We start from the raw sequence: 57377 nt of genomic DNA on the forward strand, positions 1-57377 counted from the left end.
GCGCTGCTGGAAGGCTTGAGCGACCAGGAAGCGCTGCTGGCGTTTGGCGAGCATTACCGCTCGGTGGTGGCCACGCCTGAGGGCAGTGACCATGGCAATATCCGCGCGTTGATTGCCCATGGGTTGGCAGGTGTGAAATTCGCCGCCCAGCCACTGACCCGCAAATCCTGAGTCAGATGCAAATGTGAGAGAGGGCTTGTCCCTCCCAGATTTAAATTGCACCCATAAAAAAACCGGCCTCGCTGCCGGTTTTTTTATTTCAACAATTTAGAACGCAGCGTCCTTCAAACCGTCGAGGTAACGCTCGGCGTCCAGGGCCGCCATGCAACCGGCGCCGGCCGAGGTGATGGCCTGGCGGTAGACGTGGTCGGCCACGTCGCCGGCAGCGAAGATGCCTTCGATGTTGGTCGCGGTGGCGTTGCCTTCACGACCGCCTTGCACCACCAGGTAACCGTCTTTGGCTTCCAGCACGCCTTCGAACAACGATGTGTTCGGGGTGTGGCCGATGGCGATGAACACGCCGTCGACTTTCAGCTCGTCGAAGCTGCCGTCGTTGTTTTTCAGGCGAGCACCGGTCACACCCATGTTGTCGCCCAGGACTTCATCCAGGGTGGCGTTGAGCTTGAGGATGATCTTGCCTTCGGCGACACGGGCGTGCAGCTTGTCGATCAGGATCTTCTCGGCGCGGAACGTCTCGCGACGGTGAACCAGGGTCACGGTGCTGGCGATGTTGGCCAGGTACAGCGCCTCTTCCACGGCCGTGTTGCCGCCACCGACCACGGCGACCGGCTTGTTGCGGTAGAAGAACCCGTCACAGGTGGCGCAAGCGGAAACGCCCTTGCCCATGAACGCTTCTTCCGATGGCAAGCCCAGGTAACGAGCGCTGGCGCCAGTGGCGATGATCAGTGCGTCGCAGGTGTAGACGCCGCTGTCGCCGGTCAGGCTGTAAGGTTTTTTCGAGAAGTCGACCTTGTTGATGTGATCAAACACGATCTCGGTTTCAAAGCGCTCGGCGTGTTCTTTCATACGTTCCATCAGCACCGGACCGGTCAGGCCGTGGACATCGCCCGGCCAGTTGTCGACTTCAGTGGTGGTGGTCAACTGACCGCCCGCCTGCATGCCGGTGATCAGCAGCGGCTTGAGGTTGGCCCGGGCAGCGTAGACGGCAGCGCTGTAACCGGCAGGGCCGGAACCGAGAATAATCACTCGCGAATGACGGGTATCAGACATGACTCACTCCTATCGACCGCCCGGACTACAAGACGGCTGGAATAAAAAAGGGACCACGAAGCACTTGGGGAAGGCTTTAACTCGCAGGCCCTGAAAAATAATGGGTGCAGCGTATCGAGGGGGGCAAGATTAAGGAAATACGGAATAACAATCCAGCTCATAGGCGGTCTCTATGCAGTCAGGCCGATTAATCGACGCCTTTGTTACCGTTGATGTCGTCACACCGACCACGCTTTCGCCTTGAAGGCAAAGCCGGTAAGGTCGGCGCGTTCGTCATCCTGCTCGGAGTTCTCCATGCCCGCCCCTGTTCTTTCCGGCCCGCAATACCTGCGTGAAGGCCTCAAACTGGTGCTGAGCCCCGGCCTGCGCCTGTTTGTGTTGCTGCCGCTGGCGATCAACCTGGTGCTGTTCATCGGCTTGATCTACTTTGCCGGCCATCAGTTCAGCCTGTGGGTCGACCACTTGATGCCGACCCTGCCCGGCTGGCTGAGCTTTCTGAATTACCTGCTATGGCCGCTGTTTGTGGTGCTGGTGGTGCTGATGGTGTTTTTCACCTTCACCATGCTCGCCAATATCATCGCGGCACCGTTCAACGGCTTTCTTTCCGAGAAAGTCGAAGTGGTGGTACGGGGTACCGATGACTTCCCGGCCTTCAGCTGGGGCGAACTGATTGAAATGGTTCCGCGTACCCTGGCCCGGGAAATGCGCAAGCTGGGCTACTTCCTGCCACGGGCCATCGGCCTGTTTATCCTGTCGTTCATTCCGGTGGTCAACCTGATCGCCGCGCCACTGTGGTTGCTGTTCGGCGTGTGGATGATGGCGATCCAATACATCGACTACCCGGCCGATAACCACAAGCTGGGCTGGAACGAAATGCTCGCCTGGCTGCGCCAGAAGCGCTGGCAGAGCATGAGCTTCGGCGGCATCGTCTACCTGGTGCTGCTGGTGCCGGTGGTCAACCTGTTGATGATGCCGGCGGCAGTGGCCGGGGCGACCTTGTTCTGGGTGCGCGAACAGGGCGCCGAGGCCATGGCGACGCCGAAAGTGGCCAAGTCATAAATCCATCATCTGCATGACACAATGGCGACATGGCCCACGGCGACACTGTGGGTCATGACGACAGCTTCGCTCCACATCACTCTCATCACCGAAACCTTCCCGCCAGAGATCAACGGGGTGGCCAATACCCTTGGCCGCCTGTGCGAAGGTTTGCGCGCGCGTGGCCATCAAGTTGAACTGGTTCGCCCGCGCCAGGGCGCCGATGCAAGCCGGCCCAGCGATGATGGCTTGCTGCTCTGCCGTGGCTGGCCGCTGCCGGGTTACCCAGGCCTGCAATGGGGCCAGTCGTCGATGCACAAGTTGCTGCGCCGCTGGACACGCCAGCGCCCCGACGTGCTCTACATCGCCACCGAGGGCCCGCTGGGGCTGTCGGCGCTGCGGGCGGCGCGGCGCCTGGGAATCAGCGTGGTCAGCGGTTTTCACACCAATTTCCAGCAGTACTCCAACCAGTACGGCCTAAGCCTGTTAAGCCGCATGGTTACGCACTACCTGCGTTGGTTTCATAACCGTTCGACCTTGACCCTGGTGCCCAGCGCCAGCCAACGCCTGGAACTGGAGCGCCGGCATTTCGAGCGACTGGGGATGCTGGCGCGCGGGGTGGACAGCCAATTATTCCACCCGGCCAAGCGTGACAACGCACTACGGGAAAGCTGGGGCCTGGAAAACGACGATATTGCCGTACTGCACGTGGGGCGCCTGGCCCAGGAGAAAAACCTCGGGCTGCTCAAGCGCTGCTTTGACGCGCTGCAGGCAACTTATCCACAGCGTCGGCTGAAACTGATCATCGTCGGCGATGGCCCGCAACGCCCGATGCTCGAGCGCGACCTGCCCGACGCGGTGTTCTGTGGCACCCAGCGCGGCGAAGAACTGGCGCGGCATTACGCATCCGGGGATGTGTTCCTGTTCCCCAGCCTGACCGAAACCTTCGGCAATGTGGTGCTCGAGGCCATGGCCTCCGGGCTGGGTGTGGTGGCGTACGACCAGGCGGCGGCGACCCAGCATATCCGCCATGGTTACAACGGTGTGCTGGCCATGCCGGGTGATGAGGACGCGTTTTGCGATGCGGCCAGATGGTTGCTGGAAGACAGCGAACATTTGCGCAGGGCCCGCCTCAATGCACGCCAACATGCGAGCCGCCAGGGCTGGCCGGCGATTATCGAGCAGTTCGAGAACCAGTTACGCGATGTGTGCGCAGAACATTTGGCAGCTCCAACACTGCCTGACATTCGTTGAACCCTCTACGAATGACGTAGGCCAATTCCCGGTCCTGCCTGCCTACCCCTTGAATATTGGTTTCAACGGTAGGAATCCCTGCTTGGGACTGCCTGAATCGGCACGCCACAACAGGATATTTCCGGAACGTCGAACGAATTATCACCACTGATATGACACCTGCCGTAAGAGGGGGTGTGTCCCTGTGAAACACACTCGAACGAGGCAGGTCATTCATGCTGAAAAACTAATAGAGAGCACTATGTCGACACTGATAAATGGATCAATGGCGCTGAGATTCCAACCATTCAACCCCTCCGCATGGGCATCCCCATCCGGAAGCGGTCAAAACCACCAGAACCACGCAAACACTGGCTGGAACCGCCCGCAACCTTCGCGCCCGCAAAACAACTGGCAAACGGCGCAGAATGACTGGCAACACCCATCGCACAACCATGACAACCGCCCGCAGTCCACACGCCCGCAAAACGCCTGGCGGCCGGCGCAGAACGACTGGCAACGCCCACCGCACAACCATGACAACCGCCCACAGTCCACACACTCGCAAAACGCCTGGCAGCCGGCGCAGAACGACTGGCAACGCCCGCGGCCCACTGACCGCCTTCCACTACCTGGGGGTACGCGCCCAAACCAGGAGCAATGTTCCGTCAGGCCACCTCAATGGGCACGTTCCGACCAGACGGACAGCACTTCTAGCTTTAATCCATATGGACCAAGGACAAGGCAATAAGCATTGAGGCGAATGATGGCCTGAACACAAGCGGAAGGCCGGGTATTCAATACCCAGCCTTTCGCCTGAAACAGCTAAACCCTCACGCTCAGCCGTCGATAGTGAACGCAGGCCTGGGCTCCCCCCTACACCAGGGTCGTCAACGCCTCGCGACTGAACGGCAGAATGTCGCCTTCACGACCTTCACGCACCTTCACGGCCCAATCCGGATCCACCAGCAGCGCACGGCCAACAGCGACCAGGTCGAACTCGTCGTTGTTCAAGCGCTCCAGCAGCTTTTCCAGACTGGCCGGTTGGGCAACCTTGTCGGTGTTGACCATGAACTGCAGGAATTCGCCATCCAGGCCGACACTGCCCACGGTGATCGTCGGTTTGCCCGTGAGTTGGCGGGTCCAGCCGGCGAGGTTGAGGTCGGAACCTTCGAACTCCGGCTCCCAGAAACGACGGGTGGAGCAGTGGAAAATATCCACACCGGCATCAGACAACGGCTTGAGGAATTCACCCAAGGCCTCGGGGGTTTGCACCAGGCGTGCGGTGTAGTCCTGCTGCTTCCACTGGGAGAAACGCAAGATGATCGGGAAGTCCGGGCCGACGGCGGCGCGGGTGGCCTGGATCAACTCGATGGCAAAGCGCGAACGGTTGGCCAGGCTGCCGCCGTATTCGTCGGTGCGCTGGTTGCTGCCTTCCCAGAAGAACTGGTCGACCAGATAGCCGTGGGCGCCATGGATTTCCACGCCGTCCATGCCGATGCCCTGGGCATCCTTGGCGGCTTGGGCGAACGCGGCAATGACATCCTTGATGTCCTGGGTGGTCATGCCGTGGACGACCACGTTGCCATCCTTGAGTTTTTCCATCGGGCCGTAGGCCGGCACACTGGCGTCAGGCTCGGTACCGATGCGGCGCACACTGCCCACGTGCCAGAGCTGCGGGACAATCTTGCCACCTTCGGCGTGCACGGCATCGACGACCTTCTTCCAGCCGGCCAGCGCCGCCTCGCCGTAGAAATGCGGGACATTCGGGTAGCCATTGGAGGCTGGGTGACCAACCACGGTGCCTTCGGTAATGATCAGGCCCACGCCGGCAGCGGCACGGCGGCGGTAGTACTCGATGACCTTGGAATCAGGCACGCCACCTGGGGAAAACGAACGGGTCATCGGCGCCATGACCACACGGGTCGACAGCTGCAGTGCACCGAGCTGGAACGGTTTGAACAAGGCTTGGACAGGCATGGGAGCACTCCGCGGAAGACGAGGTTTATGATGCGGATAATATGAGGAGTGCAGCGTGCCGAATAGCACTATTGATTTGGGTGATTAAGGGGTATGAAAGCAGCGGCCAGCTGCAAGCTTAAAGCTGCAAGAGCCGCGCATGTGCTTCTACTTGCAGCTTCAAGCTTACAACTTGAAGCTGCACCGACAGGTGCTCAATTCAGGGCTTTTTCGATAGCCTGCACGACCGTTGGATCATCCGGTGCGGTGCGCGGCGAGAAACGCGCGAGGACCCGGCCATCCTTGCCCAGCAGGAATTTCTCGAAATTCCAGGTGATATCCCCTGGAAACTCGGCGCCCTCGCCCGCCAGCAAACGGTACAGCTGGTGACGCTCAGGGCCGTTCACATCGAGCTTGCTGCCCAGGGGGAAGGTCACGCCGTAGTTCAGGCTACAGAACTCGCGGATTTCTTCCTCGGTACCCGGTTCCTGGCCTGCAAACTGGTTGCACGGCAGGCCAAGCACGGTAAATCCCTGGTCCTTGTACTGCTGATAAAGGTTTTCCAGCGCAGCGTATTGCGGGGTCAGGCCACACTTGGAGGCTACGTTGACCACCAGCACAACGTGCCCCTTGAAGGGCGCCAGCGGCAGCTCTTGTCCGTCCAAAGCTTTGAGTTTCAGGTCGTGGAAAGCACTCATGACGAACTCCAGATTTCCCATGTTCTTAGCAAAGCAGCGCTTCGAGATTACAACCCGCAAGCCTGCAATCATAGACGCCGATTGCAAAACTTGCCTGCGGATTACTGAGCGGTCGGCCACGGCAGAATAGGAATCGCCGTCACCGCGTTCTGCGGGCTGCCTTCGATCAAGCGGTCACTGTAGACCAGGTACACCAGGGTATTGCGCTTCTTGTCGAGGAAACGCACCACCTGCATGGTCTTGAACACCAGCGAGGTGCGCTCCTTGAACACTTCGTCGCCGTCCTTGAGCTCGCCCTTGAAGCGAATCGGGCCGACCTGACGGCAGGCGATCGAGGCTTCGGCACGGTCTTCGGCCAAGCCCAGGCCACCTTTCACGCCGCCGGTCTTGGCGCGTGACAAATAGCAGGTCACGCCGTCGACCTTGGGGTCATCGAACGCTTCGACCACAATCCGGTCGTTGGGGCCGACGAACTTGAACACCGTCGACACCTGGCCAACTTCTTCGGCCGAAGCCAGCAGCGGCAGGGCCAGCAGCAGGCCGAGCAATCCCTTCATCACGCGCATCGTGTATTCCCTTTGTTTAGACCAGAATCAGGTTATCGCGGTGAACCAGTTCCGGTTCCGCCATGTAACCCAAGAGTCCGACAATCGCGTCAGACGATTGTCCAATGATTTTCTGCGCTTCCAGGGCGCTGTAGTTGGCCAGGCCACGGGCGATCTCACGACCGTCGGGCGCCACGCACACCACCATCTCGCCACGGCGGAAGCTGCCCTGCACCAACTTGACGCCCACCGGCAGCAGGCTCTTGTGGCCCTGAGACAACGCCGACACCGCACCATCGTCGAGCACCAGGGTGCCGCGGGTTTGCAGGTGCCCGGCCAGCCATTGCTTGCGCGCCGCCAGCATGCCGCGTTCGGGCGACAGCAACGTACCGATGCGCTCACCCGCCTTGAGGCGATCCAGCACACGCTCCAGGCGCCCACCGACGATGATGGTGTGGGCCCCGGAACGTGCTGCCAGGCGTGCTGCGCGCAACTTGGTCTGCATGCCGCCACGCCCCAGGGCGCCGCCGACGCTGCCGGCCACGGCGTCGAGCGCCGGGTCATCGGCGCGCGCTTCGTAGATCAGTTGGGCATCGGGGTTGTGGCGCGGGTCGGCGTCGAACATGCCGTCGCGGTCGGTGAGGATCACCAGCAGGTCGGCCTCCACCAGGTTGGCCACCAGCGCGGCCAGGGTGTCGTTATCACCGAAACGGATCTCGTCGGTGACCACGGTGTCGTTCTCGTTGATCACCGGGATGACCTTAAGCTCCACCAACGCACGCAAGGTGCTGCGGGCGTTGAGGTAACGCTTGCGGTCGGACAGGTCATCGTGGGTCAGCAGGATCTGCGCCGTGTGGCGGCCATGCTCGGCAAAGCTGGATTCCCAGGCTTGCACCAGGCCCATCTGGCCGATGGCGGCGGCGGCTTGCAGTTCGTGCATCGCGCTGGGTCGCGCGGTCCAGCCGAGGCGGCTCATCCCGGCGGCAACCGCCCCGGACGACACCAGCACCAACTCGACACCCGCCTCATGCAAGGCCACCATCTGCTCGACCCAGACGCTCATGGCTGCACGATCCAGGCCTTTGCCATCTGCCGTCAGCAGCGCACTTCCGATCTTTACGACCCAGCGCTGCGCACCTGTCACTTTGCTCCGCATCATCTTCAACCTTAGATAGAGGGCCGCGCGACCCAGCGCTGGCCATAACGTTATACCCGGATACCAAAACGCCGCTCCAGGGAGCGGCGTTCGAGTTTATCGCAACCTATCAGTCGCGCACGTAAATGATTTCCGGACCGTCTTCATCATCCACGTCTTCTTCGTCCCAATCATCGTCGCCGATATCATGGACCGACTTCACGCCGCTGCGACGCAAGGCACGCTGGTCGTCCAGGGCCTGCAACTGGGCACGGGCCTCGTCTTCGATCTGCTGATCGAGTTCGGCGAGTTCGGCCTTGAATACCGGGTCGGCCGCCAGACGGTCGGCACGGTCTTCCAGGTAGCGCATGATGTCGCGGGTCAGGCGCTCGGTGCCTTCTTTGGCGATCGCCGAGATCACGTAGACCGGACCTGTCCATTCCAGGCGATCGACGATTTCCTTGACGCGCTCCTCGTGCTCTTCCTCGAGGATCTGGTCGCACTTGTTCAGCACCAACCAGCGATCACGCTCGGCCAGGGCCGGGCTGAACTTGGTCAGTTCGCTGACGATCACTTCGGCGGCGTCCGGTGCACTGGTGTCATCCAATGGCGCCATGTCGACGAGGTGCAGCAGCAAACGGGTGCGGGACAAATGCTTGAGGAAGCGAATCCCCAGGCCAGCACCGTCGGAAGCCCCTTCGATCAGGCCGGGAATGTCGGCGATCACGAAGCTTTTCCAGCGGTCGACGCTGACCACGCCCAGGTTTGGCACCAGGGTGGTGAACGGGTAGTCGGCGACTTTCGGCTTGGCGGCCGACACCGAGCGGATGAAGGTACTTTTGCCGGCGTTCGGCAGGCCCAGCAGGCCCACGTCAGCCAGTACTTTCATTTCCAGCTTCAGGTCGCGCTGCTCGCCCGGCTTGCCCGGCGTGGTCTGGCGCGGTGCACGGTTGGTACTGGACTTGAATCGGGTGTTACCCAGACCGTGCCAGCCGCCCTGTACAACCATCAGTTTCTGGCCGGCCTTGGTCAGGTCGCCAATCACTTCCTGGGTCGCGGAGTCGATGATCGTGGTGCCGACCGGTACACGCAGTACCAGGTCTTCGCCTTTTTTACCGGTGCAGTCGGTGCTGCCGCCGTTGGAGCCACGCTCGGCATCGAAGTGCCGGGTGTAACGGTAGTCGACCAGGGTGTTGAGGTTTTCGTCGGCCATCATGTAGATGGAACCGCCGTCACCGCCGTCACCGCCGTTAGGGCCACCGTTTTCGATGAATTTTTCGCGACGGAAACTCATGCAACCGTTACCGCCGTCGCCTGCTTTTACTCGGATGGAAACTTCATCAACGAACTTCATAACAAAACGCCTCTCGCCGCATGGACGAGCTTAAGAAACCAAGACATAAGACTCTTGCAAAAATGAGCGCAGGGACCTCAATCAACAGCCGCAAATCCAGCTGCTTGAGCCCATTACAAACAGCTTTGCAAGAGACTCACTCCACAAACGAAAAAGCCCCGTCGCAAGACAGGGCTTTTCCAGCGATCGCGCAATTAAGCGGCGACAACGCTCACGTAACGGCGGTTGAACGCGCCTTTTACTTCAAACTTGATCACGCCTTCGATTTTCGCGAAGAGGGTGTGATCTTTACCCATGCCAACACCGTAACCGGCGTGGAATTGGGTGCCGCGCTGACGCACGATGATGTTGCCCGGAATGATTTTCTGGCCGCCATACATCTTAACGCCAAGGCGTTTGGCTTCTGAGTCGCGACCGTTACGGGTACTACCACCAGCTTTTTTGTGTGCCATGAGTCAATTCTCCTAGTGAGGAATTAGGCTGAAATTAAGCCTGAATACCGGTGATTTTGATCTCGGTGTACCACTGGCGGTGGCCCATACGCTTCATGTGGTGCTTACGACGACGGAACTTGATGATGCGGACTTTATCGTGACGACCTTGGGAGATCACTTCAGCCACAACGGTAGCGCCAGCAACAACTGGAGCGCCGATGTTCACGTCATCGCCATTGGCGACCAACAGAACGCGATCAAAGGTAACGGATTCGCCGGTAGCGATTTCCAGTTTTTCGATCTTCAGGTATTCACCTGGGGCGACCTTGTATTGCTTGCCACCAGTAACAATTACTGCGTACGACATGGTATTTCTCCGATAATCCTGCTCACCCAGCGCTTTATAAGAAGAGGTATTGGCTGGCATGGCTGCATGGGATGGACGTCCCGAATGCAATTGCGTAAGGCAGGTGCTGCCCAGGAAGTTCAGGGTGCGCGATTGTACGCAAGGTAAATGGGTGTTGCAAGTGGCCGTCTATCGCGCCTTGACACTACGGGGTCAGGGTCCTAGCATGCCGCGCAACCCTTCTGGAGCGACTGTCGCTGATGCAACCCCAAGCTTTCTACCGCGCGGTCGCGGACGATTTTAGCGCCGTCGACGGCATCATCAAGCAGCAGCTGACGTCTAAAGTGCCGCTGGTCTCCAAAATTGGCGACTATATTACGTCGGCGGGCGGTAAACGCCTGCGTCCTTTATTAGTGCTGCTGTGTGGCAAGGCCCTGGGCCGCGAAGGCGATGACCTGCGCCTGCTGGCCGCCACCATCGAGTTCCTGCACACCGCGACCCTGCTGCATGACGACGTGGTCGACATGTCCGGCATGCGCCGTGGCCGCGAGACCGCCAATGCGATGTGGGGCAATGCCCCGAGCGTGCTGGTGGGCGACTTCCTGTACTCGCGCTCGTTCGAAATGATGGTCGAGCTGGGCTCGATGCCGGTGATGAAGATTCTTTCCCAGGCCACGCGCATCATCGCTGAAGGCGAAGTGCTGCAGCTGTCCAAGGTTCGCGACGCCAGCACCACCGAAGAAACCTATATGGAAGTGATTCGCGGCAAGACCGCGATGCTCTTCGAAGCCTCCACACACAGTGCCGCCGCGCTCTGTGGCGCGACCGCCGAGCAGGCCGAAGCCCTGCGTACCTTTGGCGACCATCTGGGCGTGGCATTCCAGCTGGTGGACGACCTGCTCGACTACCGTGGCGATGCAGAGACCTTGGGCAAGAACGTCGGCGACGACCTGGCCGAAGGCAAACCGACCTTGCCGCTGATCTACACCATGCGCGAAGGCACGCCGGAACAGGCGGCCCTGGTGCGCAAGGCGATCCAGAAAGGCGGGATAGAAGACCTGGAGGCCATCCGCGCTGCCGTGGAAGCTTCCGGCTCCCTGGAGTACACCGCGCAACTGGCGCGTGACTACGTGGCCCGTGCGATCAAGTGCCTGCAAGCCCTTCCGGCCAGCGAGTACCGGGATGCCCTGGTTGAGCTGAGTGAGTTTGCGGTCGCCCGTACTCACTAAGCCATACCTACAATGTGGGAGGGGGCTTGCTCCCGATCGCGGTGGATCAGCCAGTCGATATATCGGCTGGAACACCGTCATCGGGGCAAGCCCCCTCCCACATTTGGATTTCATACAGCCTGCAACATCACAAAACCCTATATAATGTGCGACTTTTAGTCATCCCTGAATCTCAAGGAGCTTTAGTGAGCACGTTGCCACCCTGCCCGAAATGCAATTCCGAATACACCTATGAAGACGGCGCCCAGCTGATCTGCCCGGAATGCGCCCATGAGTGGTCCGCCAATGGCGAGGCCGAAGCAGCCGGCGATGAAACCGTGAAGAAAGACTCTGTGGGCAACGTCCTGCAGGACGGCGACACCATCACCGTGATCAAAGACCTCAAGGTCAAGGGCACGTCCCTGGTCGTGAAGGTCGGCACCAAGGTCAAGAACATCCGCCTGTGCGACGGCGACCACGATATCGATTGCAAGATCGACGGCATCGGCCCGATGAAACTCAAGTCCGAGTTCGTGCGCAAAGTCTGAACCTGCTGCATCCATCCCGCGCCCGCGCGGGATGGCGTTTTGCCCTCCCTGTTGACCCCTCGCAATATCCACACAGAAAAACCAGGAAACTGCCAATAGGCACTTGCTATTCTACGAATAAGAATTATTCTCATTGAAACCCATCAAGGAGATGTACCCATGACTTATTTGATAGATGCCTGGCTCGACCGCCCACACCCTTACCTGCGCATCCTTCATCGGGAAACCGGCGAAGTCTGTGCGGTGCTGGAAGAAGAAGCGCTGAATGAATTGCAGGATCAGGGTGACCTGGACGTCAACGGCCTGAGTTCGAGTGAACCAGGAGTGCTCAAGGAAGTGGTGCGTAATCTGTTTCTGTTCTGCTATGCCCGAGCGTTGCGCCCGGCGACGGAGCTCAATGGCAAGTTCCATCCATGAGCACACCGGCAAAACACTGTGGGAACGAACGGCCCCGTTCCCACAGGTAACCAGCAGGTCTTACAGAACGTCGAGCAGTTCGACGTCGAATACCAGCACGCTGTGCGGCGGAATGCTGCCAACGCCTTGAGCGCCGTAAGCCAATTCGCTCGGCACGTACAGGCGCCATTTGCTGCCGGCATTCATCAGTTGCAGGGCTTCGGTCCAGCCGGCGATCACGCCGCCTACCGGGAATTCTGCAGGCTGGCCACGCTCGTAGGAGCTGTCGAACACCGTGCCGTCGATCAAGGTGCCCTGGTAGTGAGTACGAACCTGGTCTTCACGGGTCGGCTTGGCGCCGTCACCGGCGGTCAGCACTTCAAATTGCAGGCCGGAAGCCAGGGTGGTGATGCCATCACGCTTGGCGTTTTCAGCCAGGAACGCCAGGCCAGCGCCTGCGGCGGCTTCAGCCTTGGCAGCAGCCTCGGCTTGCATGATTTCGCGGATGACCTTGAAGCTGGCGGCCATTTGCTCCTGGTCAACACGGCTTGGTTTGCCGGCGAATGCATCGGTCAGGCCAGCCAGGATCGCGTCCAGGCTCACACCCGGTGGTGGGTTGTCGCGCAGTTGGTCGCCCAACTGACGGCCGATACCGTAGCTGACGCGGGTTTCGTCGGTGGACAGATTAACTTCGGACATGAAGAGGCTCCGCTGTAGGGCAGCACTGGAAACAGTGATGTGCGCGCCGCCCTGAACTAAAAGGGCCAGCAGACTAGCACACAAGACCCGCTCGTGATGAGCCCTGCACGGCAGAGCGGCACCGGGATCGCGACGCTTCGTCGCACGCACGATAAAAGCGCTTCAGATTCAAACCCTTTCGCCGATACAGGCCTACACACCTTGGCTGGCTCAAACAACAACACCGTCCAGCAGACAAAAAATCACCTTCGCGGAGCATTCGATGAACAGCTGGTTCGGTAACATCAGCGTCAACCTCAAACTGGGCCTGGGCTTTGGCCTGGTACTGGTCCTCACCTCAATCCTGGCCTTCACCGGCTGGACCAGCCTCGGCAGCCTGATCGACCGTAGTAACTGGATGAGCGATATCACCCAGCTCAACGCGTCGCTGACCAAACTGCGCATCGTGCGCCTGCAATACATGCTCGCTAACGGCGACGAAGCCGTGGCGCAGAACGTGCAGACCAGCCTGGACACCTTCGCTGCCCAGCAACAGAAACTCCTGGACAGCTTCAAGAGCCCGGAAAACGTCAAGCTGCTCAACGAGCAGAAAGCCATCATCACGGCTTATCAGCAATCCCTGAACAAAATGCGTGAGGCTTACCGTAACGGCAACGCTGCTCGCCAGGTCATGGGGGACAAGGCCGATATCGCCAACGCCCAGATCGATGCGCTGGACACCAGCGTGCAGCAGATGCCCGACAGCCCGGAGCGCTTCACTCAGTTCCAGGCGGTGACCAACGCCAAGCAAGCGTTCCAGTTAGCCCGCTACGAAGTGCGTGGCTACACCAATAACGTCAACCCGGACACCGAAGCCCGCGCTGCGGCACAAATCGAGAAAGCCATCGGCGGCTTGAAAGGCCTCAGTGTCGCATTCGGCGCCAGCCAGCAAAGCGCGCTGAGCGCCCTGGAAACCGCCCTGGGCGCCTATCGCACAGCCGTTCAAAACTACAAGACGGCCAACGCCAACATCGTGGCTGCCCGTGCCGAAATGACCACCCAAGGCGCCGACATCGTCACCATCAGCGACAAGCTCTACGACATCCAGCTGGATCGTCGCGACGCCGAAAGTGCCCAGGCCCGTAGCCTGCAGTTGATCAGCACGCTGCTGGCGCTGCTGGTGGGTATCATCGCGGCACTGGTGATCACCCGCCAGATCACCCGTCCACTGCAGGAAACCCTGGCCGTGGTTGAGCGCATCGCCTCCGGCGACCTGAGCCACAATATCCAGGTCACCCGTCGCGATGAGCTGGGCGTACTGCAACAAGGCATCCAGCGCATGGGCACCACCTTGCGTGAACTGATCAGCGGGATTCGCGACGGCGTGACCCAGATCGCCAGCGCCGCCGAAGAACTGTCGGCCGTCACCGAGCAGACCAGCGCCGGTGTGAACAGCCAGAAGATCGAGACCGATCAGGTCGCCACGGCAATGCACGAAATGACCGCCACCGTGCAGGAAGTCGCACGCAACGCCGAGCAAGCTTCTCTGGCCGCCGCCGACGCTGACGGCCAGGCCCGCGCAGGCGATAAAGTGGTGGCCGAGGCCATCGCCCAGATCGAACGCCTGGCCGCCGAAGTGGAACGTTCCACCGATGCCATGGCGCACCTGCAACAAGAGAGCAACAAGATCGGCAGCGTGATGGACGTGATCAAGGCTGTGGCCGAACAGACCAACTTGCTGGCCCTCAACGCAGCGATCGAAGCGGCGCGTGCCGGTGAAGCCGGTCGCGGCTTTGCCGTGGTCGCCGACGAAGTGCGCGGCCTGGCCCAGCGCACGCAGAAATCCACCGAGGAAATCGAAGGCCTGGTCGCCGGTTTGCAGAACGGCACCCAGCAAGTCGCCAACGTGATGAACAACAGCCGCAGCCTCACCGACAGCAGTGTCGAACTGACGCGCAAGGCCGGTGTGTCACTGGAAAACATTACCCGCACGGTGTCGAACATCCAGTCGATGAACCAGCAGATCGCCGCCGCTGCCGAACAACAAAGCGCCGTGGCCGAAGAGATCAGCCGCAGCATCGTGAATGTGCGTGACGTGTCCGAGCAGACCGCCACCGCGAGCGATGAGACGGCAAAATCGAGCGTGGAACTGGCACGTTTGGGTAGCCAGTTGCAGCAGATGGTCAGTCACTTCCGGGTTTAAGAAACCAAAAAGCCGCTTCGGTATTACCCGAAGCGGCTCCACTTCTCAGACGTTAGCGGTCATCGAAGCTGTCCCGCAGGAACTTCCATACGTGATAAGCACGTAGGCAGTTCACTACGAGGTTCCATGTACGTCGTGCAAACTTAGACATACTCAGCCCTCCGTAAGTTGGGCCTTACCTCCAGCACACTTACCGGAACATGTGGGCCTTAGGATGCTGGTCATAGCTTCCGATGAGGCGGCCGGGCTTTGGTTCCTCCCGCATAAATCCGGCACGGATTACTAGCCCGTGGCGTTCGGTCCATAATTCCGCGCGCATACCCAGCCACCTACAAACGACATACTTGGAACGGGGGTGATACTAACCAACATCTTCATCGAAGGTGTGACGGGCGATGAGAAAACCCTCCGCAGAGCTCCGCTAATTTATTGCCAATTCTTGCCACCGTTTTTTTTAAACATTCAGTGAAATGCGTGAAAATCGTCGGCCTTGGCCAGTCCTTGCGGGGCGCGACAATCGGCAGTAGTATTCTTCTCGCTGGTCATAGCTTCCGCTGAATATGCAACCCCAGCTACTAACCGGGATTGCAATAAAAAACCGCCCTACTAAGGCGGTTTTTTATTGTCTGCGATTTGCCTCTCAGCCCTCACCTTCCTCAACAAACACCACCCGATTCCCAAACGGATCCTTGATGCTCATCTCCCGCGATCCCCAAGGCGTTTCCTCAACCCCAGGCTTGGCGTAACGGTAATCCTTGCCTGCCAACTGCTGCTGGTACGTGTCCACCCCTTGCGCCTGAATCCGCACCGCCGCGCCCGGCGAAGCATCGCCATGATGTTCGGACAGGTGCAGCACACAATCGCCCAGCGACACTTGCAGATAGAGTGGATAATTCGCCTCAAAGCGATGCTGCCAATCGACCGTGAACCCCAGGAAGTCGACGTAGAACTCCAAGGCCTTGGCCTCATCGAAAATCCGCAGGATGGGGGTGACTTTTCCTAAGTGCATGGCAATCGCTCCGTGTATGAAAGCGCCCACTATAGAGTCGAAAACCCACCACGCAAATCCCCACTGCGCGCCAGGAATCGCCCCGGTCGCTGACCGTTCGCCCGACCATCGCTGTAGCTCAACACGCCGTTGACCCACACGCCGTCAATGCCTTGCGCCGCCCGCTGTGGCTCATTGAAATCCGCCACATCCCGCACCCGCAACGGGTCGAACAACACCAGGTCGGCCCAATGCCCTTCACGAATTTCACCACGCTCGGATAACCCAAAACGCGCTGCCGACAAGCCGGTCATCTTGTGCACGGCGGTATGCAACGGGAACAACCCGACATCCCGGCTGAAATGCCCCAGCACCCGTGGAAACGCCCCCCACAAGCGTGGGTGTGGAAACGGATCTTCGGGCAACCCATCAGACCCCACCATCGACAATGGATGCGCAAGGATGCGTCGCACATCCGCTTCATCCATCCCGTAGTACACCGCCCCCGCAGGCTGCAGACGACGGGCGGCGTCCATCAGGGAGACGTCCCATTCGCCGGCAATGTCCTGCAAGTCGCGCCCACCCACTTCCGGGTGCGGCGTCGACCAGGTAATCGTGATGCGAAACGCGTCGGTCACCTGCTTGAGGTCCAGGGTCGAGGAACTGGCCGCATAGGGATAACAATCACACCCCACCGGATGGGTTTTAGCCGCTGATTCCAACGCTGCCAACAGCTGCGGACTACGCCCCCAGTTCCCCGCTCCCGCACATTTGAGGTGGGAAATGATCACCGGTACCTGTGCGTGCCGGCCAATCAGAAAAGCCTCGTCCATCGCCTCCAGCACCGGTTCGAATTCGCTGCGCAAATGGGTGGTGTACACCGCACCGAAGGACGTGAGTTCTTCACTCAGTTGCAGCACTTCATCGGTCTCGGCACTGAACGCGCTGGCGTAGGCCAGGCCCGTGGATAAACCGAGGGCGCCGGCCTCGAGACTCTCGTGCAACTGCACGCGCATGGCGGCGATTTCATCCGGTGTGGCAGTGCGATGCAGGTCGTCCATGTGGTTACTGCGCAGCGCCGTGTGACCGATCAATGCCGCAACGTTGACCGCTGGATGAGCGCTTTCAACGGCGCTGCGATAGTCGCTGAAACGGGGATAAACAAACGCTGCAGCGCTGCCCAACAAGTTCATCGGGTCCGGCGGATCGCTGCGCAAACTCACCGGTGAGGCGCTGATGCCACAGTTGCCGACAATCACCGTGGTCACGCCCTGGCTGAGCTTGGGCAGCATCTGTGGCTGGCGGATGAGCACCGTGTCGTCATGGGTGTGGACATCGATAAAGCCCGGCGCCAGCACACGGCCAGTCGCATCGATTTCATGCGCGGCCACCGCCGTCGATAAGTCGCCAATGGTCTCGATGCGCCCGTCACGCAGCCCCACATCGGCGACAAACCCTTCGGTGTTGCTGCCATCGATGATCAGCGCCTGGCGAATCAGCGTGTCGTACGTCATATCAATCTCCAAGCGGCAGGCTGTCAGGGCCGCCGCGATAATCGTCGAGGGCCAGCTTGATCCGGCGCAAACGTTCCTGGTTGTCGTCGGGCAGGGCCAGCGCCAGCTCGGTGGCGAGCAGGTCGATGGCCAGCAGCATGCCGTAGCGCGCCGCCGTGGGTTTGTAGATAAAACTGGTTTCGGCCGGTTGCAGCGGCAGCAGCACATCCGCCAACTGCGCCAGGGGCGAGTCGGCCAGGGTGATGGCGACGATGCGCGCGTCGTAGTTGCGAGCCAGCGCCACCACATCAAGCAACTCGGGGGTGAGGCCGGTGAGCGAGCAGACGATCAGCGCGTGTTCCGGCCCCAGGGTTGCCGCCGTGACACGCATCATCACCGGGTCGTGGCTGGCGGCAATCGGGTAGCCCAGGCGAACCAGGCGCACCTGCAATTCATCGCTGCACAAACTCGACGGCCCGCCCATGCCGAACGCGTGGATCATCCGCGCCTTGCCCAGCAGGTTGACCGCATCGACAAAGCTGGCCTGGTTGAAACCCGACAAATGCTGGCGCAGCGTCGCCTCGATATCGCTAAGAATCTGCCGATGAAACGCCGACTGCTCAGGCAACCCCGCCGGGTCCAGGAAGCGGCTGCCGACGCCGCTGGCCTGGGCCAGTTGCAGGCGCAGATCGCGCAAGTCCCGGCAACCGACACTGCGGGCAAACCGCGATAAGGTCGCGGTACTGACCTCGGCCCGTTGGGACAGCTCTTCCAGGCTGGCGGAGGCGGCAAAGCCCACATCCTCCAGCATCAGCCTGGCGATACGCCCTTCGCCGGCGCTGAAGGAATCCTGGCGGGCGCGGATCTGGTAGAGGATGTCCATGGAGGCTCCGGGTTACAAAATGCAGGACAGACCGTAAGTCAGACCGAAGGCAACCACAGAGATCAGGGTCTCCAATACGGTCCAGGTCTTGAAGGTCTGGATCACCGTCATATTGAAGTATTCCTTGATCAGCCAGAAGCCGCCGTCGTTAACGTGGGAAAAGATCACCGAACCCGCGCCAGTAGCCAACACCAGCAATTCCGGGTGTGGATAACCCAGGCCCAGGGCGACCGGGGCTACCACGCCCGAAGCCGTAGTCATGGCTACCGTGGCTGAGCCCGTCGCAATCCGCATCAACGCCGCGAACAGCCAGCCCATCACCAGCGGCGACAAGTGGAAGGCATGGGCTAGGCCGAGGATCTCATGAGTGACGCCTGCATCCACGAGGATCCGGTTCAGGCCACCGCCCGCGCCCACCAGCAAGGTGATACTCGCGGTCGGCGCCAGGCATTCATTGGTGAACCTGAGGATCGACTCGCGGTTGAAGCCCTGCGCCAGGCCCAGGGTCCAGAAACTCACCAGGGTCGCCACCAGCAGCGCGATCACCGAGTTGCCGATAAACAGCAGGAACTGGTTGAAGCCCGTACCCGGGGTGGAAATCACGTTGGCCCAACCGCCGATCATCATCAGCACCACCGGCAACAGGATGGTGCCCATGGTCAGTGCAAAGCTCGGCAAACGCTCACGGGGTTCGCGCTCGATGAACTGGCGTTCCAGCGGGTTTTCCGCCGGCAGGTGAATACGCGGCACGATGAATTTGGCGTACACCGGGCCGGCGATGATCGCCGTCGGGATACCGATGAGGATCGCATAGAGCACGGTCTGCCCCACCGACGCGTTATACGCCAGCACGGCCATCATCGCCGCCGGGTGCGGCGGCACCAACGCATGCACCACCGACAAGCCGGCAACCATTGGCAGGCCGACCATCAGGATCGACACCCCCACGCGCCGCGCCACGGTAAAGGCGATCGGCACCAGCAATACAAAGCCCACTTCGAAAAACAGCGGCAGCCCCACCAGGAAGGCGATGCACACCATGGCCCAATGGGCATTACGTTCGCCGAAACGGTTGATCAGCGTGCGCGCCACCTGCTCGGCGCCACCGGACTCGGCCATCATCTTGCCGAGCATGGTGCCCAGCGCCACGACCAGGGCGATATGCCCCAGGGTTTTGCCGACGCCCGCCTCGTAGGAACCCATGATGGTGTCCGCCGGCATCCCGGCCATCAGCGCCAGGCCGATGGACACCAGGGTGATGACGATAAACGGGTTGAGCCGGTAACGTGCGATCAGCACGATCAAAGCAATGATGGCGATGGCAGCGTATGCCAACAGCCCGAAGCCCGGTGATGCGGCCATGCGGTACTCCTCGGAAAGGGTCACGTCGAGTTGGTTGTGAAACTCATAAATCATTACCGAGGAGCATTTTCAAATTTTATGAAAGTAACTTTCGCCCACAGATAAGCGCTGTCGCGTTGGGGTATGCCCAAGGGCCGCGCATGAAAATTCGGGGGGTGTTCTTACATGAAGTTCAGAGAAGGCTGGAAACTCAACGAAGAGGCTTGAGTCATAGAATGCACATCCACCGATGCCAGGAAAATCGAGCATGATTCGCACCACACTCGCCGCCGGCGCCCTGCTTCTCGCCGTGTGCGGCACTGCCGCCGCTGCCGACAACCCGGCGCTGAAAAAATGCATGGACGGCGCCAATACCACTGCCGACATGGTCAGCTGCAACGTCAAGGAAACCAAGGTGCAAGACACGCGCCTGAACAAAGCCTACAGAACCGCCCTCGCCGCCCAGGAAGGCAACCGCAGGCAGCAACTGCAGGACCTGCAGCGCCTGTGGATCAAGTACCGTGACGCCAATTGTGCCTTCGTCGGCTCGGCTACCGGCGGCACCATCGACCAGGTCAACGGCACCGGCTGCGTGCTGGACATGACCCAGACCCGCGCCCAGGAACTGGAAGACCTGGTCGGGCCGTAATGCAAGGCTGCATCGCCCTCTGTAGGAGCGAGCTTGCTCGCGAAGATCGCCAACGACAACGCGGGCTTTCTGGATGCCCGCGGCGCTCTCTGGTTTTTCGCGAGCAAGCTCGCTCCTACAGGGGTATGTGATCAGTCGTGGTGAACCTTGGCACGCTTGAGCAGCTTCTTGCAGCGTTCGGACAAATGCAGCACGCGCAAATGCTTGCCGGCCTTGCTGTAGCGCTCGCGCAGGGTCATCAGTGCGGCAATCGCCGAGTAGTCGACAAAGCTCAGGTGACGACAATCCAGCGTCACCTGGGCGGGGTCGTTGGCCGGGTCGAACTGGTTCAGGAACGGCGTCGTCGAGGCAAAGAACAGCGTACCGTGCAGGCGATAGAGCTTGCTGCCATCCGCTTCCAGATGCTCATCGGCGTACAGCTCACGGGCCTGTTGCCAGGCAAAGTTCAGTGCTGCGATCACGATGCCGCACAGCACGGCGGTGGCCAGGTCGGTGAACACCGTGATCACTGTTACCGCGATAATCACCAGCACATCATTGAGCGGCACCTTGTTGATCACCCGCAGGGACGCCCAGGCGAAGGTCTGCTGGGACACCACGAACATCACCCCCACCAGCGCCGCCAGCGGGATCCGCTCGATCAGCGGTGACAGAAACAAAATAAACAGCAGGATCATCACCCCGGCGAACACCCCGGAGAAACGTCCACGCCCGCCAGAGCTGAGGTTGATCACGGTTTGCCCGATCATCGCGCAACCGCCCATCCCGCCGAACAGGCCCGAGAGCATATTCGCCGCGCCCAGGGCCACGCTTTCGCGGTCGGGGTAGCCACGGGTCTCGGTGATTTCGTCGGTGAGGTTCAGGGTCAGCAGGGTTTCCAGCAGGCCGACCATGGCCATCAGGAACGCATAGGGGGCGATGATGCCGAGGGTTTCCAGGGTCCAGGGGATCTGCGGCAGCGCGAAGCTCGGCAGGCCGCCGGCGATGTGGGCCATGTCGCCGAGGGTACGGGTCGGCAGGCCGAGCAGGTACACGGCCAGGCCCACGCCAAGGATCGCCACCAGGGCCGGCGGCACCGCACGGGTGATGCGCGGCAGCAGGTAGACGATGGCCATGGTCACCAGCACCAGGCCCGTCATCACGTACAACGGCGTACCGCTGAGCCAGCGTTCACCGTTCTTGAAATGTTCCAACTGGGCCAGGGCAATGATGATCGCCAGGCCGTTGACGAACCCCAGCATCACCGGGTGCGGCACCATGCGCACCAGCTTGCCCAGGCGCAACAGGCCGAACGCGACCATGATCAGCCCGCCCAGCAGTACCGTAGCCAGCAGGTATTCCACGCCGTGCTGCACCACCAGCGCGACGATCACCACCGCCATCGAGCCTGCCGCCCCGGACACCATGCCGGGCCGGCCGCCGAACAACGCCGTGAGGGTGCAGATGATAAAGGCGCCGTACAGCCCCATCAGCGGGTTGAGGTGAGCCACCAGGGCAAAGGCGATGCATTCGGGCAGCAGCGCAAAGGACGTGGTGAGGCCGGCCAGGGCATCGGCGCGCAGACGAGTGAGGTTCATGAGGTACCAAAAAGTATAAGTCAGTAAAAACTTCAGCCATCAATGATGACAAACGCGATCCTGACTGATCGCCTTTTTTGAAGGGTGTGAAAATCGCGGGAATCTTAACAGCCGACGAAGACTACACAGCTCTGACATCCTGATCAAAGACATCGGCCTGGGTGCAAAGCTGACATACCCGCTTCCATCTACTCTGGACTAAAGGGGCTCTCAATATGTAGTCAGCTCGCTTGTTGATCCGGGACGCCTTGGGCAACTGAGCCAATACCGTTTTCATATTAAAATTGCATTCGATATCTGTAAGCGCAGTTGCAGTCGCCGGGAGGATGGCGGCCGCCAACCAAGACTCAATAGCCTTGGAGGGAATACAAATCACTGTCTTGCTTGTGGGAACAGGATTGCCTAGCCAGGACAGCAGGACGGTACGCAAAGCGGTAACCGAATCCTGTGCAACAGGACACGGCATCTGACACGGCAACGCGCCCCAACTGTGTTGCTGAGCAAGCTCTTCAAGCCTGGCATGCGCATACGTCATGCCAGCCACATCAGCGTCCAAATGAATGATGTAAAAGTCATACAAAAAAAGTGTTGGATCATCATGCAATACGCCCTCACCGCGCTCGACACTTTGATGACACCACTTGGCAACACCACCCCAGCCCTCACCCAGTTCACGTGAAGATGCTTCTGGTTGTATCAGTTTGAGAACAAACGGCTCTAATAAAATCGCCTTAAGAGCAGCCTCCACCACCACCAGGTCGGTTTTTCCTTCGGCGATCAACGCGATGCGCAAGTCAGACATTGGGCAGCGCCCCTAGGTGCCCCATCATCCATAGCCGGGACAGCGGATATTCTTTGTTCATTTTCAGTAGCTTTTCGGTTGGCTCTATCCGAATAACACTGGTATGGCCTTCACTATTGCGATCAACCGCAAATAAACGAATTTCATCATCCGAAAGGTCAAGTCCATCAAGTACGGCAGGGTTATGAGTTGTAAACAGTAGCTGTCTGCGGGCATCGTTTTTCTTCAACCAATAAGACAGTTTTTCAGTCAGCCGCATGGCAAGACGCGGGTTCAAGGCTTGATCCAGATTGTCAATCGCAAGCACCATCGGCGCGGCAGGAGATAAACATAGAATTGCACTGAACAATACGTACAAAGCGCCCTCACTGGCGTCGTATGCCGTGAGAGAGTTGCGCCCACTTTTCATATATCGATCAGTAAGCTTTAGAACGCTTTGGCCAGTACGGGATACCGAGGGTGACAATAAAGAATTTGCCGTTGATACGGCGTCAATATCGATAACCCAGTCGATTAACTCCAGTACGGAGTCCATCAATTGCGGATCAGCGTCCAAAGCACTCTTGAGTTCAGCAAATGCGTCAGCCAGCCGCCCGCCCGACAACCCCAGCGGTGAACGCGTTTGCGGGTCAGCCACCATTGCCCGTAGGGTGGGTGTATTCGGGCTATAAATCGCGTAGTCCTGCAACTGCTGCATCAATTTGGCAGCCGGGTTATCCGGTGAAAGATCCACCAACTTAAGTGCCGCCAATCCAGCAGTAGGTTTCAAATTTTTCAAACTTCTGACACCGGCAGTCAGAATCTCAGTATTCGAATCTCGTAGATACTCTGTCTTGAACTCCCAAGCCGGCTCAGGCTTATCAATAGGGTTCAAAATTGAAGTTCGATATTCCTCACTTTGAGCACCTATGGCACTCAATCGAATTTCTGGCGGCGTTCTTCCGCCGGTGAACGACGTTTTGTAAAGTCTCGGCAAACCAGGTCTGACGCCACGTCGCAGAAGAGACTCCGAATCAACTACGCCGTTTGCTGCTGCGCCCAAAACACCAATGGCCTCCAAGATATTACTTTTACCGACACCGTTGGCGCCGATAAAGCAATTAACTCGTCCTAACTCTAGCGTCAACTCTGGAATAGACTTGAAGCCTTTAATCACTATGGTTTTTATCATTCGAGACTCCAAGTCTTTCATCGCCAAAAACCGCAGGCGGGCATAAGCCTGATAACAGAATCCTTGCATTCTCTAGGCTGGAAGCCTTTCACGCAATCCATGTACACGTTCATTCAGTCCATAAACACAAACGGCCGCCCAATGGCGACCGCTTAAGCTGCATACCCTCCGTGTCCCACCTCTGTTAAACCATCTCGTGGCGAATCCACTCGACTACGGACGTACGCTTCGGCGCCCAGCCCAGCAACTCGCGGGCATGCCTGCCGCGCACGCGGCTGTTGGAGCCCAGGCCATAGTTGGCCATTTCATAGCCCCACTCGGCCTCAGCCTCGGCCAACGGCCAATCCTGCGGCCGGCCCAGGTTCAGGGCTTGGGCAATCGCCGTGGTCATGTCGATAAACGAGGCCTCGCCGCTTTCCACAAAGTAGAACGTACCCGGCACGTTGCGAGTCAGTGCCAGCAGGTACAGCGCCACCACGTCTTCAATGTGCACGTTGGACCAGATGTTCTGCCCGGTGCCGACATGGCGCACCACACCGCTCTTGCGTGCCTGCTTGAGCAAGCGCGGCAGTTGCACGCTGTCGCGCTTCACACCGAGACTGTGGCCGTAGATCAGCGTGTTGCAGATCACCGCTGAGTTCACGCCGTCTTTTGCGGCCGCCAGGATCAGGTTGTCGATGGCCACGCGGGCAGCCTTGTCGACGGTCGGTTCCGGCAGGCTGTCTTCGAAATAGATGACATCGCTGGACTTACCGCCCGACGCATCCCCCACGATGCTCGAACCGCTGGTGTGCAGGAATGGCTTGTCCGAACCTTTCAGTGCGGCCAGCAGGGTTTCCACCGCAGCACGATGGTCGCTGCTCGCGGCATTGATCACTGCATCGGCTTTGTGCGCTTGCTCGGTCAACACAGCAGCATCGTCGAGGGTGCCGATCACCGGGTTGATGCCCAGGGCGGTCATTTCAGCCGCTTGCTCGGCGCTACGTACCAGGCCGGTGACCGTGTGACCGGCCTTGACCAGGCCGGTGGCGATGGAACCGCCGATAAAACCGGCTGCGCCGGTAATGAATACGTGCATGGAGAGTGCTCCTGACGGGGTAAGTGATGGGTCCATTGTTACGGACTCATCCCTGACGAATAAGCCCGCACCGCCCAATTCACTCTTGCGTGAGGGTCACGAATCAGCAGGCATACCGCGCCAGCTTGGCCTGGATAAAGTCCAGGAAGCACTGGATGCGCAGCGCCAATTGCGAGTTGCGGTAGAACACCGCGTGGATCGGTTGGCGATACCCGCTGTTGAACGCCTCCAGCACCGGCACCAGGCGCCCGGCATTGATGTCTTCGACGGTCATGAAGTTCGACAGGCAACAAATGCCCTGCCCTTCCAACGCCAACTGGCGCAGGGTTTCACCACTGGACGCGGCCACGCTGGGCTCGATCAGCCAGCGGTCACCTTCCACATGGCGCAGCGGCCAGTGGTTGAGGGTTTCGGTCTGGGTAAAGCCCAGCAGGGTGTGGTCAGCCAACTCGGCGACCGTCGTCGGCGTGCCGTACTGTTTGAGGTAATCAGGGCTGGCGAGGATATGCAGCGGCGTACAGCCCAGGGATCGCGCATGCAGGGTTGAGTCGGCCAGGGCACCGATGCGAATCGCAATATCGGTGCTCTGTTCCAGCAGGTCGATGATCAGGTCATCGCTGTTCAACTCCAGCTGGATCTGCGGGTACAAACGGCGGAATTCGGCGATGTAGGGCACGATCCCATGCAGCATGAACGGCACGGCGGCATTGATGCGCAGGCGTCCGGCGGGGTTCTTCTGACGTGACGACAGGCGCTCTTCCAGCTCGTCCATCTGCGCCAGGATGAGCTTGGCCTGCTCGAAGAAGTACTTGCCCTCCTCGGTCAGGTCCATGCGCCGCGTGGTGCGGTTGATCAGCGTGGTCTCAAGCTTGGCTTCCAGGCGCGACAGGGTGCGACTGACCGCCGATGGCGTCTGCCCGACCTGCTCCGCGGCGGCGGAAATCGAGCCGCACTCAATCACGCTGACGAAGATCTGTAGCTCATCGGATCGGGCTTTCACGGGCGGTCCTCGTTATCGGTGTACCGCAGCTTACACCGAGAGGTTGAACACCCGCGCCAGATGCTGTTCGTAGCGCGCCACATCCACCTCGATGGCCGGGCGTTTCATCACGTCCACGCACACGAAGGTCGGCAGGCCGGTCATGCCGAGGAACTCGTTGGCTTTGTGGAACGGGAAGTACACCGCATCCACGCCCTTGGCTTCGAAGAAATCGGTCGGATCGTCGAAGGCTTGCTGCGGTGCATTCCAGGTCAGTGACAGCATGTAGTGCTTGCCCTGGACCAGCCCACCGCTGCCGTATTTCTGCGAGGCGTCGGAACGGGTGCGGCCATCGCTGGCGTACAGGCTGCCGTGGCCCTCGGTGAAGACTTCGTCGATGTACTTCTTGACGATCCACGGCGCGCCCATCCACCAGCCGGGCATCTGGTAGATGATCACGTCTGCCCAGAGGAATTTGGCGACCTCTTCAGCCACGTCGTAGCCTTCGTCGATATGGGTGACCTTGACGTCGATACCGCCTCGGTCCAATACCGCCAAGGCGGTGTCATGCAGGGTGGTGTTGTAGCGGCCATCGGAGTGGGCGAACTTTTTACCGCCGTTGAGCAAGAGTACTTTTTTCATGGGAAGCATCCAGAAGGTTGAAAATGTCTGGACGCAGCCTATCCACCTCGGCCCTTCGGAATAAGCCGGCACCGGGCAAAATACCTTTGACCACAAGGCACGAATGGATCACTAATTGTTAACCGCCGATCAGCAAATGCCCGCCCAGCAGTGCCATGCCGATAAAAAATACCCGCTTGAACAGCACCGCACTGATGCGCTGGCGCACCACCTGGCCCAGCCACATGCCCAGCAGCGCCGGCACCAAGGCCAGCAACGAGGCATTGATTGCGCCAGCGCCCAAGGTGCCGCGCCAGGCTAGACCGGCGGCCAGGGCCAGGGTCGATACCGTGAACGACAACCCCAACGCCTGCACCAGTTGATCGCGATTCAAACCCAGTGCCTGCAGGTACGGTACGGCAGGAATCACAAACACACCGGTGGCCGAGGTGATGAGGCCGGTGATCAGCCCGCACACCGGGCCCAGCCAACGCTCGGTCCGGGCCTTGACCTTGAACGTGGGCAGGAACAGTCCGCTCAGTGCATACGCCAGCAACGCCGCGCCCAGTGCGTGCACCACCCATTGCCCGCCGTCCATCCCCAGCCACACCGTGCCCAGCCCAGTGCCGAGGAAAATCAGCAGCAACATCGGCCACAGCCGCCGGAGCAACGCACTCAGGTGCCCGCCGAATGCCAATTGCCACAGGTTGGTGACGGTCGAAGGGATGATCAGTAATGCCGCAGCCTGCGCCGGTAACATAGCCAGGCCGAGCATGCCCATGGCGACAGTGGGCAGGCCCAGGCCGATGATACCCTTGACCGTACCGGCCAGCAGGAAGGTGCCGATCACCAGCAAGGTAAGGGCGGGGCCGAGGTTCTGGTAAAACGCGAGGAAGGTATTCATGGGCAGAGTGTGCGACTTTTCGATGCGCTCTAAAATTCGCCATATACTGAGGCAGCCTCTTGTTTTGCGTGAGCCTGAGGCCCGTCTACTCCCTCGAGCCATCAGCCATGCACTTTGACCTGATCGACCTGCGCCTCTACCTGCACACCCTCGACACCGGCAACATCACCGCCGGCGCGGCCCGCAGCCATTTATCCCTGGCCGCCGCCAGTGCCCGCATCCGGGCGATGGAGGCGTCGTTGGGCATCGAGTTTCTCCAGCGTGGACGTCGCGGCGTCACCCCCACACCGGCAGGCAAGGCCCTGGCCCGTCACGCCCGCCTGTTGTTGCAACAGGCCGAGCACCTGCAACAGGACCTGGCGGAATATGCCAAGGGCGTCAAAGGCCAGGTGCGCCTGCTGTGCAACACCACTGCGCTCAGCGAATACCTGCCGGAACTGCTCGCGGACTTTCTGCGCGAACACCCCAACCTCGATATCGACCTGCAGGAATTGCCCAGCCTGCGCATCACCCAGGCCTTGCGCCAGGGCACGGCGGAGCTGGGGATCATCTCCGACGCCGTGGACACCCATGGCTTGCAGACTTTGCCCTTTCGCGACGACCCGCTGGCGCTGATCATGCCGCACGACCATCCCCTGGCGGGCGGCACGGTGAGCTTTGTCGACAGCCTGCAATATGACTACGTGGGTCTGGCCGCCGCCAGCGCACTCGCGGTGTACCTGGAAGAACAGGCACTGCACGCGGGCTTTCGTGTGCAGACGCGCATCCGCGCCGACGGTTTTGACGGGTTGATTCGCATGGTGGCCCGCGGCGCCGGCCTGGGCATCGTGCCCCAGGCGGCGCTGGCGCGCTGGCCAGCGCCGCGCCGCTTCATCGCCCAGCCGTTGCAGGAAGAGTGGGCTTGCCGCACGTTGCTGTTATGCGCGCGTTCGTTCGAACAATTGCCGGGTTACGCCAAGGCCTTGTTCGATGCCTTGGCCCTGCCCTTGCGGAAAAACCCGTAATACACCGCGGACAGAATCAGCAGGAACGGCACGCCAAACACCAGGGTCATCTTGAACGCTTCGGTGAAGTACGTGGTGATCATCACCGCGCCCATCAGCATCAGCCCCAATAACGTGCTGTAGGGAAACAGGCGCAACTGGAACGACAGCTTCGCGCCGCCATGACGCTTGCGATAGCGCCGGAAGAACAGGTGCGTGAGGAAGATCATGAACCAGGTGAAGATCGCGCCAAACATCGAGATCGCCATCATCAGGGTGAACGAACTTTCCGGGTACACCAGGTTCAACAGCGTCGCCAGGGCGATGCCCGAGCTGGACAACAGCAAGGCATTCAGCGGAATGCCGCTCTTGCTCAACGCCCCCATGGACCTGGGCGCAAAGCCGGCGCGGGACAGGCTGAACATCATGCGCGTGGTGATGTAGAGCTGGCTGTTCATCGCCGACAAGGCCGCAATCAGGATCACGAAATTCATTACCCCGGTGGCGCCGGGAATGCCGATGGTCTGCATCACCGTGACGAACGGGCTCTGGGCCTGGCCGGCCTGGTTCCATGGCACGATGGCGAGCATCAGCGCCAGGGTCAGCAGGTAAAACACCACCAGCCGCACGATGGTCGCGCGAAAGGCTTTCTTCACGGCCTGCTCCGGGTCCGCCGCCTCACCGGCAGCCACGGCAATCATCTCGACGCTCAGGTAGCTGAAGATCGACACGATCACGGCGATCCACATGCCGCTCAAGCCCTGGGGGAAAAACCCGTCGTGGGCCGTGTAGTTCTGCACCCCGTATTGCGGGTTGCCGGAGCCGAATACCACGTACACCGCGAGGATGATGAAGCCGACGATGGCGCTGATCTTGATCGTCGAAAACCAGTATTCGAAGTTGCCGAAAGTCTTGACGCTGATGGCGTTGAGCAGGATCAGCACGCTGGAAAACGACACGATCCACACCCATTCCGGCACGTGGGCGAACCAGTACTTCATGTACATCGCCACCGCCGTAACCTCGGCCCCCACCGCCAGCACAATCGCCGCCCAGTAGGCATAACGCACCAGGAACCCGGCCAGCGGGCTGATGTAGAACTCGGCATAGGCGCCGAAAGAGCCCGAGGTGGAATGGGCCACCGTCATCTCGGCCAGGCAGCCCATCAGCAGCAAGGTGATCAACGCGCCGATCGCGTAGCTCACCAGCACGCTGGGCCCGGCGTAGCCGATGGCATAGGCGCTGCCCATGAACAGCCCGGTGCCGATGGCGCCACCGATGGCGATCATGCTCATCTGGCCGGAAGTGAGCTGGCGCCTCAGGCCCAGTTCGCGGTGGGTGATCTCGGCAAAGCCGTTGTCGGGTGTGCTCACGTGGTGTGCCCCTTTATTATTGTGGTTGCACTATTTGGATATTGACGCAAATCCCCTGTGGGAGGGGGCAAGTCGAATCGTCGCACCGCCCCTCCCACATTTTGATCTGCATTATCTTCAGGTGACGCTGTGGCGGACCTTGAATTGCGGCTGGTCCCAGGTGCCGTTGTCGAGAATCTCACCGAGGATTTCCACCGCATCCCACACCTCGGTAAAACTCGTGTACAGCGGCGTAAACCCAAAACGCATGATGCGCGGCTCGCGGTAATCACCGATCACGCCACGTGCGATCAGGGCCTGGATCACCGCATATCCCTCCGGGTGTTCGAAGCTCACATGGCTGCCACGCCGAGCGTGTTCACGGGGAGTGATCAGCACAAGGTTGTGGGCGGCGCAGCGGCTTTCGACCAACTCGATAAACAGGTCGGTCAGCGCCAGGGATTTGCTGCGCAGGCGGGCCATGTCGGTCTGTTCGAAAATCTCCAGGCCGCATTCCACCATCGCCAGCGACGTGATCGGCTGGGTGCCGCACAGGTAGCGGGCGATGCCGACGCTCGGCGCATAGCTGGATTCCATGGCGAACTGCCGGGTATGCCCGAACCAGCCCGACAGCGGCTGGTGCACCAGGTCTACCAACGCCGGGTTGACCCACACGAACGCCTGGGAGCCGGGGCCGCCGTTGAGGTATTTGTAAGTGCAGCCAATCGCATAGTCAGCACCGGCCCCGTGCAGGTCGATGGGCACTGCGCCCGCCGAATGCGCCAGGTCCCAGATGCTCAGCGCGCCGCATTCATGGCTCAAGGCGGTGAGCGCCTGCATGTCGTACATGTAGCCGGTCTTGTAGTTGACGTGGGTGAGCATCACCACCGCCACGTCGCCGTCGATGGCCCGGGGCAGTTCATCCGGGCTGTTGACCAGGCGCAGGGAATAGCCCTGTTGCAGCAACTCGGCGAGGCCCTGGGCGATGTACAAATCGGTGGGGAAGTTGCTCGCTTCGCTGACGATCACCTTGCGCGCCGGCTCACGTTGGCGCTGCACGCTCAAGGCGGCGCTGAGCACCTTGAACAGGTTGATCGAGGTAGTGTCGGTGATCACCACCTCACCGCCCCGCGCACCGATCAGCGGCGCCAGGCGGTTGCCCAGGCGCTGGGACAAGTCGGCCCAGCCGGCGCTGTTCCAACTGCGGATCAAGCCATTGCCCCACTCTTGCGCGATGACCGCCTGCGCCCGCGCCAACGCCGCCACCGGACGCGCACCGAGGGAGTTGCCGTCCAAGTAGATAACGTCCTGCGGCAAGGCGAACTGCTGACGTAGCGGCGCCAGCGGGTCCTGGGTGTCGAGGGCTTGGCAATGGCTGCGAGGGGTCATGGGTTGTCCTGGTTTTTGTCAGTGAGGATGCAGCAAATAATGAACGAAGATTTAGAGAATTTTCGTGCAAAGTGGTGGGTAACAGGCTAATTAAGCTGTAGGAAATTCGAATTTAACCCCTAAATACGCGGATTTATTCTAACCATGATCCTTGACGCCACCGACCTGCGCCTCCTGCATTTCCTGCAACAGGATGGCCGTATCAGCAACCAGGAACTGGCGGAAAAAGTCGCGTTGTCGCCCTCTGCCTGCCTGCGTCGTCTACGCCTGCTGGAGAGCGAAGGGATTATCAGCGGCTACCGTGCAGTGTTAAATGCCGAGCAGTTGGGGATTGAACTGGAGGCCATCGTCCACCTGTCATTGCGCCAGGATGTGGAGGATTGGCATGAGACGTTTATCAAGAAGGTGCAAGGCTGGCCGGAAGTGGCCAGCGCCTACGTGATCACCGGCGCCAGCAACTATGTGCTGCGGGTGCAGGCACGCAACCTCAAGCACTTTTCGGACTTTATCGTGAACCACCTGAACCGCACGGCGGGGGTGATGGATATCCGCTCGGAGATTGTGTTGCAGAAGATCAAGGATCGGGATGAGGTGCTTGATCTGGTCGTTCGCAAATAGTCAGCCACGACACCGATCAAATGTGGGAGGGGCGGTGCGACGACTCGACTTGCCCCCTCCCACATTTTTGACCGTGTTGATCAATCCTCCAACGCGCGAACCCGCTGCATGCGTTTTTGCTCTACCGGCGCTGCGGCGGTCTGCAACTCAAAGTCAAAATCAATCTGTGCAAACCGCCCCTCCACGCCAAACTCCCGCGCCAGTTGCTGATCGTCACTGAAGCGAATCTCGGCAATCAATTCGTCCCGCGTCGCGTAGGCAAAATCATCGTGCAGGTACGGGTCATCCGACAGGTTGATCTGGGTGGTCAGGTGCCGATACCCCGGCGCCGAGATGAAGAAGTGGATATGCGCCGGGCGCTGCCCGTGACGCCCCAGTTGATCGAGCAACTGCTGGGTCGGCCCGGTCGGCGGGCAGCCGTAGCCCGACGGCACGATGCTGCGAAAGCGGTAGTTGCCCTGGGCGTCGGTCTCGATACGGCGGCGCAGGTTGAATTCGGATTGCGTCGGGTCGAACCACGAATACGTACCGCCGGTATTGGCCTGCCACACATCGACAATCGCCCCCGCCAACGGCTTGCCGTCGGTGTCGCGCACCTGCCCGCGCATAAACAGCGGCACAGCGTCGTCCTTGCCATCGTCCAGCCGCGCCTCGTACTTCGACAGCGGCGCGCCGGCCACATACAGCGGACCTTCGATGGTGCGCGGGGTACCACCGGACTTGCCGGCTTCCTCGTCGGCGGCGTCCATCAGCATATCCAGGTAATGCTCCAGGCCGAGCCCGGCGGCGAGCAGTCCGGCCTCCTGGTGCTTGCCCAGTTCGTTGAGGTAGTTGACCGCCTTCCAGAACTCTTCCGGGGTCACGTCCAGGTCTTCGATGATGTTTACCGTATCGCGCAGGATCCGGTAGATCAGCGCCTTGGTGCGCGGGTTGCCGCCGTCAGTGAGGTTGCCGCTGGCTTCTTCGAGAAACCGTTGGGCCTGGGCAGTCTGGGACAGTCGGATGGACATGGTGCGTTCCTCATCTTGTAGTTATCAGGGTGAAAACCGGCCTAGCGGTCGTCTTCATGGATCGACGAAGGGTGCCGGCACAAGGCATTCACTTCGATGGCCATGTAGGGGTAAAGCGGCAGTTGCATCAGCAGGTCATGCAGTTCTTGCACGCTGTCGACGTCGAACACGCTGTAGTTGGCGTAGAGCCCGGCGATGCGCCATAAGTGGCGCCATTTGCCCTGGTGCTGCAGACGCTGGGCAAAGGCCTTTTCGTCGGCCTTGAGGCTGGCGGCGCGCTCGGGGTGCATGTCGACGGGCAGGTTCACGGTCATTTTTACGTGGAACAACATGGGCGGCGCCTCTTAGTGTTTGTCACGACGGAAGAACGCCAGGCGCTCCTCATCGATGGCCAGGCCCAGGCCCGGCATGTGGGAGACATGCAGCTGGAAATCGCGGTACAGCGGCGGCTCGGCAAGAATGTCTTCGGTCAGCAACAGCGGGCCGAACAACTCGGTGCCCCACGCCAGTTTGTTCAGCGTGAGGAAGGCATGCGCCGACGCCAGGGTGCCGATCCCCCCTTCCAGCATGGTGCCGCCGTACAGGCCGATACCAGCGGCCTCGGCAATCGCGGCGGTGCGCAATACCGCGCGGGGGCCGCCGTTCTTGGCGATCTTCAGGGCGAACACCGAGGCCGCGCCTTCACGGGCCAGGTTGAAGGCATCTTCCACACACTCGATGGATTCGTCGGCCATGATCGGCGCCGGGCTCGACAGGTTGAGCCGGGCCATGCCGCCACGGTTGTTACGCGAGATCGGCTGTTCGACCAGGTCGACGCCGTGGTCGCCGAGCACCTTGCACGCACGCAGGGCCACGGCTTCGTCCCAGGCCTGGTTGACGTCGACGCGCACGCTGGCACGCTCGCCCAGGGCCTGTTTGATCGCGATGACATGGGCCAGGTCCTCGCCAACTTCACCGGCACCGATCTTCAATTTGAAGATGCGGTGGCGGCGCAGGTCGAGCATCTTTTCGGCCTCGGCAATGTCCTGGGCGGTATTGCCGCTGGCGAGGGTCCAGGCCACCGGCAGTGCATCGCGCACACGCCCACCGAGCAGTTCGCTGACCGGCAGGTTAAGGCGCTTGCCGAGGGCGTCGAGCAAAGCGCTTTCGATACCGGATTTGGCAAAGGTGTTGCCGCGAATGCTGCGTTCCAGGCGCAACATGGCCGCGTTGATATTGCTGGCGTCCTGGCCGATCAGCAGTGGGGCGAAGTGACGGTCGATGTTGACCTTGATGCTCTCGGGGCTCTCGTTGCCGTAGCTCAGGCCGCCGATGGTGGTGGATTCACCGATGCCTTCGATGCCGTCGGCGCAGCGCACGCGGATGATTACCAACGTCTGGTTTTGCAGGGTGTGCATCGCCAGCTTGTGCGGGCGAAGGGTGGGAAGGTCGACGATAATGGTCTCGATCGACTCGATGGCGCAAATCGGCATGGCAATACCCGCTGGGTTCTTTATAGATTTACGTCGATTCTGTGCCGCATTTTTCCTGGCTTCCAATATAGAATTAGTCTCGAGCAATACCCTTAAGGTATGAAAGGAGCCGTTATGGAACTGCGTCATCTGCGCTACTTCCAGGTGTTGGGGCAGACCCTCAACTTCACCCGCGCGGCCGAACGCCTGCACATCGCCCAGCCACCGTTGAGCCGGCAGATCCAACAATTGGAAGAGGAATTGGGCGTGATTCTGCTGGAGCGTGGCCGACCGCTGCGGCTGACCGAAGCCGGGCGGTTTTTCTATGAGCACGCCAATGTGTTGCTCGAACAATTGGCCAAGGTCTGCGACAACACCCGCCGCATCGGCCAGGGCGAGAAGACCTGGCTGGGCATCGGCTTTGCGCCGTCGACCTTGTATGGCGTGCTGCCGGAATTGATCCGGCGGTTGCGCAGCCATGAGGCGTTGGAACTGGAGTTGGGGCTGTCGGAGATGACCACCTTGCAGCAGGTCGAGGCGCTCAAGGCCGGACGTATCGACGTGGGCTTCGGGCGCATTCGTATCGACGACCCGGCCATCGTCCAGCGCGTGCTGGTGGAGGATCGGTTGGTCGCCGTGCTGCCCGCCGGCCACCCATTGCTCGATGCACCCGCGACCCTCGCCCAACTGGCCGCCGAGCCGTTTGTGCTCTACCCCGGTAACCCGCGCCCCAGCTATGCCGACCATGTGATTGCACTGTTCGACGCCCACGGCCTGAGCCTCAAGGTGGCGCAGTGGACCAACGAACTGCAGACCGCCATCGGCCTGGTCGGTGCGGGCATGGGCGTGACACTGGTGCCGGCGTCGGTGCAGGTGCTGCATCGCGCGGATATCGGCTACACGCCGGTTGTGGAAGCGACGGCGACCTCGCCGATCATTCTCAGCCGACGGGTGAATGATCAGTCGCCGGGGCTCAGTCATTGCCTGCAGTTGGTTGAAGAACTGATCTGAAATCGCCCAGGTACCGCCCCTCCCACAGGTTGATCTTCATCAGGTTCAAGTACTGCGCATACGCATGCGTTGCAGCGTCTGGCTGGGGGATTCATCGAACAGTTTTCGATACTCCGCCGAGAACCGCCCCAGGTGGGTAAAGCCCCAGCCGAAGGCGATCTCGGAGATGGTGCGGATCGATCCGTGCTCGAGGATTTCCTGGCGCACCGCACTCAGCCGGTGCTTCTTCAGGTAGGCCATGGGTGACAGGGCAAAGTACTTGCGAAACGCATCGAACAGCTTGAACCGCGACACCCCGGCAGCGGTTTCCAGGTCTTCCAGGTGCAGCGCCTCGCGGGCGTTGTCGTGAATGTACTGGCGCGCACGGATCAGGTAATGGGGCAGTTTCACCCCCAGTACGGCGCGCAGTTCTTCCGAGTAGTTGTTCGGCTGGGCGAGGATCAGGCCCTTGATCAATGAGCTTTCCAGGTCACGGGTGAACGCCGCCTGTTCATACAATTCGCTACGGCACTCCAATTCGGCGATGAAGTAGCGCGCCATGCGCCACCACGACGCCGACGCCCCCTCCACCGCATCCATCACCGGTTCAAATTGCAGTGGCGCGTCAACCGGCCGTTGCAGCAAGCCCTCCAGCGACTCGCTCATCGCCGCCCGCGTGATCACCACCTGCAACTTGCGGCAGTCACCGGATATGGCCAGCACCTGGTGTTCATTGGGCGCAATGATCACGCCCTGATCACGGTTGGAACTCAGGCGTTGGCCGTTCTTGCTCAGCTCCTGCTCACCCACCAACGGCAGCGTGAGGCTGTAGCTGCTGAAGTGCTCGGCGTCTTCGATATCGATGGTCACGTCGGTGCCGTATTCGATCACGCCCAGGGTGGTGGCCCGGGACTTGAACACGTTGGCACTGTGATGAAAGCGCAGGCGCTCGGGCGTGCTCGTCGCCAGGCGGTGCGGCCCGCAAATGCCGGACATCCAGCTGCGGGCGCCTTCGAGGTCGAAGCGTTGGACATGGATATCGCGTGTAGGACTATTCATCAGTGTGCACCCACGGCGGTCAGGCGGTTGCGCGCTCTGGCGGCGCGTCGTTGTGGCTCCACAGCAAGTTCTACGCCACGCCGGCCCGATTGCAACCGGGTGGATAGCAACCGTCCACTATGTGGATAAACCGCAGGTGTTGACGCCCCTTGCCTCGCCAGACGGTAGCGCGTCGCGTCACCGCCCTGCACCACCGTGGGTATTTGCTGCCCAACTTTGCGGCCCACCTTCCCCCATTAAGCGGATAGCCCGCCACCTTGCCGCAGCCTCTTAATGGCTCACCTGTTCAGCCATTATCAAAAGGTGCCTCCCATGAGTGGTGCAAGAAGCGTCGAGCAATGGAAAAGCTTTATCGAGAGCTGCCTGGATTTTCGCCCGGCAGACGCCGTATTCCGCATCGCCCGCGACATGTTCACCGAGCCGGAGCTGTTTGATCTTGAGATGGAGTTGATCTTCGAGAAGAACTGGATCTACGCCTGCCATGAAAGCGAACTGGCCAATCATCATGACTTCGTGACGATGCGCGCCGGGCGCCAGCCGATGATCATTACCCGTGATGGCGAGGGCCGGCTCAATGCGCTGGTCAACGCCTGCCAGCATCGCGGCACCACCCTGACCCGGGTCGGCAAAGGCAACCAGTCCACCTTCACCTGTCCGTTCCACGCCTGGTGCTACAAGAGCGATGGCAGGCTGGTGAAGGTCAAGGCGCCGGGGGAATATCCGGAAAGTTTCGACAAGGCAACGCGCGGCCTGAAAAAGGCCCGCATCGAGAGCTACAAGGGTTTTGTCTTCATCAGCCTGGATGTGAATGGCCGTGACAGCCTGGAAGACTTCCTCGGCGACGCCAAAGTGTTCTTCGACATGATGGTCGCGCAGTCCGCCACTGGTGAGTTGGAGGTGCTGCCGGGCAAGTCGGCCTACACCTACGACGGCAACTGGAAACTGCAAAACGAAAACGGCCTGGACGGGTATCACGTCAGCACCGTGCACTACAACTACGTGGCCACGGTGCAGCATCGCCAGCAGGTGAATACCGAGAGCGGCAGCGGGTCCGCCAGCACCCTGGACTACAGCAAGCTCGGCGCCGGCGACGCCAACACCGATGACGGCTGGTTCGCCTTCAACAATGGCCACAGCGTGCTGTTCAGCGACATGCCCAACCCCAGCGTGCGCTCCGGCTACGCCACCATCATGCCGCGCCTGGTACAAGAGCACGGCCAGCAGAAGGCCGAGTGGATGATGCACCGCCTGCGTAACCTGAATATCTACCCGAGCCTGTTCTTCCTCGACCAGATCAGCTCGCAGCTGCGCATCATTCGTCCGGTGGCGTGGAACAAGACCGAGATCATCAGCCAGTGCCTGGGGGTGAAAGGCGAATCCGACGCCGACCGTGAAAACCGTATTCGCCAGTTCGAAGACTTCTTCAACGTCTCGGGCATGGGCACACCGGACGACCTGGTGGAGTTCCGCGAAGCCCAGCGTGGTTTCCAGGGCCGCCTGGAACGCTGGAGCGATATTTCACGCGGCAGCCATCGCTGGGAAACCGGGCCAACGCCGAACAGCGAAGCCATCGGCATCTCGCCGGCCATGACCGGCACCGAATTCACCCACGAAGGCCTGTACGTCAACCAGCACCGCAACTGGCAGCAGTTCCTGCTCAAGGGCCTGGACCAACACGCGCTGACACTGCGGGAGGTGGAATGATGAATGCGCCATTGCAGTATCGGATCGAGCAGTTTTTCTACCTTAAGTCCGAGCTGTGCGACGCCCAGGACTGGGACGCCTACGTGCAGTTGTTCGACCCCCAGAGCGAATTCCACCTGCCGCAATGGGACTCGGAGCACGTCTACACCCGCGACCCCAAGCGCGAGATGTCGCTGATCTACTACGCCAACCGTTCGGGCCTGGAAGACCGCGTGTTCCGCCTGCGCACCGGCAAGGCGGCGTCCGCTACACCGATGCCGCGCACCTTGCACCTGATCAACAACGTACGCATCGCCGAGCAGGCGGACGGCACGCTGGAGGTCCGGTTGAACTGGCACACGCTGTTCTATCGGCTGGCCACATCGGAGCAGTTCTACGGGCATGCCACCTATCGCCTCAAGCCCCATGGCGACAGTTGGCTGATCACTCGCAAGCATGCGCTGCTGCTTAACGACACCATCAATTCGGTGCTGGATTTCTATCACCTCTAAAGCACCCTTGTTGTTGTGGTGAGCGGGCTTTTTGTGATGAGCGGGCTTGCCCCGCGCTGGGTCGCGCAGCGGCCCTTGGTGCAAGCACTGCGGTTTGGCGGGAAAAATGCGGCGACTCTCATGGGGCTGCTTCGCAGCCCAGCGCGGGGCAAGCCCGCTCACCACAACAGGCCGTACGTACGTCATAAATATGCAGAGAACAACACATGAATCACAAAGTGGCCTTCAGTTTTGCCGACGGCAAGACCCTGTTTTTCCCGGTGGGCGCAAATGAAATCCTGTTGGATGCGGCGCTGCGCAATGGCATCAAGATCCCCCTGGACTGCCGCGAAGGCGTGTGCGGCACCTGCCAGGGGCGGTGCGAGTCGGGTGACTACACCCAGGACTATGTGGACGAGGAAGCCCTCTCTAGGCTCGACCTGCAACAGCGCAAGATGCTCAGTTGCCAGACGCGGGTGAAGTCCGACGCCACCTTCTACTTCGACTTTGACTCAAGCCTGTGCAATGCGCCGGGGCCGGTGCAAGTGCGCGGGACGGTCAGCGAGGTGCAACAGGTGTCGACCAGCACGGCGATCCTGAAGGTGCAGTTGGATGCGCCGCTGGATTTTCTACCGGGCCAATATGCGCGCCTTGCGGTACCGGGCACAGGCCATTGGCGTTCCTACTCCTTCGCCAACCTGGCGGGCAATCAATTGCAGTTCCTGATCCGCTTGCTGCCCGATGGGGTGATGAACAACTACCTGCGTGAGCGCTGCCAAGTCGGCGATGAACTGCGGATGGAAGCACCGCTGGGTGCGTTCTACCTGCGCCATGTGACCCAACCGCTGGTGCTGGTCGCCGGCGGCACCGGGCTGTCGGCGCTGCTGGGCATGCTCGATCAACTGGCCGCCACCGGCTGCAACCAGCCGGTGCATCTCTACTATGGCGTACGCGGCGCCGAGGACTTATGCGAAGCCCCACGCATCGCGGCCTATGCGGCGAAACTGCCGGGTTTTCGCTACACCGAAGTCCTCAGCGATGCCGCCCCCGACTGGGCCGGCAAGCGCGGCTACCTCACCGAGCATTTCGACCTGGCCGAATTGCGCGACGGATTGGCGGATATGTACGTGTGCGGCCCTCCGCCAATGGTCGAATCCATCCAACAATGGCTGGCGGATCAGGCACTTGATGGCGTTCAGCTGTATTACGAAAAGTTTACGCAGAGTAATATCTGACTCCTCAGCACTTCTGAGGGGTTCTACCCCGAGAAAAACAAGTAGAAGGGAACGTTAATGGCGGATGACATGGTTAACCCGGCAGGCCTCAAGCGTGGCCTTAAGAACCGGCATATTCAGTTGATCGCCTTGGGCGGGGCGATAGGCACGGGGCTGTTCCTCGGTTCGGCCGGGGTACTCAAGTCGGCAGGGCCGTCGATGATCCTGGGCTACGCGATCGCCGGTTTCATCGCGTTCCTGATCATGCGCCAGCTCGGCGAGATGATCGTCGAAGAACCGGTGGCCGGCTCGTTCAGCCACTTCGCGCACAAATACTGGGGCGGTTACGCGGGCTTCCTGGCCGGCTGGAACTACTGGGTGCTCTACGTGCTGGTGGGCATGGCCGAGCTGACTGCGGTGGGCAAGTACATCCAGTTCTGGTGGCCGCAGATCCCGACCTGGGTCAGCGCCCTGGTGTTCTTTGTCGCGGTGAACCTGATCAACACCCTGAACGTGAAGTTCTTCGGTGAAGCGGAGTTCTGGTTCGCGATCATCAAGGTGGTGGCGATTGTCGGCATGATCGTGCTCGGCTGTTACCTGCTGTTCAGCGGCACCGGCGGCCCGCAAGCGTCGGTCAGCAACCTGTGGAGCCACGGCGGATTCTTCCCGAATGGCGGCATGGGGCTGTTGATGTCCATGGCCTTCATCATGTTCTCGTTCGGCGGCCTGGAGCTGGTGGGTATCACCGCTGCCGAGGCCAGTGAGCCCCGCAAGGTGATCCCCAAGGCGATCAACCAGGTGGTGTACCGGATCCTGATTTTCTACGTCGGCGCATTGACCGTACTGCTGTCGCTGTACCCATGGGATCAACTGCTGCAAACCCTCGGCGCGTCAGGCGATGCCTACAGCGGCAGCCCGTTTGTGCAGATCTTCTCGCTGATCGGCAACGACACCGCCGCCCACATCCTCAACTTCGTGGTGCTGACCGCGGCGCTGTCGGTGTACAACAGCGGCGTGTACTGCAACAGCCGCATGCTGTTCGGCCTGGCCGAGCAAGGTGATGCGCCAAAAGCGTTGATGAAGCTCAACAAGCAAGGCGTACCGCTGCGAGCCCTGGCGATCTCGGCGCTGGTGACGATGCTGTGCGTGGTGGTCAACTACGTGGCACCGCAAAGTGCCCTGGAGCTGCTCTTCGCGCTGGTGGTTGCCTCGCTGATGATCAACTGGGCGCTGATCAGCATCACCCACATCAAGTTCCGCAAAGCTATGGGTGAGCAAGGGGTAACACCGTCGTTCAAGACCTTCTGGTTCCCGTTCAGCAACTACCTGTGCCTGGCGTTCATGCTGATGATCATCAGCGTGATGCTGGCGATCCCGGGGATTCGCGAGTCGGTGTATGCGATGCCGGTTTGGGTGGGGGTTATCTATGTGGCCTACCGGTTGCGAATGAGCAAGACGAAAGCGGTCGCCGCCTCCCGCATTTGATTGCATTGCAAATGAAAAGCCCCGGTGATCCGGGGCTTTTTGTTTACAGCGTGGAGCGCACTCGCCACAGCTCGGGGAACAGCACGGTGTCGAGCATCTTGCGCAGGTAACCCACGCCCTCGGTGCCGCCGGTGCCGGGCTGGAAGCCGATAATCCGCTCGACTGTGGTCACATGCCGGAAGCGCCATTGGCGGAACGAATCCTCCAGGTCGATAAACTTCTCGGCCAACTGATACAAGTCCCAATACCGGCTCGGATCGCGATACACCTCGCGCCACGCCGCCTCCACCGACTCATCGTGAACGGTCGCCGCCGTCGGATCGCGCTCGGCACGCTTGGGGTCAATCGCCAGCCCCGCCTTGACCATCAGGTTGATCGCCTCGTCATACAGCGACGGCGTGGCAATCGCCACCTGCAACGCCTGCAACAACTCAGGCCGATGGGCGTGGGGGCGCAACAGCGCCGGGCTCTTGTTGCCGAGGATAAATTCGATCTCGCGGTACTGGAACGACTGGAACCCGGACGATTGCCCCAGGAACGGGCGAATCGCCTTGTATTCCGACGGCGTCATGGTCGCCAGCACGGCCCAGGCGTGCACCAGTTGATCGAAGATCCGCGACACCCGCGCCAGCATCTTGAATGCCGGCGGCAACTCGCCCAGGCGCACGTGTTCGCGGGCGGCCTTGAGTTCGTGGAGCATCAGCTTCATCCACAGCTCGGAGGTCTGGTGCTGGATGATGAAGAGCATTTCGTTGTGGTCCGGCGACAGCGGGTGCTGGGCGCTGAGCACTTTGCCCAGGTCCAGGTAGTCGCCGTAGCTCATGGACTCGGAAAAATTCAGTTCGGCGTTATGCCATTCTTCCGGTGGCTGGTAGTCGGCAGAGAAAGGACATTGGCTCATCGCGTGGGCTCCTTGAGCGGGCGGAGAATGGCACGGACCGGGCTGGCGTCCAGGTTGGCGAAACGCAGCGGCAGGGCGATCAGTTCGTAGTCGCCCTCCGGGACGTCGTCGAGCACGATGCCTTCAAGGATCGCCATGCCATGCCGCGCCACGGCGTTGTGGGCATCCATGGTCTTGGACTGTTGCGGGTCCAGGGAGGGCGTGTCGATACCGATCAGGCGCACACCCAGGCCGGCCAGCAGTTCAATGGTCTGCGGGGCGATGGCGGTGAAGTTCGAATCCCATTCGGTCAGCGGTGCTTGTGGATAAGTACGCAGCAGCACGCGCTCCGGCAGGTTATCCACACGCCCTTGCAACTGATGGGGCTGGACCAGCGCACCGCTGTCCAGGCAATGCAGCACCCGGCACGGGCCCATGTACACCTCCAGCGACACCTCGCCAATCGGCGCTCCGTCGGCGCTGTAATGCAGCGGCGCATCCACATGGGCGCCGGTGTGCGGCGACAGGGTGATGCGTCCGACATTCACCGGGCACTCCGGGCCGAACTGCCACACACGCTCTTCCTGGAACGGCGTATCGCCCGGCCAGGTCGGGGTTGCCGTGCTCAAGGGCGGGCTGATATCCCACCACGTTTTTATTGAGGTCATTTGAAGGCTCTCGGCGGTTACTGGGGTGAATGATACGAGGGCCAGACGTGAATTTTCTTGCGAATTCGTGCGCCGTGAGTGACTTCTTTCGCACTTACTGCGAGGAAATCACTGATTCACGCTCAAAAGTGTCGGCTGACCCGGCGCCATCGGGGGCAAGCCCCCTCCCACATTGACTGCACATGGCTTGAGGAGTCGTGTTCACCTGCGCTTCTGGGCATCCCGATGTCGAGTTCAGACCACTGGCGCAACGTCCCAGGCCTTAGGGTGCATCTTTCCATTCCCTGCCTCGGAGTCATCATGTCCAAGCCCATCACCGTACTGCGCGACACCCACCCCCTGCCGGTCCTGGATGCCTGCAAATGGGAAAAGCTCGAAGGCGACCCGCACACCGTCAACCTCAACGCCTACACCAGCGAAGACGGCAGCAAGATCATGGGCACCTGGATCTGCACGCCGGGCAAGTGGTATGTCGAATATGTGAAATGGGAATACTGCCATTTCCAGGAAGGCTACTGCGTGATCACGCCTGAGGGGATGGAACCGATTCACTTGCGGGCTGGGGATATCTTTGTGGTGGAGCCAGGGATGAAGGGAACGTGGGAAGTGGTCGAGACGGTACGTAAGTATTTTGTGTTTGCTTGAGTTTTTTGTGGTGCAGTCGCCTTCTGTGGTGAGCGGGCTTGCCCCGCGCTGGGCTGCAAAGCAGCCCCAATAAAAAACGCCGCATTCTCTCAGAAAGAATGCGGCGTCTGGTTTCAGGGCCGCTTCGCGCCCCAGCGCGGGGCAAGCCCGCTCACCACAATGCTCGTCCCTGAATGCCCTTATTTGGGCTTGCGGTAGCTGTTGATAATCGCCGAGAAGTCTTGGCCCCCTTCCCCACGCTGACTCATCGATTGGTACAACTGCTGAGCCACAGCCCCCAGAATCACCGGCTGTTTCGCCTGGCGCGCCGCCTCGGTAGCCAGGCCCAAATCCTTGAGCATCAAATCGGCGCCGAACCCGCCGGTATAGCCACGGGACGACGGCGCGGTTTCGATCACGCCCGGCCATGGGTTGTAGGTGTCGGAACTCCAGCAGCGCCCGGTGGAGCTGTTGATGATCCCGGCCAGCACCTGGGTATCGATGCCCAGCGCGTCGCCCAAGGCCATGGCTTCGCTGACGCCGACCATGCTGATGCCGAGCAGCAGGTTGTTGCAGATCTTGGCGATTTGCCCGGTGCCCACATCGCCGCAGTGCACGATGTTGCGGCCCATCTGTGCCAGCACCGGTTGCAGGGTGGCGAACAGTTCCGGGGTGGCGCCGACCATGAAGGTCAGGGTCCCGGCCTGCGCCCCGCCGGTGCCGCCGGAGACCGGTGCGTCGGCCATCACCACGCCTTGCTTGGCGGCAGCAGCGGCGACGTCGCGCGCGGTCTGTGGGTCGATGGTGCTGCAATCCACCGCGGGCACGCCGTTGCCGATCCCCGCCAGCACACCGTCTTCATTCAACCAGACACTGCGCACATGGGCGGCGGCGGGCAGCATGCTGATCACCAGCTCGGCGCCGCGGGCAGCGTCACGCGGCGAGTCGCTGATGTTGCCGCCCAATTCGGCGAGTTCCTTGAGCACCGTCTGGTTCAGGTCGAACAGGTTCAGCCCATGGCCGGCCTTGATCAGGTTGCGGGCCATCGGTGCGCCCATGTTGCCCAAGCCGATAAATGCAATCTTCATGGTCGTCTCCCGAATCAGCGCAGGTTGATGGTGGTATTGACGCCATCGTTGACCGTGTCGTCGTCAAACCAACGGCTGGTGACGGTCTTGGTCTGGGTGTAGAACTGCACCACTTGCTTGCCGTACGGGCCGAGGTCGCCGAGCTTGGAGCCACGGGAACCGGTGAAGCTGAAGAACGGCACCGGCACCGGGATCGGGATGTTGATACCGACCTGGCCCACATCGATTTCGCTCTGGAATTTACGCGCCGCCGCCCCGCTCTGGGTGAACAGGCCGGTGCCGTTGCCGAACGGGTTGGCGTTGACCAGCGCAATGGCCTGATCGAGGGTGTCGACTTCCAGCACCACCAGCACCGGGCCGAAGATTTCCTGGGTGTAGATCTGCATATCGGTGGTCACGCCCGAGAACAGGGTCGGACCGACGAAGTTGCCTTGCTCGAAGCCCGGCACCTTGATGTCGCGGCCATCCAGCTCGAGCTTGGCGCCTTCTTTCACGCCGCTTTCGATCAATTCCAGGATACGGGCCTTGGCGCGCTTGGAGATCACCGGGCCGACATCCGTGCCGGCTTCACTGCCGGCGTTGACCTTGAGCTTTTGCGCCAGCGCTTTCAGATCCGGCAGCCATTGCTTGGCCGCGCCCACCAGCACCACCACCGAGGTGGCCATGCAGCGCTGGCCCGCCGCGCCGAAACCGGCACCGACCAGCGCATTGAGGGTGTGCTCGCGGTTGGCATCCGGCAGCACCACGGCGTGGTTCTTGGCGCCCATCATCGATTGCACGCGCTTGCCGTGCTTGCCGGCCAGGTCGTAGACATGAGTGCCGACGGCAGTCGAACCGACAAAGGACACAGCCTTGATGTCTTTATGGGTGCACAGCGCATCCACCACGTCCTTGCCGCCGTGCACCACGTTGAGCACACCCGCCGGTACGCCGGCTTCCAGCGCCAGCTCCACCAACAGCAGGGTCGAAAGTGGGTCTTGTTCGGACGGCTTGAGGACGAAGGTGTTGCCGCAGGCGATGGCCATCGGGAACATCCACAGCGGAATCATCGCCGGGAAGTTGAACGGGGTAATGCCGGCACACACGCCGATGGGTTGGCGCAGGGTGTAGGTATCGACGCCACCGGCGACGTTCTCGGCGAACTCGCCCATTTGCAGGGTGCCGATGGAGCAGGCGTGCTCCACCACTTCCAGGCCACGGAAAATATCGCCCTCGGCATCGGCAATGGTCTTGCCCTGCTCGGCGCTGAGGACCACCGCGATGCGCTTGGAGTGTTCGCGGATCAGGGCTTGCAGCTTGAGCATGATGCGCATGCGCGCGCCGATCGGCGTCAGCTTCCAGGTCTGGAAGGCTTGATGGGCGGCGTCGATGGCGGCATTGACTTCATCGGCCGTGGCGAACGGGACTTTGGCCAGCACTTGCTGGGTGGCCGGGTTGACGATGTCTTGCCAATGGGTGGTCTTGGACTCGACCCACTCACCATTGATGAGCAACTTGACCTGTTGCACGGAAATATCGGCAGATGCGTTCATGTGGTCTCCAACTCTTATATTTATGCAGAGACAAGGCGCTTGAATCGCCTTGAAGAATGAGGCGTTCGGACTGTTTTTGGAGTATAGATGTGCAAATCTCTAATAAGAACGCACATAAAAGCCGGTCCAATATGCAAAAAAACATCACATCACTGGGTTCCCTGAATTGGGATGACCTGAAGTTTTTCCTCGAAGTGGCCCGCACCCGCAAGGCCAGCGTCGCCGCCAAGCGCCTGGCGGTGGACTACACCACCGTGTCGCGGCGCATCAGCTCATTGGAAGTGTCCCTCGGTACGCTGCTGTTCGAAAAATCCCGGACCAACGGCTTCGTCCTCACCCCCGAAGGCCAGCGTTTGCTGGGCTACGCCGAGTCCATCGAAAGCACCCTGCACATGGCCTGCGAGCAAGTGTCCGGCTCCGGCGTGGCGCTGTCCGGCCATGTGCGCATGGGCTGCACCGAAGGCTTCGGCAGCTTCTTCGTCACCCCGCAGTTGAGCCACTTCGTCGACACCTACCCCGCCATCTCGGTCGACATCCTGCCCCTGCCCCACTTCATCAGCCTGTCCAAGCGCGAAGCCGACATCGTCATCGCCCTGGAACGCCCGGAACACGGGCCCTACGTGTGCTGCAAACTGTGCGACTACAAACTGCAGCTGTACGCGACCCAGGAATACCTCGACCAACACCCGCCTATCCACAAACCGGCAGATTTGGCCGAGCATCCGTTTATCAGCTATGTGGATGATCTGGCCTTCAGCTCGGAGCTGCTGTACCTGGCCAACGTCGTGCCCGGCGCCAGCGCCAGCCTGCGCAGTACCAGCGTGATTGCGCAGTACGTGGCGGCGCAGCAAGGGCGGTCGATGGCGATCTTGCCGTGCTTTCTGGCGGCGCAGGATCCACGGTTGCTGCCGGTGCTGGGGGAGCAGATTGCGATTACCCGGCAGTTCTGGATGTATTGCCGGGAGGACCTGAGGAAGTTGAAGCGGATTACTCTGCTGTGGGATTACATCAGGGAAGTGACGGAGCAGAACCAGGGGTTGTTGATGGGGGAGACAAGGGAGATGCGGTTTGCGGATTAAGGGCCAGCAACGATAACTCCCCTTAAATTGCAGGAATGTGGGAGGTGGCAAGCCCTCTCCCACATTTTGATTGGATTTCAGATTGAAATCGGGCTGCCGGCTCAGTCCGCGATCACCACAATCGACACCCGCCGATTCTCGGTACGCCCTTCCGCTGTGTCGTTGGTGTCCACCGGTTTACTGCTGCCCAGCCCACGCAGCTGGATGTTTTCCTCTTTCATGCCCACGCCCTGCAGCACCGTCGCCACGCTTTTCGCGCGGCGCAGGGACAGTTGCTGGTTGTAGGTTTCCTTGCCCGAGCCGTCGGTGTGGCCATCGACGCGTACGCGCTCGATGCCTACACCCAGCAGGGCCTTGCCGATGCGCTGGACGATGTCGGTGCTGGGTTGGTTAAGGGTTTCGACGTCACTGCCAAACAGCACTTTGCCGGACAGACCGAACGCCCAGCCGTCATCGGTAAGCTCGAAGCCCTGTTGCTTGAGGACGGCGACTTGCGCCGGGGTCAGGCCTTTGGGAGGCGCCGTCTGGCAGCCGCCAAGGGCGAGCAGTGTCACCAGCAGGGTGATAAACATAAGACGCGCGGTCGAGAACAAGGGATCAACTCCTGTGTTGAACGTTGACGACGGGGCTCTCCGACTCCGCCGTTTGCTGGCCACCCGAGGACAAACGCTTGGCCTGGTACATCGCCGCATCGGCGGCATTGAGCAAGGTGCCGGGTGTGACGCCATGTTCGGGGTAGATGGCGATACCAATACTGAGGGAGGTCAACACCTGGGTGTCGCCAGGCACGGCAATCGGCATGTCCATGCTGGCGATGATTTTTTCGGCAATGCGCTGGGCGTCTTCCACCTTGTGCAGCGGCGCCAGCAGGATGGCGAACTCGTCACCGCCCAGGCGCGCTACCAGGTCATCTTCACGCAATTGCGCACGCACCCGTTCGGCGACGGCCACCAGCACGGCATCACCGGCGGCATGGCCGAAGCTGTCATTGATCTCTTTGAACCGGTCGCTGTCGAGGTACAGCACGGCCACCCGCTCCTTGGCTTTGGCGGCGCTGCGCAGCGCGCGAATCAGGCGGCCTTCGAAGTACGCGCGGTTGGGCAGACCGGTAAGGCTGTCGTGGTTGGCCTTGTGGGCGAGAGTTTCGTTTTCGCTTTGCAGATGGTTTTGCCAGGCTTCCATCTCGCCAAGCAAGGCATTGAAGTCGCTGCCCAGGCTGTCGAGTTCGGCGATGCGGGCCGGCGGCACGCGGCGGTCGAAGTCACGCTCGCTGCGGGCGGCGTGGGCCACGGCGGCGAGGCTTTGCAGCGGCTGCGTAATGCCACGCAACAGACGCCGCGCCAAGTGCAGGGCGACCCAGGCACTGAGGACGGTGCAGATCAGGATCCCCGCCAGGCCGCTGAGCAGGAAGCGCAGCAGGCTACCGCCGTGGCCGGTCAGGTGAATACTGCCGATGGTGCGCCCCTGGTGGAGGATCGGTTGGCTGATGGGCTGCTCGAGCAGGGTATGCGCCAGCGCCAGTTCAACCCGGGAGAGCATGCCGGTTTCCGGACGTTCCCAGTGCGCCAACAGCCGGCCACTGCTATCGAACACGTCAGCCTGGGCGACTTCTTCGGTGGAGGCAATCAGGCTGAGGGCTTCGGTGGCCGCGCCGCGGTCGTTGAACACCACGGCCGCTTCCACGGTGTAGTTGATGGACCGGGCGATCAGGTGCAGGTTGTGTTCGGCGTAGACCCGCAGCGCCAACACGCCGAGCAGGGTCAGGGAAACACTGGCCAGCGTCACCGCCACCAGCGCCAGGATCATGTGCCCTCGGCCGATGACGGAACGCAGGGTAGGTCGTACGTTCGCCACTTTCATGTGGCGGGCGCCCGGCGCCGGGACAGTTGCAACACGCTGGGATGAATGCGCACGCCGCTGCGCGCCACCGAGTCGAGGTTGACCTCAAACGACACTTGCTCATCGCCCACCCGCAGGCAGAACAGGCTGCCCACGGTGCACTGGTCGCCGCCTTCGCTGATGCTGAGCACGGGGTGGCCGATCAACGAGGCAAACAGGCGGTTGCGTTCGTCATTGCTGAGTTTGCCGATGTACACGGCGTCGCAGGCGTTGACCACATCGGGGTGGTCGACCAGCAGGCGCCGGACCACGACCGGACGACCGGTAGCCTGGGTGGTGCCTTTGATCAGGTCGTCGGTGTATTGGGTCGGGCCGACGATGCACAGGCGCAGTTGCTCCGGCTCTACCGGCCAGCGGGCATAGCTGAGGATACCGAGTACCACTTGCGTGACCGCCTGGGCGCGCTGGTCCGCCGGGCCTGGGCCCTCGGCAAATACGCGGGGCGCCAGCAGGCATAGAACCGCCACCAGCAGCAGGCGCCTCCAGCTCAAACTACGCTCTGTGGGCGAGACGGCCACGTTCATGCAGCGATACTCTCAGGTGTTTTCGGGGTGATGCCGCAACGATAGCACAGCATCAGATAGTTCTGACTCCTGACCCAACGCCAGCATCAACCCACTCAAGCGTTTGACCTTGCGTCGCACGGCCTCTTCAAACACCCCGCCCCGGGGTTCGATCAGGCTGAACCAGCGCTTGGCGCGGGTAATGCCGGTGTAGATCAACTCTTTGGTGAGCACCGGGTTCAGCGCGTCCGGCAGGATCAGCGCGGTGTGGGTGAACTCCGAGCCCTGGGATTTGTGCACGGTCATGGCGTACACGGTTTCCACATCATTGAGACGGCTGGGCAGGACAAAGCGCACGCCACCCTGGCCATCGTTACGTGGGAAAGCCACCCGCAGCACCTGGGGGCCGCCGTCGCTTTCAGGCAGTTTGAGGGCAATGCCGATATCGCCGTTCATCAAGCCCAGGCCGTAATCGTTGCGCGTCATCAACACCGGACGGCCTTCGTACCATTGCTCATCCCCCTCGATCAGCCGCACTTTGCGCAAGGCGGCCGTGATGCGTAGGTTCAGTCCCTCCACCCCCCAAGGGCCCTTGCGCACGGCGCAGAGCAGTTGGAACGCATCGAAGGCTTGCAGCAGTTGCTGGGCCCAGTGGGTCCAGGCGAGGTCATCGCGCGGGGTGTCGACGGTGGGGCGCGCGCTGTGCAGCAGGTTGAGGTAATAGCGATAACCCTGGGCGCCGTCGCCCTGCCCGTCCAGCACCAGGCGCTCCAGGGCGTGGTCGTGCTCGCCTTTGAGGCTGACGCAGAACAAGTCGCTGTGGCTGCGCGCGGCCAGCAGCTTGCGGGCCTCTTCGGCGTTTTGCTGGTTGACCCAGCGCGCCAGTTGGCCGATGCCGCTGCCTTCGCCGAAACGCCGTGAGTAGCGCAACATCACCACTTGCTGGGCCAAGGGATGGCTGCCATCGAGGTCTTCGTGCAGGCCACTGGCGCTGAGGTCTTCGCCGCTGACGGTTTGCAGCCATTGGCGGGTGTGGGGGCTGTACCAACCAGCTTCGGCGTCGCGGCACAAATCACCGAGTACGGCGCCGGCCTCTACCGAGGCAAGCTGGTCCTTGTCGCCCAACAACACCAGGCGAGCATGGGGCGGTAACGCATCCAGCAGGTTAGCCATCATTTCCAGGTCGATCATCGAGGCTTCGTCCACCACCAGCACATCCAGGGGCAGCGGGTTGCCAAGGTGATGGCGGAAGTGCCGAGTGCCCGGGCGACTGCCCAGCAAGCGGTGGACTGTGGTGACCTGGGTCGGGATCTTTTCCTTCACGCTTTGCGCCACTGTCAGCGACAGCACTTGCTGGCTGATGGATTCGGTCAAACGCGCGGCGGCCTTACCGGTCGGCGCGGCCAAGCGGATACGCAGCGGGCTGCCGGACTCAACGGCCGGCGCCTGCAACAGCGCGAGCAGGCGCACCACGGTGGTGGTCTTGCCGGTGCCGGGGCCGCCGGTGACGATGCTGAATGCACCGCGGGTGGCCAGGGCGCAGGCGAGTTTTTGCCAGTCGATCACGCCATCGGGCGCCGGCTGGTCAAACAAGCCATTCAAGCGCTGGGGCAAATCGGCGGCGACGTTTTCCTGGGTGGCGAGACGCAGGCGCAAGGCGCTGTCGATACGTCGTTCGTAAGTCCAGTAGCGGCGCAGGTACAGGCGTTTGCCCGACAGTACCAGGGGACGACTGTGTGCCGATTCGCTGCCGTCCACCGCCAGGGCGACCAACGGGCTGGCGGCCAGTGCATGGCACCAGTGGGCGCCGTCGAGGCCGTCGAGCAATTGCGACGGCAGCAGCATGGCGCCGCTTTGCAGGTCGCCTTCGGGCGGCAGGGACAGGGCAAAATCCGGCGCGTTGAGGGTTTCGAACAGGTCCAGGCACACATGGCCGTGGCCGAGTTGATGGCTGGTCAGCGCCGCCGCCAGGAGGACCAAGGGGTCGGCGTGTGGATCGAGCTCGTGCAGGAAGCCCACGAACGCCTTGTCCAACGCCCGCAGCCACCCCCTGTCAACCCAACGCTCCAGCAGGTGCACCAGGTCGGCGGCGCGGCTCAAGGGCGCTAACGCCTCAAGCGGTAACGGCGACAGGCTCATAACAACACTCCTTGTTCCCAGGCAGGCTCAGCCTTGGGCGGGATGGGCTTGCCCTGGAACAGCAGGTCCAGGCTTTCGATCAGTTCCCGTGGCGGCCGGGTGAAAAACGCCCCTCGGCTGACGGCCTGAGTGCCGCGCAGGAACAGGTACAGCGCGCCACCCACATGACGGTCGTAGTCGTAGTCCGGCAGGCGCGCCTTGAGTTGACGATGCAGCGCGAGCAGGTAAAGCACGTATTGCAGGTCGTAGCGGTGCTCGAGGATCGACTGTTCCATGGTGTCCTGGGTGTAGGCCGAATCGTCAGGGCCGAGCCAGTTGGATTTGTAGTCGGCCACGTAGTAACGGCCGTCATGTTCGAAGGTGAGGTCGATAAACCCCTTGAACATGCCGTTGAGCAGCACCGGTTCGGCGGCGACGCGGGACACACCGTTGTGGGTGTACTGGCACACCAGCTTGTCGAGGGCGAGCACGTCGACTTTATGGCTGGCGAACCAGAACTCCATTTCGATCTGGTAGTGCTGCAGGTTGCTCAGCGCGACCTGGTCGTTATCCACCGGCAGCGGCGTGTGCAGCAGATGGCCCAGCCAATCGCTGAGGGTGACGATCCAGCCTTCCCAGTTGCGGCGATTGCAGCGCGCGCCTACGGCGTGTTCGATGGCTTGCGAGGTCACGTTGAAGCCTTCTTCCCCGGCCCACTCCAGCAGGCCGTGAAGGAAGGTGCCGGGGTTCGGACCGCGTGGGAAACGGTGAATGTCTGCGCCGGACGCCGCCACGTCACGCGGTGCATCGGGATCGAGACGTTCGTCATCGAAAAGCTTTTGCGCCTGTGGGCTTTCGGGCGCTTCAAGGTGGGCGACGCTCATGCTGTCGCCAATGCGCAAGGCACTGTAGGACGCGATCCACCAGTTCTCGGCGGCCTTGCGCTTGGGTAACAAGGGCGCGAGCAAGTGGGCGGTGTTGCGCGGCGGGTGGAACAGGATGTCCTGGGCGTCGGGCACAGGGGCGTAGTGGATGGCCGGGCAGCCGTCCTGCAGATCCAGCAGCCAACGCGCGAGGCCGGCAGACTCACTCAACGACGCACCGGCGCCGAGCAAGTAACCCAGCGCCGACAGGTGCAGTACCGAGCTGCTGCTGTTGCCACGTTTGAGGTCGGCAACGCCGAGCCAGCAGGCATGTTTGGCGCGGGTCAGGGCCACGTAGAACAAACGCAGGTCTTCGGCCAGGCGCTCATCGTCGGCCTGGGCGATCAACTCGGCGGTCGGGCGCAGGCTGACGTGGGATTTGCCGTGTTCATCGTGGTAATGCAGCGGCAGGCGACTGCCGTCGACCGGCTTGGCCGAGCAGATGAAAGGCAGGAAGACCAGGTCGTACTCCAGGCCCTTGGATTTGTGAATGGTCACCACCTTGACCAGTTGCTCGTCACTTTCCAGGCGCAGGATTTGCTCTTCGCCGGCCTGGCCGGACAACGCCAGGTGTTCGGCCAGGTGGCGGATCAACGCCTGTTCGCCGTCCAGTTCCGACGCGGCTTGTTGCAACAACTCGCTGAGGTGCAACAGGTTGGTCAGCACACGTTCGCCGTCGCTGCGGGCGATCAGGGTTTGCGGCAGTTTGAAGTCGTGCAGCAGGCGACGCAGCATCGGCAACACGCCTTGGGTGCGCCAGATCGTGCGGTAGCCTCGGAACTGCATCACGCGGCTTTCCCACGCCAGTTCGTCCTGGTTCAGACGCTCCAGTTCCGGCAGTGACAGGTTCAAGGTGACGCAAGCCAGGGCGGCCCGCAGCGGCCGCTCGACGTCCGGCTCGGCACAGGCCTTGAGCCAGGCGAGCAGGTCGTGGGCTTCCTGGGCGGCGAAGACGGAGTCCTTGTCGGACAGGTACACGCTGCGCACGCCACGGGCGGCCAACTCGGCGCGCACGGCCTGGGCTTCCTTGCCGTCGCGCACGAGGATGGCGATGTCCGACGGCAGTACGCCTTGGAAGCTGTCGTCCGGCTGCAGGAAACCGGCCGTACCTTGCTGCCCGCCGTTGAGCAACTCGACAATCTGCGTGGCACAGGCGCCGGCCAGTTGTTGGCGGTACACCGCGTTGGAAACCGGCTGGTCGGTGGGCAGATGCCAAAGGTTCATCGCCGGCAATGTTTGGCCGTCGACCTGCAGCTTTTCCTTGCGGCCTTGGGACAACACCGGGTGGAACGGCACCGGATTGTCGCCATTCGACTCCCGGAACAGGAACGCGCCGCGGCCGGTTTCCGCCCGCTGGAACACGTGGTTCACTGCCTCGACCATCGCATGGCTGGAACGGAAGTTGGTGCCCAGGGTGTGATGACGGCCGAGCGTGGATTTGCGCGCACGCAGGTAGGTGTAGATATCGGCGCCGCGGAAGGCGTAGATGGCTTGCTTGGGGTCGCCAATCAGGAACAGGCCGCTGTCGAGGTGGTTCTCTTCGATACGGTAGATGCTGTCGAAGATGCTGTACTGCACTGGGTCGGTGTCCTGGAACTCGTCGATCAGGGCCACCGGGAACTGCTCGCGGATCACACTGGCCAGACGCTCGCCGCCATCGGCTCGCAGGGCAGCGTTGAGGCGGATCAGCATGTCGTCAAAGCCCATTTCGGCACGACGGCGTTTTTCTTCTTCAAAGCGGTTGCCCACCCAAACGGCAGCGTGTTGCAACACCGCCGCGTCGGGGGTTGGCAGCGCGTCGAGGGCGGCCTTGAGGCCGGCCATGGCGTCGATGCCGGGGTGTTGCGGCGGGTCGCCCTTCCAGGCTTCGGCCATGCCGTCGGGGGTGAGGCGAGTGAAGCCGGTGCCGATGTCCAGTTGCTCGAGGGTTTCGTCAGCGGCCCAGGCGCTGATCTTTTCGAACCAGGGCTCGAAGTAACGCGCTTGCATCTTGCGGCCGTCGACGGCTTTGGCGGCTACGGCTTGCAGACAGATATCGCGTAGCTCGGCGGCCCATTGTTGCCAGGGAGCCTTGATGTTTATCAACGCTTCACGGCGTTCTTGCAGGCAAGCGTTGATCAACTCGGCGGGTTCGCGGGTTTCATCCGTCGGCCGTTCGCTGCCGAACAGTGCGCGCACGCGTGGCATCAACGCGGCCGGGCCGCCCCAGTTGTTGCGTACCCAGTTGAGTACGTCGTCGTGCATCGGGTAGCAGAACAGTCGCCAATAATCGCGCAGCACTTCGCCGAGCAGGTCACTGTGGTCGGTTTCCAGGGTCTGGGTGAACAGGCTGCCGCTGTCGAACGCGTGTTCGCGCAGCATGCGCTGGCACCAACTGTGAATCGTGGAAACCGCCGCTTCATCCATCCACTGGGCGGCGATGTCCAGGCGGTTGGCACAGGCGGGCCATTGCTCGGGGAGGTATTGCGCACGCAGGTCGGCGATCAGCGCGTCGGGCTGTTCAATCTCTTCGCGGAAGAAACGTGCAGCTTCGGCCAAACGAATGCGGATGCGTTCGCGCAGCTCTTTGGTGGCGGCATCGGTAAAGGTCACCACGAGGATTTGCGGCGGCAGCAGTTCACGGCCAAAACCGGACTCACCGTCACCGTGGCCAAGGACCAGACGCAGGTACAAGGCGGAGATGGTGAAGGTTTTGCCGGTGCCGGCGCTGGCTTCAATCAGCTGGCTGCCATTCAACGGGAAGGCCAGGGCCAAGGGTTTGCTGCTCATGGGCCGGCCTCCTCGCCTGTGAGTGATCGCCATGGGGCGTTGATGAGCGATCGATACAAGGTTTCGCACCAGCCTTCGAACTCTTCGCTGGCGACCAGGGCGGCGTAATCGGGGAACTGTCGGGTGAGCGCCGGGGTTTCGCGACGCTCGCCGTCGGTGGTCAGGCCGTCACCTTCATAGGCTTTGCTCGCGGCGGCGTGGGCTTTGACCGGATCGGTTTGGCTGAGCCAGGCGAAGGCAGTCTTGACGGCTACCGGGAGCGGCTCTCTCATGCCGCTGTGCCAGGCCAACAGCAGGTTGCCGAGGATTTCCCGGGCGATGGGCTTATCCAGCGGGGCCAGTAGCAACGTATCGTCGCTGGCCACCAACCCCGTGCTCAACGACAGACCGCAGGCACAGGCCACCACATGATTGACCCAAGGACGAATCAGACGATGCCATTTGCGTGTTTTGATCGAGCCGATGCTATTGGGGATGGTGGTGACACTCAGCAATCCGCCATCACTGCGTCGATGCAGGCCGCTGATCCAGCCTTCCAGCGCTATACCTTGATGCTCGAAACTGATCGGTTCTGCAGCGGTGTGTGGCGTTGGCCAGAGCGCCAGCAACTGCTGGTAGCGTTGCAACAAGTCGGGCAGGGGCTCAATGAGTTCGTTGCGCAGGCACTCGCCGAAACCAACCATCGGCAACAGGCCACTGCCTTGCAGCCGCAGAGCCTGGGCGTTGAGGGCCTGGTCGAGGTGCTCGGGCTGGGACAGCGCAGCGTTCAACAGGCTGTCGCTCAGGCTGTAGCGTTGCAGCGCGTCAAGCACGAAGGGTTCTTCATCGGCCAAGGGTACTTCGGCGGCTTCGAAGAACACTTTCAGACGCTGGCTGAAGAAGTGTTTGACCGGATTGCGCAGGAAGTCCTGCAACTGGCCGAGACTCAGGGGCTCTTCCTGTTGGTGCTGCGCCAGTTGATCCTCTTTGGGGACGTTATCCACAGCTTGGTGGAGTAACTGCCATTCGCGGGCATAGCTGAACAGCGCATCACCTTCGTGGAAGTAACGGGCGCTGAAGGGTTGGAGCGGGTGTTCCTGGGTCATCGCGTCCAGTAGCGGTGTTTCTTGTGCGTTGTGCCAGCCACTGGCGATATGGTCACGCAGTTGGCCGATGAGTACAGAGGCCGGGCGCTCGCTGTTATCGCGGATGCTACGGCCGACCCAGCTGATATAGAGCTGGTCGCGGGCGGACAGCAGGGCTTCGAGCAGCAGGTAACGGTCGTCTTCGCGGCGCGAACGGTCGCCGGGCCGGTAGTCGCTGCCCATCAGGTCGAAATCCAGCGGTGGTTGGGCGCGTGGGTAGTCGCCATCGTTCATGCCGAGCAGGCAGACGAGTTTGAAGGGGATGGCGCGCATGGGCATCAGGGTGCAAAAATTGACAGCTCCGGCGAGGAAGCGCTGGGACAGACGGCCTTGATCCAGGCCGGCCAGCCAGGCTTCGCGGACTACGGTAAGCGGTAACTCATCCTGCAGGCCAACGGACTCGCAGGTTTCCAACCAGGTTTCCCTGAGTTGCTCAAGCTGACCCAACAGGTAGTCGTCGTGCTCGCTGCTGGGTAGGAAGAAGAGTTGCATCAGGCGTTGCAGACGCTCGCCCCATTCGTGGGGTGCTGCGGGTTGTGACAGCGCTTGATGGGCATCGCTGAGCGCATCAAGCAAAGCGACCAGTGGGCCGATCAAGGCCGCATCAAGCCCGCCGATTTCGTCGTAGGGCTCAATGCCTTCGCAGGCTGCACCGGTGCCGACGGCGTAGCCTAGAAGCATACGGCGAAGGCCAAATCGCCAGCTGTTTTGTTCCAGCTTACTCGGCAGACCGAGACCCGCGCGTTGCTCGGCGTTGAGCCCCCAACGGATGCCAGCGCCTTCGATCCAGCGGTGCAGTGTGGGCAGATCGCGCTCCTTGATGGCGAAGCGTTCGCGCAAGGCCGGGACATCCAACAGGTCGAGAATCTCGCTGACGGGGAAGCGGCTGTCGGGGAGTTTGAGCAGGTGTTCAACGGCGATCAGCAGGGGATCGCGGCCGCGCTGACCTTGATC

At 61.2% G+C, this 57377-nt stretch carries 52 protein-coding genes and 2 pseudogenes (2 of these 54 cut by a window edge); 18 read left to right on the top strand and 36 right to left on the bottom strand.

The window, feature by feature from the left end; all coding sequences use genetic code 11:
- Window positions 1-171, top strand: the end of a protein-coding gene (locus BFP99_RS10355; RefSeq protein ID WP_065925976.1) for a HopJ type III effector protein. It extends 171 nt beyond the left edge of the window; only the last 171 of its 342 coding nucleotides appear in the window; the start codon falls outside the window, past its left edge; the stop codon is at window positions 169-171.
- Window positions 172-267: 96 nt separating this feature from the next.
- On the opposite strand, the gene trxB is transcribed toward BFP99_RS10355, so the two are convergent.
- Entirely contained in the window at window positions 268-1230 is a 963-nt protein-coding gene (gene trxB / locus BFP99_RS10360; protein ID WP_025858049.1) for a thioredoxin-disulfide reductase, read from the bottom strand.
- A 294-nt stretch (window positions 1231-1524) separates the two neighbouring features.
- On the opposite strand from trxB, the gene cysZ reads away from it, so the two are divergent.
- Together cysZ and BFP99_RS10370 are read left to right on the top strand one after the other, a co-directional pair.
- Complete coding sequence (cysZ, locus tag BFP99_RS10365; RefSeq protein ID WP_065947209.1) at window positions 1525-2289, top strand: sulfate transporter CysZ; 765 nt, start codon at window positions 1525-1527, stop codon at window positions 2287-2289.
- A gap of 54 nt (window positions 2290-2343) precedes the next feature.
- Window positions 2344-3522, top strand: coding sequence for a glycosyltransferase family 4 protein (locus BFP99_RS10370; protein WP_065925974.1), 1179 nt, complete (start codon window positions 2344-2346; stop codon window positions 3520-3522).
- 855 nt (window positions 3523-4377) lie between these two features.
- Here BFP99_RS10370 and BFP99_RS10375 read toward each other — a convergent pair.
- The 7 genes from BFP99_RS10375 to rplU all read right to left on the bottom strand — a co-directional run bounded on the left by BFP99_RS10375 (window position 4378) and on the right by rplU (window position 9993).
- Window positions 4378-5481: an NADH:flavin oxidoreductase gene (locus BFP99_RS10375; RefSeq protein ID WP_065925973.1), complete on the bottom strand. Its 1104-nt coding sequence runs from the start codon at window positions 5479-5481 to the stop codon at window positions 4378-4380.
- A gap of 194 nt (window positions 5482-5675) precedes the next feature.
- Window positions 5676-6158, bottom strand: coding sequence for a glutathione peroxidase (locus BFP99_RS10380; protein ID WP_065925972.1), 483 nt, complete (start codon window positions 6156-6158; stop codon window positions 5676-5678).
- Between the two features lie 101 nt (window positions 6159-6259).
- Window positions 6260-6724 (bottom strand): CreA family protein, encoded by a 465-nt coding sequence (locus BFP99_RS10385; RefSeq protein WP_027607650.1) that lies wholly within the window; start codon window positions 6722-6724, stop codon window positions 6260-6262.
- 16 nt (window positions 6725-6740) lie between these two features.
- The gene (gene proB / locus BFP99_RS10390; RefSeq protein WP_065925971.1) at window positions 6741-7859 is read right to left on the bottom strand and encodes a glutamate 5-kinase; all 1119 of its coding nucleotides are present in this window, start codon (window positions 7857-7859) and stop codon (window positions 6741-6743) included.
- A gap of 109 nt (window positions 7860-7968) precedes the next feature.
- Window positions 7969-9192, bottom strand: a complete 1224-nt coding sequence (cgtA, locus tag BFP99_RS10395; protein WP_015885843.1) for an Obg family GTPase CgtA — start codon at window positions 9190-9192, stop codon at window positions 7969-7971.
- A gap of 194 nt (window positions 9193-9386) precedes the next feature.
- Window positions 9387-9644 (bottom strand): 50S ribosomal protein L27, encoded by a 258-nt coding sequence (gene rpmA, locus BFP99_RS10400; RefSeq protein WP_003176049.1) that lies wholly within the window; start codon window positions 9642-9644, stop codon window positions 9387-9389.
- 34 nt (window positions 9645-9678) lie between these two features.
- Window positions 9679-9993, bottom strand: coding sequence for a 50S ribosomal protein L21 (rplU, locus tag BFP99_RS10405; protein WP_003176051.1), 315 nt, complete (start codon window positions 9991-9993; stop codon window positions 9679-9681).
- Window positions 9994-10232: 239 nt separating this feature from the next.
- On the opposite strand from rplU, the gene BFP99_RS10410 reads away from it, so the two are divergent.
- The 3 genes from BFP99_RS10410 (at window position 10233) to BFP99_RS10420 (ending at window position 12145) form a co-directional block, all read left to right on the top strand.
- Window positions 10233-11201 (top strand): polyprenyl synthetase family protein, encoded by a 969-nt coding sequence (locus tag BFP99_RS10410; protein ID WP_065947210.1) that lies wholly within the window; start codon window positions 10233-10235, stop codon window positions 11199-11201.
- Window positions 11202-11386: 185 nt separating this feature from the next.
- Window positions 11387-11728, top strand: coding sequence for a zinc ribbon domain-containing protein YjdM (locus BFP99_RS10415; RefSeq protein ID WP_017254008.1), 342 nt, complete (start codon window positions 11387-11389; stop codon window positions 11726-11728).
- A gap of 159 nt (window positions 11729-11887) precedes the next feature.
- On the top strand, window positions 11888-12145 hold the full coding sequence (locus tag BFP99_RS10420) for a PA4570 family protein (protein ID WP_003194088.1): 258 nt from the start codon (window positions 11888-11890) through the stop codon (window positions 12143-12145).
- 60 nt (window positions 12146-12205) lie between these two features.
- On the opposite strand, the gene BFP99_RS10425 is transcribed toward BFP99_RS10420, so the two are convergent.
- Window positions 12206-12823: an FKBP-type peptidyl-prolyl cis-trans isomerase gene (locus BFP99_RS10425; protein WP_065947211.1), complete on the bottom strand. Its 618-nt coding sequence runs from the start codon at window positions 12821-12823 to the stop codon at window positions 12206-12208.
- A 262-nt stretch (window positions 12824-13085) separates the two neighbouring features.
- Between BFP99_RS10425 and BFP99_RS34055 the strand changes: the two are divergent.
- Both BFP99_RS34055 and BFP99_RS34060 read left to right on the top strand, forming a co-directional pair.
- A pseudogene (locus tag BFP99_RS34055) lies at window positions 13086-14102 on the top strand (methyl-accepting chemotaxis protein); the annotation flags it as partial.
- Window positions 14103-14411: 309 nt separating this feature from the next.
- Window positions 14412-15005 (top strand): annotated as a pseudogene (locus BFP99_RS34060) (methyl-accepting chemotaxis protein); the annotation flags it as partial.
- Window positions 15006-15645: 640 nt separating this feature from the next.
- On the opposite strand, the gene BFP99_RS10435 reads toward BFP99_RS34060, so the two are convergent.
- Genes BFP99_RS10435 through BFP99_RS10450 form a run of 4 tightly spaced genes read right to left on the bottom strand, consistent with a single transcriptional unit; the run spans window position 15646 to window position 19731 of the window.
- The gene (locus BFP99_RS10435; protein ID WP_065947213.1) at window positions 15646-16014 is read right to left on the bottom strand and encodes a glyoxalase superfamily protein; all 369 of its coding nucleotides are present in this window, start codon (window positions 16012-16014) and stop codon (window positions 15646-15648) included.
- Between the two features lie 29 nt (window positions 16015-16043).
- A complete protein-coding gene (locus BFP99_RS10440; protein WP_065947214.1) occupies window positions 16044-17507 on the bottom strand; it encodes an N-acyl-D-amino-acid deacylase family protein in 1464 nt (487 codons plus the stop codon).
- 1 nt (window position 17508) lies between these two features.
- Window positions 17509-18369, bottom strand: a complete 861-nt coding sequence (locus BFP99_RS10445) for a MurR/RpiR family transcriptional regulator (protein WP_065947215.1) — start codon at window positions 18367-18369, stop codon at window positions 17509-17511.
- A gap of 12 nt (window positions 18370-18381) precedes the next feature.
- Window positions 18382-19731 (bottom strand): GntT/GntP/DsdX family permease, encoded by a 1350-nt coding sequence (locus BFP99_RS10450; protein WP_235865606.1) that lies wholly within the window; start codon window positions 19729-19731, stop codon window positions 18382-18384.
- 247 nt (window positions 19732-19978) lie between these two features.
- Between BFP99_RS10450 and BFP99_RS10455 the strand changes: the two genes are divergently transcribed.
- Window positions 19979-20359, top strand: coding sequence for a lysozyme inhibitor LprI family protein (locus BFP99_RS10455; protein WP_065947217.1), 381 nt, complete (start codon window positions 19979-19981; stop codon window positions 20357-20359).
- Window positions 20360-20490: 131 nt separating this feature from the next.
- Here BFP99_RS10455 and BFP99_RS10460 read toward each other — a convergent pair whose 3' ends face one another.
- The 7 genes from BFP99_RS10460 to BFP99_RS10490 all read right to left on the bottom strand — a co-directional run bounded on the left by BFP99_RS10460 (window position 20491) and on the right by BFP99_RS10490 (window position 27491).
- Window positions 20491-21936, bottom strand: coding sequence for a SulP family inorganic anion transporter (locus tag BFP99_RS10460; protein WP_065925964.1), 1446 nt, complete (start codon window positions 21934-21936; stop codon window positions 20491-20493).
- Window positions 21937-22057: 121 nt separating this feature from the next.
- Window positions 22058-22738, bottom strand: coding sequence for a hypothetical protein (locus tag BFP99_RS10465; protein WP_065947218.1), 681 nt, complete (start codon window positions 22736-22738; stop codon window positions 22058-22060).
- Window positions 22731-23909: an AAA family ATPase gene (locus BFP99_RS10470; protein ID WP_065926022.1), complete on the bottom strand. Its 1179-nt coding sequence runs from the start codon at window positions 23907-23909 to the stop codon at window positions 22731-22733. Before BFP99_RS10470 ends, BFP99_RS10465 begins: the two co-directional genes overlap by 8 nt.
- Before the next feature lie 184 nt (window positions 23910-24093).
- Window positions 24094-24987, bottom strand: coding sequence for an NAD-dependent epimerase/dehydratase family protein (locus BFP99_RS10475; protein ID WP_065947219.1), 894 nt, complete (start codon window positions 24985-24987; stop codon window positions 24094-24096).
- Between the two features lie 103 nt (window positions 24988-25090).
- Complete coding sequence (locus tag BFP99_RS10480; protein ID WP_065947220.1) at window positions 25091-25987, bottom strand: LysR family transcriptional regulator; 897 nt, start codon at window positions 25985-25987, stop codon at window positions 25091-25093.
- 30 nt (window positions 25988-26017) lie between these two features.
- Window positions 26018-26608, bottom strand: a complete 591-nt coding sequence (locus BFP99_RS10485; RefSeq protein WP_065947221.1) for an NAD(P)H-dependent oxidoreductase — start codon at window positions 26606-26608, stop codon at window positions 26018-26020.
- 118 nt (window positions 26609-26726) lie between these two features.
- A complete protein-coding gene (locus BFP99_RS10490; RefSeq protein WP_065947222.1) occupies window positions 26727-27491 on the bottom strand; it encodes a sulfite exporter TauE/SafE family protein in 765 nt (254 codons plus the stop codon).
- Between the two features lie 107 nt (window positions 27492-27598).
- Between BFP99_RS10490 and BFP99_RS10495 the strand changes: the two genes are divergently transcribed.
- Window positions 27599-28495, top strand: coding sequence for a LysR substrate-binding domain-containing protein (locus tag BFP99_RS10495; protein ID WP_065947223.1), 897 nt, complete (start codon window positions 27599-27601; stop codon window positions 28493-28495).
- Here the strand turns inward: BFP99_RS10495 and BFP99_RS10500 are convergent.
- On the bottom strand, window positions 28441-29847 hold the full coding sequence (locus BFP99_RS10500; protein ID WP_065947224.1) for an amino acid permease: 1407 nt from the start codon (window positions 29845-29847) through the stop codon (window positions 28441-28443). The two genes, BFP99_RS10495 and BFP99_RS10500, sit on opposite strands and share 55 nt — an antisense overlap.
- 117 nt (window positions 29848-29964) lie before the next feature.
- Window positions 29965-31215, bottom strand: a complete 1251-nt coding sequence (gene kynU / locus BFP99_RS10505) for a kynureninase (RefSeq protein WP_065947225.1) — start codon at window positions 31213-31215, stop codon at window positions 29965-29967.
- A gap of 144 nt (window positions 31216-31359) precedes the next feature.
- Here kynU and BFP99_RS10510 point away from each other — a divergent pair, with 144 nt between their 5' ends.
- Window positions 31360-31833: an Lrp/AsnC family transcriptional regulator gene (locus tag BFP99_RS10510; RefSeq protein ID WP_003176072.1), complete on the top strand. Its 474-nt coding sequence runs from the start codon at window positions 31360-31362 to the stop codon at window positions 31831-31833.
- 80 nt (window positions 31834-31913) lie between these two features.
- Here the strand turns inward: BFP99_RS10510 and catA are convergent, their stop codons facing one another.
- From catA to BFP99_RS10525, 3 genes are read right to left on the bottom strand one after another with little or no spacing between them, the layout of a single operon-like run.
- Window positions 31914-32843 (bottom strand): catechol 1,2-dioxygenase, encoded by a 930-nt coding sequence (catA, locus tag BFP99_RS10515; RefSeq protein ID WP_065925955.1) that lies wholly within the window; start codon window positions 32841-32843, stop codon window positions 31914-31916.
- A 41-nt stretch (window positions 32844-32884) separates the two neighbouring features.
- The gene (gene catC / locus BFP99_RS10520; protein WP_027607668.1) at window positions 32885-33175 is read right to left on the bottom strand and encodes a muconolactone Delta-isomerase; all 291 of its coding nucleotides are present in this window, start codon (window positions 33173-33175) and stop codon (window positions 32885-32887) included.
- 12 nt (window positions 33176-33187) lie between these two features.
- A complete protein-coding gene (locus BFP99_RS10525) occupies window positions 33188-34315 on the bottom strand; it encodes a muconate cycloisomerase family protein (RefSeq protein ID WP_065947226.1) in 1128 nt (375 codons plus the stop codon).
- A 114-nt stretch (window positions 34316-34429) separates the two neighbouring features.
- Between BFP99_RS10525 and BFP99_RS10530 the strand changes: the two genes are divergently transcribed.
- Window positions 34430-35305 carry a LysR family transcriptional regulator gene (locus BFP99_RS10530; protein ID WP_065925953.1) on the top strand — a complete coding sequence of 292 codons (876 nt, stop codon included), beginning with the start codon at window positions 34430-34432 and terminating at the stop codon, window positions 35303-35305.
- Window positions 35306-35350: 45 nt separating this feature from the next.
- Here the strand turns inward: BFP99_RS10530 and BFP99_RS10535 are convergent, their stop codons facing one another.
- Window positions 35351-36343, bottom strand: a complete 993-nt coding sequence (locus tag BFP99_RS10535; RefSeq protein ID WP_065925952.1) for an AraC family transcriptional regulator — start codon at window positions 36341-36343, stop codon at window positions 35351-35353.
- A gap of 312 nt (window positions 36344-36655) precedes the next feature.
- Here BFP99_RS10535 and antA point away from each other — a divergent pair, with 312 nt between their 5' ends.
- From antA to BFP99_RS10555, 4 genes are all read left to right on the top strand, one after another.
- Window positions 36656-38047: an anthranilate 1,2-dioxygenase large subunit gene (gene antA, locus BFP99_RS10540; RefSeq protein WP_065947227.1), complete on the top strand. Its 1392-nt coding sequence runs from the start codon at window positions 36656-36658 to the stop codon at window positions 38045-38047.
- On the top strand, window positions 38047-38538 hold the full coding sequence (antB, locus tag BFP99_RS10545) for an anthranilate 1,2-dioxygenase small subunit (protein WP_065925950.1): 492 nt from the start codon (window positions 38047-38049) through the stop codon (window positions 38536-38538). The genes antA and antB overlap by 1 nt, the downstream gene beginning before the upstream one ends.
- 206 nt (window positions 38539-38744) lie before the next feature.
- Window positions 38745-39752: an anthranilate 1,2-dioxygenase electron transfer component AntC gene (antC, locus tag BFP99_RS10550; RefSeq protein ID WP_065947228.1), complete on the top strand. Its 1008-nt coding sequence runs from the start codon at window positions 38745-38747 to the stop codon at window positions 39750-39752.
- 57 nt (window positions 39753-39809) lie between these two features.
- A complete protein-coding gene (locus tag BFP99_RS10555) occupies window positions 39810-41216 on the top strand; it encodes an amino acid permease (protein ID WP_065925948.1) in 1407 nt (468 codons plus the stop codon).
- Between the two features lie 43 nt (window positions 41217-41259).
- Here the strand turns inward: BFP99_RS10555 and kynA are convergent, their stop codons facing one another.
- Complete coding sequence (gene kynA, locus BFP99_RS10560; RefSeq protein ID WP_027607676.1) at window positions 41260-42117, bottom strand: tryptophan 2,3-dioxygenase; 858 nt, start codon at window positions 42115-42117, stop codon at window positions 41260-41262.
- Window positions 42114-42764 (bottom strand): arylformamidase, encoded by a 651-nt coding sequence (kynB, locus tag BFP99_RS10565; protein WP_065925947.1) that lies wholly within the window; start codon window positions 42762-42764, stop codon window positions 42114-42116. Before kynB ends, kynA begins: the two co-directional genes overlap by 4 nt.
- Before the next feature lie 300 nt (window positions 42765-43064).
- Between kynB and BFP99_RS10570 the strand changes: the two genes are divergently transcribed.
- The gene (locus BFP99_RS10570) at window positions 43065-43409 is read left to right on the top strand and encodes a cupin domain-containing protein (protein ID WP_003230905.1); all 345 of its coding nucleotides are present in this window, start codon (window positions 43065-43067) and stop codon (window positions 43407-43409) included.
- A gap of 179 nt (window positions 43410-43588) precedes the next feature.
- On the opposite strand, the gene mmsB is transcribed toward BFP99_RS10570, so the two are convergent.
- Together mmsB and BFP99_RS10580 are read right to left on the bottom strand one after the other, a co-directional pair.
- The gene (mmsB, locus tag BFP99_RS10575; protein ID WP_065947229.1) at window positions 43589-44476 is read right to left on the bottom strand and encodes a 3-hydroxyisobutyrate dehydrogenase; all 888 of its coding nucleotides are present in this window, start codon (window positions 44474-44476) and stop codon (window positions 43589-43591) included.
- 14 nt (window positions 44477-44490) lie between these two features.
- On the bottom strand, window positions 44491-46008 hold the full coding sequence (locus BFP99_RS10580) for a CoA-acylating methylmalonate-semialdehyde dehydrogenase (RefSeq protein WP_065925945.1): 1518 nt from the start codon (window positions 46006-46008) through the stop codon (window positions 44491-44493).
- 131 nt (window positions 46009-46139) lie between these two features.
- On the opposite strand from BFP99_RS10580, the gene BFP99_RS10585 reads away from it, so the two are divergent.
- Window positions 46140-47087 carry a LysR family transcriptional regulator gene (locus BFP99_RS10585; protein WP_065925944.1) on the top strand — a complete coding sequence of 316 codons (948 nt, stop codon included), beginning with the start codon at window positions 46140-46142 and terminating at the stop codon, window positions 47085-47087.
- Window positions 47088-47188: 101 nt separating this feature from the next.
- Here BFP99_RS10585 and BFP99_RS10590 read toward each other — a convergent pair whose 3' ends face one another.
- The 6 genes in view from BFP99_RS10590 to recC are tightly spaced (at most 12 nt apart) and all read right to left on the bottom strand, a layout consistent with a single transcriptional unit that may run on beyond the window.
- Complete coding sequence (locus tag BFP99_RS10590) at window positions 47189-47680, bottom strand: OmpA family protein (protein ID WP_065925943.1); 492 nt, start codon at window positions 47678-47680, stop codon at window positions 47189-47191.
- A 4-nt stretch (window positions 47681-47684) separates the two neighbouring features.
- The gene (locus tag BFP99_RS10595) at window positions 47685-48947 is read right to left on the bottom strand and encodes a diguanylate cyclase domain-containing protein (protein WP_065947230.1); all 1263 of its coding nucleotides are present in this window, start codon (window positions 48945-48947) and stop codon (window positions 47685-47687) included.
- On the bottom strand, window positions 48944-49510 hold the full coding sequence (locus BFP99_RS10600; RefSeq protein ID WP_065925941.1) for a YfiR family protein: 567 nt from the start codon (window positions 49508-49510) through the stop codon (window positions 48944-48946). Before BFP99_RS10600 ends, BFP99_RS10595 begins: the two co-directional genes overlap by 4 nt.
- A 12-nt stretch (window positions 49511-49522) precedes the next feature.
- The gene (gene recD / locus BFP99_RS10605; protein WP_065947231.1) at window positions 49523-51628 is read right to left on the bottom strand and encodes an exodeoxyribonuclease V subunit alpha; all 2106 of its coding nucleotides are present in this window, start codon (window positions 51626-51628) and stop codon (window positions 49523-49525) included.
- Window positions 51625-55299: an exodeoxyribonuclease V subunit beta gene (gene recB / locus BFP99_RS10610; RefSeq protein ID WP_065947232.1), complete on the bottom strand. Its 3675-nt coding sequence runs from the start codon at window positions 55297-55299 to the stop codon at window positions 51625-51627. Before recB ends, recD begins: the two co-directional genes overlap by 4 nt.
- Window positions 55296-57377 carry the 3' portion of an exodeoxyribonuclease V subunit gamma gene (recC, locus tag BFP99_RS10615; RefSeq protein WP_065947233.1) on the bottom strand. It continues 1368 nt past the right edge of the window, so 2082 of the gene's 3450 nt are visible here — the last part of the coding sequence; the start codon falls outside the window, past its right edge — the gene reads right to left on this strand; it ends in the stop codon at window positions 55296-55298. Before recC ends, recB begins: the two co-directional genes overlap by 4 nt.

The sequence above is a fragment of the Pseudomonas sp. 1 R 17 genome (assembly GCF_900067035.1).
In the GTDB taxonomy this organism is placed as follows: Bacteria; Pseudomonadota; Gammaproteobacteria; order Pseudomonadales; family Pseudomonadaceae; genus Aquipseudomonas; species Aquipseudomonas marginalis.

Coding starts and splice junctions, on each gene's coding strand:
- BFP99_RS10445 (WP_065947215.1), bottom strand. CDS start 18,369: ATGGACATCCTCTACCAGATCCGCGCCCGCCAGGATTCCTTCAGCGCC.
- mmsB (WP_065947229.1), bottom strand. CDS start 44,476: ATGAAGATTGCATTTATCGGCTTGGGCAACATGGGCGCACCGATGGCC.
- kynA (WP_027607676.1), bottom strand. CDS start 42,117: ATGAGCCAATGTCCTTTCTCTGCCGACTACCAGCCACCGGAAGAATGG.
- BFP99_RS10380 (WP_065925972.1), bottom strand. CDS start 6,158: ATGAGTGCTTTCCACGACCTGAAACTCAAAGCTTTGGACGGACAAGAG.
- BFP99_RS10420 (WP_003194088.1), top strand. CDS start 11,888: ATGACTTATTTGATAGATGCCTGGCTCGACCGCCCACACCCTTACCTG.
- BFP99_RS10595 (WP_065947230.1), bottom strand. CDS start 48,947: ATGAAAGTGGCGAACGTACGACCTACCCTGCGTTCCGTCATCGGCCGA.
- BFP99_RS10510 (WP_003176072.1), top strand. CDS start 31,360: ATGATCCTTGACGCCACCGACCTGCGCCTCCTGCATTTCCTGCAACAG.
- BFP99_RS10585 (WP_065925944.1), top strand. CDS start 46,140: ATGCAAAAAAACATCACATCACTGGGTTCCCTGAATTGGGATGACCTG.
- BFP99_RS10410 (WP_065947210.1), top strand. CDS start 10,233: ATGCAACCCCAAGCTTTCTACCGCGCGGTCGCGGACGATTTTAGCGCC.
- BFP99_RS10450 (WP_235865606.1), bottom strand. CDS start 19,731: ATGGCCGCATCACCGGGCTTCGGGCTGTTGGCATACGCTGCCATCGCC.
- kynU (WP_065947225.1), bottom strand. CDS start 31,215: ATGACCCCTCGCAGCCATTGCCAAGCCCTCGACACCCAGGACCCGCTG.
- BFP99_RS10570 (WP_003230905.1), top strand. CDS start 43,065: ATGTCCAAGCCCATCACCGTACTGCGCGACACCCACCCCCTGCCGGTC.
- rpmA (WP_003176049.1), bottom strand. CDS start 9,644: ATGGCACACAAAAAAGCTGGTGGTAGTACCCGTAACGGTCGCGACTCA.
- BFP99_RS10455 (WP_065947217.1), top strand. CDS start 19,979: ATGATTCGCACCACACTCGCCGCCGGCGCCCTGCTTCTCGCCGTGTGC.
- BFP99_RS10580 (WP_065925945.1), bottom strand. CDS start 46,008: ATGAACGCATCTGCCGATATTTCCGTGCAACAGGTCAAGTTGCTCATC.
- BFP99_RS10370 (WP_065925974.1), top strand. CDS start 2,344: ATGACGACAGCTTCGCTCCACATCACTCTCATCACCGAAACCTTCCCG.
- antC (WP_065947228.1), top strand. CDS start 38,745: ATGAATCACAAAGTGGCCTTCAGTTTTGCCGACGGCAAGACCCTGTTT.
- BFP99_RS10435 (WP_065947213.1), bottom strand. CDS start 16,014: ATGCACTTAGGAAAAGTCACCCCCATCCTGCGGATTTTCGATGAGGCC.
- catC (WP_027607668.1), bottom strand. CDS start 33,175: ATGTTGTTCCACGTAAAAATGACCGTGAACCTGCCCGTCGACATGCAC.
- BFP99_RS10375 (WP_065925973.1), bottom strand. CDS start 5,481: ATGCCTGTCCAAGCCTTGTTCAAACCGTTCCAGCTCGGTGCACTGCAG.
- catA (WP_065925955.1), bottom strand. CDS start 32,843: ATGTCCATCCGACTGTCCCAGACTGCCCAGGCCCAACGGTTTCTCGAA.
- BFP99_RS10475 (WP_065947219.1), bottom strand. CDS start 24,987: ATGCACGTATTCATTACCGGCGCAGCCGGTTTTATCGGCGGTTCCATC.
- antB (WP_065925950.1), top strand. CDS start 38,047: ATGAATGCGCCATTGCAGTATCGGATCGAGCAGTTTTTCTACCTTAAG.
- BFP99_RS10495 (WP_065947223.1), top strand. CDS start 27,599: ATGCACTTTGACCTGATCGACCTGCGCCTCTACCTGCACACCCTCGAC.
- proB (WP_065925971.1), bottom strand. CDS start 7,859: ATGCGGAGCAAAGTGACAGGTGCGCAGCGCTGGGTCGTAAAGATCGGA.
- cgtA (WP_015885843.1), bottom strand. CDS start 9,192: ATGAAGTTCGTTGATGAAGTTTCCATCCGAGTAAAAGCAGGCGACGGC.
- BFP99_RS10465 (WP_065947218.1), bottom strand. CDS start 22,738: ATGTCTGACTTGCGCATCGCGTTGATCGCCGAAGGAAAAACCGACCTG.
- BFP99_RS10385 (WP_027607650.1), bottom strand. CDS start 6,724: ATGCGCGTGATGAAGGGATTGCTCGGCCTGCTGCTGGCCCTGCCGCTG.
- BFP99_RS10440 (WP_065947214.1), bottom strand. CDS start 17,507: ATGACGTACGACACGCTGATTCGCCAGGCGCTGATCATCGATGGCAGC.
- BFP99_RS10470 (WP_065926022.1), bottom strand. CDS start 23,909: ATGATAAAAACCATAGTGATTAAAGGCTTCAAGTCTATTCCAGAGTTG.
- BFP99_RS10490 (WP_065947222.1), bottom strand. CDS start 27,491: ATGAATACCTTCCTCGCGTTTTACCAGAACCTCGGCCCCGCCCTTACC.
- BFP99_RS10485 (WP_065947221.1), bottom strand. CDS start 26,608: ATGAAAAAAGTACTCTTGCTCAACGGCGGTAAAAAGTTCGCCCACTCC.
- BFP99_RS10530 (WP_065925953.1), top strand. CDS start 34,430: ATGGAACTGCGTCATCTGCGCTACTTCCAGGTGTTGGGGCAGACCCTC.
- trxB (WP_025858049.1), bottom strand. CDS start 1,230: ATGTCTGATACCCGTCATTCGCGAGTGATTATTCTCGGTTCCGGCCCT.
- BFP99_RS10535 (WP_065925952.1), bottom strand. CDS start 36,343: ATGAATAGTCCTACACGCGATATCCATGTCCAACGCTTCGACCTCGAA.
- BFP99_RS10525 (WP_065947226.1), bottom strand. CDS start 34,315: ATGCCGATTTGCGCCATCGAGTCGATCGAGACCATTATCGTCGACCTT.
- kynB (WP_065925947.1), bottom strand. CDS start 42,764: ATGACCTCAATAAAAACGTGGTGGGATATCAGCCCGCCCTTGAGCACG.
- BFP99_RS10425 (WP_065947211.1), bottom strand. CDS start 12,823: ATGTCCGAAGTTAATCTGTCCACCGACGAAACCCGCGTCAGCTACGGT.
- antA (WP_065947227.1), top strand. CDS start 36,656: ATGAGTGGTGCAAGAAGCGTCGAGCAATGGAAAAGCTTTATCGAGAGC.
- recD (WP_065947231.1), bottom strand. CDS start 51,628: ATGAGCCTGTCGCCGTTACCGCTTGAGGCGTTAGCGCCCTTGAGCCGC.
- recB (WP_065947232.1), bottom strand. CDS start 55,299: ATGAGCAGCAAACCCTTGGCCCTGGCCTTCCCGTTGAATGGCAGCCAG.
- cysZ (WP_065947209.1), top strand. CDS start 1,525: ATGCCCGCCCCTGTTCTTTCCGGCCCGCAATACCTGCGTGAAGGCCTC.
- BFP99_RS10460 (WP_065925964.1), bottom strand. CDS start 21,936: ATGAACCTCACTCGTCTGCGCGCCGATGCCCTGGCCGGCCTCACCACG.
- rplU (WP_003176051.1), bottom strand. CDS start 9,993: ATGTCGTACGCAGTAATTGTTACTGGTGGCAAGCAATACAAGGTCGCC.
- BFP99_RS10600 (WP_065925941.1), bottom strand. CDS start 49,510: ATGAACGTGGCCGTCTCGCCCACAGAGCGTAGTTTGAGCTGGAGGCGC.
- BFP99_RS10555 (WP_065925948.1), top strand. CDS start 39,810: ATGGCGGATGACATGGTTAACCCGGCAGGCCTCAAGCGTGGCCTTAAG.